The organism is Stenotrophomonas sp. SMYL20 (assembly GCF_036320045.1).
Taxonomy (GTDB): Bacteria; Pseudomonadota; Gammaproteobacteria; order Xanthomonadales; family Xanthomonadaceae; genus Stenotrophomonas; species Stenotrophomonas maltophilia_A.
The window spans coordinates 1-55,621 of record NZ_JAWIRT010000010.1 but is presented as its reverse complement, the minus strand read 5'-3'; the positions used below and the strand labels follow the sequence as shown (position 1 = coordinate 55,621).

General features: G+C 66.1%; 54 protein-coding genes and 1 pseudogene (1 of these 55 cut by a window edge). 22 read left to right on the top strand and 33 right to left on the bottom strand.

From position 1 onward, the window contains the following. From narI to moaA, 12 genes are all read right to left on the bottom strand, one after another. On the bottom strand, positions 1-247 hold the 5' end (the start) of the coding sequence (narI, locus tag V3B48_RS09455) for a respiratory nitrate reductase subunit gamma (RefSeq protein ID WP_329893605.1). The gene continues 461 nt to the left of window position 1, outside the view; the window shows 247 of its 708 coding nt (coding positions 1-247); it begins with the start codon at positions 245-247; the stop codon falls past the left edge of the window. Beyond that, the gene (gene narJ, locus V3B48_RS09450) at positions 244-924 is read right to left on the bottom strand and encodes a nitrate reductase molybdenum cofactor assembly chaperone (protein WP_006371182.1); all 681 of its coding nucleotides are present in this window, start codon (positions 922-924) and stop codon (positions 244-246) included. Before narJ ends, narI begins: the two co-directional genes overlap by 4 nt. Further along, on the bottom strand, positions 924-2,468 hold the full coding sequence (gene narH, locus V3B48_RS09445; protein WP_012511273.1) for a nitrate reductase subunit beta: 1,545 nt from the start codon (positions 2,466-2,468) through the stop codon (positions 924-926). The genes narJ and narH overlap by 1 nt, the downstream gene beginning before the upstream one ends. Continuing rightward, a complete protein-coding gene (locus V3B48_RS09440) occupies positions 2,468-6,223 on the bottom strand; it encodes a nitrate reductase subunit alpha (RefSeq protein ID WP_329893604.1) in 3,756 nt (1,251 codons plus the stop codon). The genes narH and V3B48_RS09440 overlap by 1 nt, the downstream gene beginning before the upstream one ends. A gap of 72 nt (positions 6,224-6,295) precedes the next feature. Then, the gene (locus V3B48_RS09435; RefSeq protein ID WP_329893603.1) at positions 6,296-7,714 is read right to left on the bottom strand and encodes a NarK family nitrate/nitrite MFS transporter; all 1,419 of its coding nucleotides are present in this window, start codon (positions 7,712-7,714) and stop codon (positions 6,296-6,298) included. 144 nt (positions 7,715-7,858) lie between these two features. After that, complete coding sequence (locus tag V3B48_RS09430; RefSeq protein ID WP_329893602.1) at positions 7,859-8,224, bottom strand: hypothetical protein; 366 nt, start codon at positions 8,222-8,224, stop codon at positions 7,859-7,861. Next, the gene (locus V3B48_RS09425; RefSeq protein ID WP_180838509.1) at positions 8,221-8,769 is read right to left on the bottom strand and encodes a molybdenum cofactor guanylyltransferase; all 549 of its coding nucleotides are present in this window, start codon (positions 8,767-8,769) and stop codon (positions 8,221-8,223) included. The genes V3B48_RS09430 and V3B48_RS09425 overlap by 4 nt, the downstream gene beginning before the upstream one ends. A 138-nt stretch (positions 8,770-8,907) precedes the next feature. Then, entirely contained in the window at positions 8,908-9,408 is a 501-nt protein-coding gene (locus tag V3B48_RS09420; protein ID WP_049401277.1) for a molybdenum cofactor biosynthesis protein MoaE, read from the bottom strand. A gap of 3 nt (positions 9,409-9,411) precedes the next feature. Beyond that, positions 9,412-9,672 (bottom strand): MoaD/ThiS family protein, encoded by a 261-nt coding sequence (locus V3B48_RS09415; protein ID WP_329893601.1) that lies wholly within the window; start codon positions 9,670-9,672, stop codon positions 9,412-9,414. Then, positions 9,672-10,925, bottom strand: coding sequence for a gephyrin-like molybdotransferase Glp (glp, locus tag V3B48_RS09410; RefSeq protein ID WP_329893600.1), 1,254 nt, complete (start codon positions 10,923-10,925; stop codon positions 9,672-9,674). The genes V3B48_RS09415 and glp overlap by 1 nt, the downstream gene beginning before the upstream one ends. Next, positions 10,925-11,920 carry a bifunctional molybdenum cofactor biosynthesis protein MoaC/MoaB gene (gene moaCB, locus V3B48_RS09405; RefSeq protein WP_329893599.1) on the bottom strand — a complete coding sequence of 332 codons (996 nt, stop codon included), beginning with the start codon at positions 11,918-11,920 and terminating at the stop codon, positions 10,925-10,927. The genes glp and moaCB overlap by 1 nt, the downstream gene beginning before the upstream one ends. 8 nt (positions 11,921-11,928) lie before the next feature. Beyond that, entirely contained in the window at positions 11,929-12,909 is a 981-nt protein-coding gene (gene moaA, locus V3B48_RS09400) for a GTP 3',8-cyclase MoaA (protein ID WP_008265266.1), read from the bottom strand. 194 nt (positions 12,910-13,103) lie between these two features. Between moaA and V3B48_RS09395 the strand changes: the two genes are divergently transcribed. Further along, positions 13,104-13,508 (top strand): ribonucleotide reductase subunit alpha, encoded by a 405-nt coding sequence (locus V3B48_RS09395; RefSeq protein WP_329893665.1) that lies wholly within the window; start codon positions 13,104-13,106, stop codon positions 13,506-13,508. Here V3B48_RS09395 and V3B48_RS09390 read toward each other — a convergent pair. Next, positions 13,502-13,831: a hypothetical protein gene (locus V3B48_RS09390; protein ID WP_197611958.1), complete on the bottom strand. Its 330-nt coding sequence runs from the start codon at positions 13,829-13,831 to the stop codon at positions 13,502-13,504. The two genes, V3B48_RS09395 and V3B48_RS09390, sit on opposite strands and share 7 nt — an antisense overlap. A gap of 569 nt (positions 13,832-14,400) precedes the next feature. On the opposite strand from V3B48_RS09390, the gene V3B48_RS09385 reads away from it, so the two are divergent. From V3B48_RS09385 to V3B48_RS09370, 4 genes and pseudogenes are all read left to right on the top strand, one after another. Continuing rightward, positions 14,401-14,778 (top strand): hypothetical protein, encoded by a 378-nt coding sequence (locus tag V3B48_RS09385; RefSeq protein ID WP_329893598.1) that lies wholly within the window; start codon positions 14,401-14,403, stop codon positions 14,776-14,778. A 209-nt stretch (positions 14,779-14,987) separates the two neighbouring features. Then, on the top strand, positions 14,988-15,488 hold the full coding sequence (locus V3B48_RS09380) for a hypothetical protein (RefSeq protein WP_329893597.1): 501 nt from the start codon (positions 14,988-14,990) through the stop codon (positions 15,486-15,488). Further along, the gene (locus tag V3B48_RS09375) at positions 15,467-16,279 is read left to right on the top strand and encodes a hypothetical protein (RefSeq protein ID WP_050509875.1); all 813 of its coding nucleotides are present in this window, start codon (positions 15,467-15,469) and stop codon (positions 16,277-16,279) included. Before V3B48_RS09380 ends, V3B48_RS09375 begins: the two co-directional genes overlap by 22 nt. Before the next feature lie 64 nt (positions 16,280-16,343). Beyond that, positions 16,344-16,544, top strand: a pseudogene (locus V3B48_RS09370) (hypothetical protein); the annotation flags it as partial. Between the two features lie 19 nt (positions 16,545-16,563). Here the strand turns inward: V3B48_RS09370 and V3B48_RS09365 are convergent. From V3B48_RS09365 to V3B48_RS09350, 4 genes are all read right to left on the bottom strand, one after another. Next, the gene (locus tag V3B48_RS09365; protein ID WP_285303402.1) at positions 16,564-17,043 is read right to left on the bottom strand and encodes a hypothetical protein; all 480 of its coding nucleotides are present in this window, start codon (positions 17,041-17,043) and stop codon (positions 16,564-16,566) included. Between the two features lie 153 nt (positions 17,044-17,196). After that, a complete protein-coding gene (locus V3B48_RS09360; protein WP_329893596.1) occupies positions 17,197-17,586 on the bottom strand; it encodes a hypothetical protein in 390 nt (129 codons plus the stop codon). Positions 17,587-17,850: 264 nt separating this feature from the next. Further along, on the bottom strand, positions 17,851-18,291 hold the full coding sequence (locus V3B48_RS09355) for a hypothetical protein (RefSeq protein ID WP_285303404.1): 441 nt from the start codon (positions 18,289-18,291) through the stop codon (positions 17,851-17,853). A gap of 17 nt (positions 18,292-18,308) precedes the next feature. Continuing rightward, the gene (locus V3B48_RS09350) at positions 18,309-23,069 is read right to left on the bottom strand and encodes an RHS repeat-associated core domain-containing protein (protein WP_285303405.1); all 4,761 of its coding nucleotides are present in this window, start codon (positions 23,067-23,069) and stop codon (positions 18,309-18,311) included. A gap of 308 nt (positions 23,070-23,377) precedes the next feature. Here V3B48_RS09350 and V3B48_RS09345 point away from each other — a divergent pair, with 308 nt between their 5' ends. Then, positions 23,378-24,313, top strand: a complete 936-nt coding sequence (locus V3B48_RS09345; protein ID WP_329893595.1) for an aspartyl protease family protein — start codon at positions 23,378-23,380, stop codon at positions 24,311-24,313. 1 nt (position 24,314) lies between these two features. Here the strand turns inward: V3B48_RS09345 and V3B48_RS09340 are convergent, their stop codons facing one another. After that, a complete protein-coding gene (locus V3B48_RS09340; RefSeq protein WP_121503467.1) occupies positions 24,315-24,944 on the bottom strand; it encodes a cation transporter in 630 nt (209 codons plus the stop codon). An 84-nt stretch (positions 24,945-25,028) separates the two neighbouring features. Here V3B48_RS09340 and V3B48_RS09335 point away from each other — a divergent pair, with 84 nt between their 5' ends. After that, complete coding sequence (locus tag V3B48_RS09335) at positions 25,029-25,439, top strand: helix-turn-helix domain-containing protein (RefSeq protein WP_285303407.1); 411 nt, start codon at positions 25,029-25,031, stop codon at positions 25,437-25,439. 30 nt (positions 25,440-25,469) lie between these two features. Here V3B48_RS09335 and arsH read toward each other — a convergent pair whose 3' ends face one another. Then, positions 25,470-26,198, bottom strand: coding sequence for an arsenical resistance protein ArsH (gene arsH, locus V3B48_RS09330; protein WP_285303408.1), 729 nt, complete (start codon positions 26,196-26,198; stop codon positions 25,470-25,472). Between the two features lie 17 nt (positions 26,199-26,215). On the opposite strand from arsH, the gene V3B48_RS09325 reads away from it, so the two are divergent. The 7 genes from V3B48_RS09325 to V3B48_RS09295 all read left to right on the top strand — a co-directional run bounded on the left by V3B48_RS09325 (position 26,216) and on the right by V3B48_RS09295 (position 30,379). Continuing rightward, positions 26,216-26,545 carry a winged helix-turn-helix domain-containing protein gene (locus tag V3B48_RS09325; protein ID WP_107433730.1) on the top strand — a complete coding sequence of 110 codons (330 nt, stop codon included), beginning with the start codon at positions 26,216-26,218 and terminating at the stop codon, positions 26,543-26,545. Between the two features lie 15 nt (positions 26,546-26,560). After that, positions 26,561-27,064 carry an arsenate reductase ArsC gene (locus V3B48_RS09320; RefSeq protein ID WP_329893594.1) on the top strand — a complete coding sequence of 168 codons (504 nt, stop codon included), beginning with the start codon at positions 26,561-26,563 and terminating at the stop codon, positions 27,062-27,064. A 14-nt stretch (positions 27,065-27,078) separates the two neighbouring features. Continuing rightward, positions 27,079-28,110: an ACR3 family arsenite efflux transporter gene (gene arsB, locus V3B48_RS09315; protein ID WP_329893664.1), complete on the top strand. Its 1,032-nt coding sequence runs from the start codon at positions 27,079-27,081 to the stop codon at positions 28,108-28,110. Between the two features lie 161 nt (positions 28,111-28,271). Further along, a complete protein-coding gene (locus tag V3B48_RS09310; RefSeq protein ID WP_032129966.1) occupies positions 28,272-28,619 on the top strand; it encodes an RcnB family protein in 348 nt (115 codons plus the stop codon). Between the two features lie 72 nt (positions 28,620-28,691). Next, positions 28,692-29,228: a nuclear transport factor 2 family protein gene (locus tag V3B48_RS09305; protein WP_329893593.1), complete on the top strand. Its 537-nt coding sequence runs from the start codon at positions 28,692-28,694 to the stop codon at positions 29,226-29,228. A 49-nt stretch (positions 29,229-29,277) separates the two neighbouring features. Further along, entirely contained in the window at positions 29,278-29,904 is a 627-nt protein-coding gene (locus tag V3B48_RS09300; RefSeq protein WP_032129971.1) for a hypothetical protein, read from the top strand. An 82-nt stretch (positions 29,905-29,986) separates the two neighbouring features. Next, positions 29,987-30,379, top strand: coding sequence for a diacylglycerol kinase (locus tag V3B48_RS09295; protein WP_279912307.1), 393 nt, complete (start codon positions 29,987-29,989; stop codon positions 30,377-30,379). A gap of 49 nt (positions 30,380-30,428) precedes the next feature. Here the strand turns inward: V3B48_RS09295 and V3B48_RS09290 are convergent, their stop codons facing one another. The 4 genes from V3B48_RS09290 to V3B48_RS09275 form a co-directional block, all read right to left on the bottom strand. Further along, positions 30,429-31,184, bottom strand: coding sequence for a DUF3307 domain-containing protein (locus V3B48_RS09290; protein ID WP_121503475.1), 756 nt, complete (start codon positions 31,182-31,184; stop codon positions 30,429-30,431). A gap of 96 nt (positions 31,185-31,280) precedes the next feature. Continuing rightward, positions 31,281-31,979 (bottom strand): hypothetical protein, encoded by a 699-nt coding sequence (locus V3B48_RS09285; protein ID WP_152907374.1) that lies wholly within the window; start codon positions 31,977-31,979, stop codon positions 31,281-31,283. Beyond that, positions 31,976-32,386, bottom strand: coding sequence for a hypothetical protein (locus V3B48_RS09280; RefSeq protein WP_285303413.1), 411 nt, complete (start codon positions 32,384-32,386; stop codon positions 31,976-31,978). The genes V3B48_RS09285 and V3B48_RS09280 overlap by 4 nt, the downstream gene beginning before the upstream one ends. Positions 32,387-32,470: 84 nt before the next feature. Continuing rightward, positions 32,471-33,388 (bottom strand): M14 family metallocarboxypeptidase, encoded by a 918-nt coding sequence (locus tag V3B48_RS09275; protein ID WP_329893592.1) that lies wholly within the window; start codon positions 33,386-33,388, stop codon positions 32,471-32,473. A gap of 145 nt (positions 33,389-33,533) precedes the next feature. Between V3B48_RS09275 and V3B48_RS09270 the strand changes: the two genes are divergently transcribed. From V3B48_RS09270 to V3B48_RS09245, 6 genes are all read left to right on the top strand, one after another. Then, positions 33,534-34,187, top strand: coding sequence for a DUF3348 family protein (locus V3B48_RS09270; protein ID WP_329893591.1), 654 nt, complete (start codon positions 33,534-33,536; stop codon positions 34,185-34,187). 10 nt (positions 34,188-34,197) lie between these two features. Beyond that, positions 34,198-36,462 (top strand): DUF802 domain-containing protein, encoded by a 2,265-nt coding sequence (locus V3B48_RS09265; RefSeq protein WP_329893590.1) that lies wholly within the window; start codon positions 34,198-34,200, stop codon positions 36,460-36,462. Beyond that, positions 36,459-37,097, top strand: a complete 639-nt coding sequence (locus V3B48_RS09260; protein ID WP_329893589.1) for an OmpA family protein — start codon at positions 36,459-36,461, stop codon at positions 37,095-37,097. The genes V3B48_RS09265 and V3B48_RS09260 overlap by 4 nt, the downstream gene beginning before the upstream one ends. Then, entirely contained in the window at positions 37,015-37,464 is a 450-nt protein-coding gene (locus V3B48_RS09255) for a DUF2894 domain-containing protein (RefSeq protein ID WP_329893588.1), read from the top strand. Before V3B48_RS09260 ends, V3B48_RS09255 begins: the two co-directional genes overlap by 83 nt. Positions 37,465-37,776: 312 nt before the next feature. Continuing rightward, complete coding sequence (locus V3B48_RS09250; RefSeq protein WP_329893587.1) at positions 37,777-40,095, top strand: TonB-dependent receptor; 2,319 nt, start codon at positions 37,777-37,779, stop codon at positions 40,093-40,095. Between the two features lie 21 nt (positions 40,096-40,116). Beyond that, on the top strand, positions 40,117-41,577 hold the full coding sequence (locus tag V3B48_RS09245) for an esterase-like activity of phytase family protein (protein WP_329893586.1): 1,461 nt from the start codon (positions 40,117-40,119) through the stop codon (positions 41,575-41,577). Between the two features lie 64 nt (positions 41,578-41,641). Here the strand turns inward: V3B48_RS09245 and V3B48_RS09240 are convergent, their stop codons facing one another. The 10 genes from V3B48_RS09240 to V3B48_RS09195 all read right to left on the bottom strand — a co-directional run bounded on the left by V3B48_RS09240 (position 41,642) and on the right by V3B48_RS09195 (position 53,326). Beyond that, positions 41,642-42,088 (bottom strand): transposase, encoded by a 447-nt coding sequence (locus V3B48_RS09240; RefSeq protein ID WP_329893585.1) that lies wholly within the window; start codon positions 42,086-42,088, stop codon positions 41,642-41,644. Positions 42,089-42,238: 150 nt separating this feature from the next. Further along, a complete protein-coding gene (locus V3B48_RS09235; RefSeq protein WP_329893584.1) occupies positions 42,239-42,997 on the bottom strand; it encodes a 2,3-dihydro-2,3-dihydroxybenzoate dehydrogenase in 759 nt (252 codons plus the stop codon). Then, the gene (locus tag V3B48_RS09230; RefSeq protein WP_329893583.1) at positions 42,988-46,878 is read right to left on the bottom strand and encodes an enterobactin synthase subunit F; all 3,891 of its coding nucleotides are present in this window, start codon (positions 46,876-46,878) and stop codon (positions 42,988-42,990) included. The genes V3B48_RS09235 and V3B48_RS09230 overlap by 10 nt, the downstream gene beginning before the upstream one ends. Beyond that, a complete protein-coding gene (locus V3B48_RS09225; protein ID WP_049462779.1) occupies positions 46,875-47,132 on the bottom strand; it encodes a phosphopantetheine-binding protein in 258 nt (85 codons plus the stop codon). Before V3B48_RS09225 ends, V3B48_RS09230 begins: the two co-directional genes overlap by 4 nt. Beyond that, positions 47,132-47,764 carry an isochorismatase family protein gene (locus V3B48_RS09220; RefSeq protein WP_032129987.1) on the bottom strand — a complete coding sequence of 211 codons (633 nt, stop codon included), beginning with the start codon at positions 47,762-47,764 and terminating at the stop codon, positions 47,132-47,134. Before V3B48_RS09220 ends, V3B48_RS09225 begins: the two co-directional genes overlap by 1 nt. After that, a complete protein-coding gene (locus tag V3B48_RS09215; protein WP_285303474.1) occupies positions 47,764-49,416 on the bottom strand; it encodes an AMP-binding protein in 1,653 nt (550 codons plus the stop codon). The genes V3B48_RS09220 and V3B48_RS09215 overlap by 1 nt, the downstream gene beginning before the upstream one ends. Further along, entirely contained in the window at positions 49,413-50,606 is a 1,194-nt protein-coding gene (locus V3B48_RS09210; protein ID WP_285303473.1) for an isochorismate synthase, read from the bottom strand. The genes V3B48_RS09215 and V3B48_RS09210 overlap by 4 nt, the downstream gene beginning before the upstream one ends. Beyond that, positions 50,603-51,799 carry an MFS transporter gene (locus V3B48_RS09205; RefSeq protein ID WP_032129990.1) on the bottom strand — a complete coding sequence of 399 codons (1,197 nt, stop codon included), beginning with the start codon at positions 51,797-51,799 and terminating at the stop codon, positions 50,603-50,605. The genes V3B48_RS09210 and V3B48_RS09205 overlap by 4 nt, the downstream gene beginning before the upstream one ends. 154 nt (positions 51,800-51,953) lie before the next feature. Then, positions 51,954-52,265, bottom strand: coding sequence for a DUF3817 domain-containing protein (locus V3B48_RS09200; protein WP_329893663.1), 312 nt, complete (start codon positions 52,263-52,265; stop codon positions 51,954-51,956). Positions 52,266-52,390: 125 nt separating this feature from the next. After that, entirely contained in the window at positions 52,391-53,326 is a 936-nt protein-coding gene (locus V3B48_RS09195; RefSeq protein WP_329893582.1) for a TIGR03571 family LLM class oxidoreductase, read from the bottom strand. Between the two features lie 66 nt (positions 53,327-53,392). Between V3B48_RS09195 and V3B48_RS09190 the strand changes: the two genes are divergently transcribed. Next, positions 53,393-53,842: a GNAT family N-acetyltransferase gene (locus V3B48_RS09190; RefSeq protein ID WP_329893581.1), complete on the top strand. Its 450-nt coding sequence runs from the start codon at positions 53,393-53,395 to the stop codon at positions 53,840-53,842. A 119-nt stretch (positions 53,843-53,961) separates the two neighbouring features. After that, complete coding sequence (locus V3B48_RS09185) at positions 53,962-55,482, top strand: thioredoxin family protein (RefSeq protein ID WP_329893580.1); 1,521 nt, start codon at positions 53,962-53,964, stop codon at positions 55,480-55,482. Positions 55,483-55,621: the final 139 nt, after the last annotated feature.

Sequence of the window (55,621 nt, the reverse complement as noted above, 5' to 3'; positions counted from 1 at the left end):
TGATGAAGTGCTCGTACACCGCATGCGGGGTCAGCAGGCCGACCAGATGGCCACCGAGGATGGCCAGGATGCCGATGTGGAAGCAGTTGCTGCCGATCCGCATGCCCTTGTCCGACAGCATCTGGCTGGAGCCGGTGCGCCAGGTATACATGGCCTTGTCGTAGCGGGCCCAGCTGCCGATCAGCAGCACCGCCACGGCGATGTACGGGTAGTACTGGAAGGCGAATTGATGCAGGGAGTAACTCATGGCTGGACCTCTCGATGCGAAGGACGGGCCGGCGAACGCACGGGCGGCTTGCAGTCTTCGGCGGGGGCTTCGGCGCCGAAGCGCACCGCCTCCTCCTCCCACAAGCGGTCCATGGCCTCGGCGGTATCGTCGCGGACTTCTTCGCTGGCACGCTGGCGCAGCGCCTGCAGATCGGCCTTGCCGTCACCGGCTTCGACCAGGATCTCGAACAGCACCCGGTGCGGCAGCTCGCGCTCGGCGGCACGCGCCGCCAGCATCCCGGCGATATGGCCGATGTGGTGCAGCCACTCGCGGGCCTCACTGCCGGGGCGATGGGCCAGGAACTCCAGCAGCAGCGGCAGGTAGTCCGGCAGCTCGCGTGCATCCAGTTCAAAGCCGTTGCGGCGGTAGGTCTCGACCAGATCGACCATCGCCTGGCCGCGGTCGCGCGACTCGCCATGGATGTGTTCGAACAGCAGCAGGCTCATCGAGCGGCCGCGGTCGAAACTGGCCAGCCACGCCGCCTGCGCATCCAGCGCATCGGTGTCCAGCAGCTGCTGCACGAAGCTGCGCAGCTGCTGGCGGCGGGCGGTGTTCAGCGCCGGGTCGTCGCAGGCGGCGAGCAGTTCCTCGCCGTGCTGCCACAGTTCTTCACGGGGGTAATCCAGCAGCACCCCGACCAGCTTGAGCACGCTCATCACACCACCTCCTTGCGGCGATGGTTCGGACCCTTGTCCACCACGAAGGTGGTGCTCTTGCGCTGGCCGAACAGGTCGGCCGGGCTGTCACCGTTGCAGCCGTTGCCGAAGGTGAAGCCGCAGCCGCCGCGCTCGCCGAAGGCATCGTTGGCGTATTCGCGGTGGCCGGTCGGAATCACGAAACGGTCCTCGTAGTTGGCAATGGCCAGGTAGCGGTACATCTCTTCCACCTGGGCGATGCTCAGCCCGGTCTGTTCCAGCACCGCGGTGTCTTCCACGCCATCCACGTTCTTGGCCCGGCGCCAGGCACGCATCGCCATCAGACGCTCCAGTGCGCGTACCACCGGCGCTTCGTCACCCGCCGTCAGCAGGTTGGCCAGGTAGCGCATCGGAATACGCAGCGAGGCCACGTCCGGCAGCTCACCGCTCATGCCCACGCGACCACGTTCGGCGGCCGACTGGATCGGAGACAGCGGTGGCACATACCAGACCATCGGCAGCGTGCGGTATTCCGGGTGCAGCGGCAGCGCCAGCTTCCAGTCGATCGCCAGCTTGTACACCGGCGACTGCTTGGCCGCGTCCAGCCAGCTGTCCGGGATGCCCTCCTTGCGCGCGGCGGCGATCACCGCCGGGTCGTTCGGGTCCAGGAAGATGTCCAGGTGGGCCTGGTACAGGTCTTTCTCGGCGGCCACCGAGGCGGCCTCGGCGATGCGATCGGCGTCGTACAGCATCACGCCCAGGTAGCGGATGCGGCCCACGCAGGTTTCCGAACACACGGTCGGCTCGCCCATCTCGATGCGCGGGTAGCAGAAGATGCACTTCTCCGACTTGCCGCTCTTCCAGTTGTAGTAGATCTTCTTGTACGGGCAGGCCGACACGCACATGCGCCAACCGCGGCACTTGTCCTGGTCGATCAGCACGATGCCGTCTTCCTCGCGCTTGTAGATCGCGCCCGACGGGCACGCCGACACGCACGCCGGGTTCAGGCAGTGCTCGCACAGGCGCGGCAGGTACATCATGAAGGTCTTCTCGAAGGCGCCGTAGATCTCCTTCTGCACCTGGTCGAAGTTGTAGTCGCGCGAGCGCTTGCTGAACTCCGAACCCAGGATCTCCTCCCAGTTCGGGCCCCACTCGATCTTCTGCATGCGCTCGCCACTGATCAGCGAGCGCGGCCGCGCGGTGGGCTGGTGCTGGCTGTCCTTGGCGGTGTGCAGGTTCTGGTAGTCGAAATCGAACGGCTCGTAGTAGTCGTCGATCTGCGGCAGGTCCGGGTTGGCGAAGATCTTGGCCAGCATCCGCCAGCGGCCACCGGCACGCGGCACCAGCTTGCCGGCGCGGGTACGCACCCAGCCGCCGTTCCACTTGTCCTGGTTCTCCCATTCCTTGGGGTAGCCGATGCCCGGCTTGGTTTCCACGTTGTTGAACCAGGCGTACTCGACGCCCTCGCGCGAGGTCCAGACGTTCTTGCAGGTGATCGAGCAGGTATGGCAGCCGATGCACTTGTCCAGGTTCAGCACCATCGCGATCTGTGCACGGACCTTCATCACACCACCTCCTTGCTGGCCGATGCCGAAGCACCAGCGGGCTGTTCATCGTCCAACCAATCGATCTTGTCCATCTTGCGCACGATCACGAACTCGTCGCGGTTGGTGCCGCACGTGCCGTAGTAGTTGAAGCCGTACGCCAGCTGCGCGTAGCCGCCGATCATGTGGGTGGGCTTGAGCACGATGCGGGTCACCGAGTTGTGGATGCCGCCGCGGGTCCCGGAAATCTCCGAGCCCGGCACGTTGATGATGCGTTCCTGGGCGTGGTACATCATCGCCATGCCCGGCATCACGCGCTGGCTGACCACCGCACGCGCGGCGATCGCACCGTTGACGTTGAACAGCTCGATCCAGTCGTTGTCGACGATGCCGGCGCTGCGCGCGTCGTCCTCGCTGATCCACACGATCGGGCCACCGCGCGACAGCGTCTGCATGATCAGGTTGTCGCTGTAGGTGCTGTGGATGCCCCACTTCTGGTGTGGCGTGATCCAGTTCAGCACGATCTCCTTGTTGCCGTTCGGGCGCTGGTTCAGCAGCGGCTCCACCGTGCGCGTGTTGACCGGCGGCCGGTAGCCCATGAAGGCCTCGCCGAAGTCGATCATCCACTCGTGGTCCTGGTAGAACTGCTGGCGACCGGTCACCGTGCGCCACGGAATCAGCTCGTGCACGTTGGTATAGCCGGCGTTGTAGCTGACGTTGTCGTCCTCCAGGCCCGACCAGATCGGCGAAGAGATGATCTTGCGCGGCTGTGCCTGGATGTCACGGAAGCGGATCGCCTCGTGCTCCTTGCCCACCGCCAGGTGGGTATGCTCGCGGCCGGTGAAGGTCCCCAGCGATTCCCACGCCTTCACTGCGACGTGGCCATTGGTTTCCGGCGCCAGGTGCAGGATCACCTCGGCCGCATCGATCGCGGTCGAAATGGCCGGGCGGCCCTGGCTCACGCCCGCGTCGTGCACGGTGTGGTTGAGCTTGCCGAGGAATTCGACCTCGTGCTTCGTGTCCCAGCTCATGCCCTTGCCGCCGTTGCCCAGCTTGTCCAGCAGCGGGCCCAGCGAGGTGAACTTGCGGTACAGGTTGGGGTAGTCGCGCTCCACCACCGTCATCGACGGCATGGTCTGGCCCGGAATGGCCTCGCACTCGCCCTTCTTCCAATCAGCCACGCCGAACGGCATGCCCAGCTCGTTGGGGGTGTCATGCAGGGTCGGCACCAGCACCAGGTCCTTCTCCACGCCCAGCACACTGGGCGCCATCTCACTTACGGTGCGGGCAACTTCCTTGAAGATCTCCCAGTCGCTGCGCGATTCCCAGGCCGGGTCCACCGCCTTCGACAGCGGGTGGATGAACGGGTGCATGTCCGAGGTGTTGAGGTCGTCCTTCTCGTACCAGGTGGCCGTGGGCAGCACGATGTCCGAGTACAGCGCGGTGGTGCACATGCGGAAGTCGAGCGTGACCAGCAGGTCGAGCTTTCCTTCCGGTGCCTCGTCACGCCACGTCACTTCCTCCGGCTTGATCGCCCCCATCTCGCCCAGGTCCTTGCCCTGCAGGCCATGGCGCGTACCCAGCAGGTGCCGCAGCATGTACTCGTGGCCCTTGCCCGACGAACCCAGCAGGTTCGAGCGCCAGATGAACATCATGCGCGGGTGGTTCTGCTGTGCATCCGGATCGGCAAAGGCAAAGTCCAGCGAGCCGTCCTTGAACTTGCCCAGCGCGTAGTCGGCCGGGGCAACGCCCGCCGCGTCCGCCTCGCGTACCAGCTGCAGCGGGTTGCGGTCCAGCTGTGGCGCACACGGCAGCCAGCCCATGCGCACCGCGCGCAGGTTCAGGTCGGCCAGGCTGCCGCTGTACTTGCTCGCGTCCGCCAGCGGCGACAGCAGCTCGTCCACCTGCAGCTTCTCGTAGCGCCATTGCCCGGTGTTGAAGTAGAAGAACGAGGTGCCGTTCATGTGGCGCGGCGGGCGGCTCCAATCCAGGCCGAAGGCCAGCGGCTGCCAGCCGGTCTGCGGGCGCAGCTTTTCCTGGCCCACGTAATGCGCCCAGCCGCCACCGGTCTGGCCCACGCAACCGCACATGATCAGCATGTTGATCAGGCCGCGGTAGTTCATATCGTTGTGGAACCAATGGTTCATCCCGGCGCCGACGATGATCATCGAACGGCCATGGGTCTTGTCGGCGGTACGGGCGAACTCGCGGGCGATCTCGATCACTTCCGCACGCGACACGCCAGTGATGCGTTCCTGCCAGGCCGGGGTGCCCGGCACCATGTCGTCGAAGCTCGATGCCACGTTGCCGCCGCCAAAGCCACGGTCCACGCCATACTGGGCCAGCAGCAGGTCGTAGACCGTGGCCACCAGGGTCTCGCCACCCTCGGCCAGGGCCAGTCGACGCACCGGGATGTTGCGCTCAAGCACGTCGTCGGCCGGCGCAGCGGTCCAGCCCTCCGACTCGATGCCACCGAAGTACGGGAAGCTGACCGCCTCGATGCCCTCATGGGCGTCGGCCAGGCTCAGCCGCAGGCGCGTATCGGCGCCATTGCTTTCCTTCTCCTCGATGTTCCACTTGCCCTTCTCGCCCCAGCGGAAACCGATGGAGCCATTGGGCACCACGATCTGGCCGCTGGTCTCGTCCAAAGCCAGCGTCTTCCAGTCCGGATTATTGGCTTCACCCAGCCCGCCCAGTTCACTGGCACGCAGGAAACGGCCCGGCACCAGGCGACCGTCGTCGCGGCGCTCCAGGCGCACCAGCATCGGCATGTCCGAGTACTGGCGGCAATAGTCCTGGAAGTACTGCGAGGGCGAATCGACGTGGAACTCGCGCAGGATCACATGGCCGAAGGCGAAGGCCAGCGCCGCATCGGTGCCCTGCTTGGGGTGCAGCCAGTGATCGGTCAGCTTGGCCAGCTCGGAATAGTCCGGGCAGATCGCCACCGTCTTGGTGCCGTTGTAGCGCGCCTCGGTGAAGAAATGCGCATCGGGCGTGCGCGTCTGCGGCACGTTCGAGCCCCAGGCGATGATGTAACGGCTGTTGTACCAGTCGGCCGATTCCGGCACGTCGGTCTGCTCGCCCCAGATCTGCGGCGAGGCCGGCGGCAGATCGCAGTACCAGTCATAGAAGGACAGGCAGGCGCCGCCCAGCAGCGACAGGTAGCGCGCGCCGGCGGCATAGGACACCATCGACATCGCCGGGATCGGCGAGAAGCCGACCACGCGGTCCGGGCCATACTGCTTCACCGTGTACAGGTTGGAGGCGGCGATGATCTCGTTGGCCTCTTCCCACTGCAGGCGCACGAAGCCGCCCATGCCGCGGCGGGTCTTGTACGAACGCGCCTTCTCCTTGTCCTCCACGATGCTGGCCCAGGCATCGACCGGGGCCTTGCTCTTCCGTGCTTCGCGCCACAGGCGCAGCAGCGTACCGCGGATCAGCGGGTACTTCAGCCGGTTGGCGCTGTACAGGTACCAGGAATAGCTGGCGCCACGCGGGCAGCCACGCGGTTCGTGGTTGGGCAGGTCCGGGCGCGTACGCGGGTAGTCGGTCTGCTGGGTTTCCCAGGTGACCAGGCCGTTCTTGACGTAGATCTTCCAGCTGCACGAACCCGTGCAGTTCACGCCGTGGGTGGAACGCACGATCTTGTCGTACTGCCAGCGGGCGCGGTAGCTGTTTTCCCAGTCACGGCCTTCGCTCTTGGCGAATCCGTGGCCATCGGCAAAGGTCTGGGGGTCACGCTTGAAGAACTGCAAGCGATCGAGGAAATAACTCATCGGGGGTCTCCCTTTGCGGACATCGGCATCGTGGCTGTGTGTGTCATCTGGCTGCGGTGCGTTTTCATGTCGTCAGCAGGGTGTCTCGGCACCGCGCCGGTAGTACCACCACCAGGTCACGGCCAAGCAGGTGACATAGAAAACAACGAATCCGTACAGCGCCATGTCGGGGCTGCCGGTCAAGGTGATGGACGAGCCGTAGCTCTTGGGAATGAAGAAACCGCCATAGGCACCGATCGCACCGGAGAAACCGACCACCGCGGCCGACTCGATGCTGGCCTGGTGTGCGGCCGTGGCCTTGCCCTCGGCGTTGTCGTTGGCCGACCAGCGCTCATGCAGGGTGCGGAAGATCACCGGGATCATGCGGAAGGTGGTGCCGTTGCCGATGCCGCTGAGCACGAACAGCGCCATGAAGCTGAGCAGGAAGCCATGGAAGTTGCCGCCCTGGCCGTGACTGGGCAGGAAGTGCAGTACGCCGAACACCGCCGCGATCATCAGCGCGAACACCCAGAAGGTCAGGCGTGCGCCGCCCCAGCGGTCGGCCATGCTGCCACCCACCGAGCGCATCAATGCGCCCAGCAGCGGGCCGATGAAGGCGTAGGCCAGCGGGTTCACATCCGGGAACTGGCTCTTCACCAGCATCGGGAAGCCGGCCGAGAAACCGATGTAGGAACCGAAGGTGCCGATGTACAACCAGCACATCAGCCAGTTGTGCTTGCGGCGGAAGATCACCGCCTGCTCTGAGAACGACGAACGCGCACTGGTCAGGTCGTTCATGCCGAACCAGGCCGCGATGGCGCACAGCGCGATGGCCGGCACCCAGATGAAGCCGGCGTTCTGCAGGAACAACGGCGCCCCGCCCTCCGCCGTGGGCTGCGGTGCACCACCCAGCGCACCGAACACGCCCACGGTGATGACCAGCGGGATCACCGCCTGCGCCACCGACACGCCCACATTACCCAGGCCGGCGTTCAGGCCCAGCGCCAGGCCCTGCTTCTGCTTGGGGTAGAAGAAGGAGATGTTGGACATCGACGACGAGAAGTTCGCGCCACCGAACCCGCACAGGATCGCGATGGCCACGAACACCCCGTACGGCGTGGCCGGGTTCTGTACCGCAAAGCCGAGCCAGAGCGTCGGCGCCAGCAGCGAGGCCGTGGACAGCGCGGTCCAGCGGCGGCCACCGAAGATCGGAATCACGAACGAATAGAAGATGCGCAGCGTGGCGCCGGACAGGCTGGGCAGCGCCACCAGCCAGAACAGCTGGTCGGTGCTGAAGTTGAAGCCGATCTTCGGCAGGCTGATCGACACCGCCGAGAACAGTACCCAGACCGAGAAGGCCAGCAGCAGCGAGGGGATCGAGATGACCAGGTTGCGGGTGGCGACCCGCTTGCCGGTGCGCGCCCAGTAGCCGGGGTCCTCCGGCGTCCAGTCGCTGATGACGCGACCTGGACTGGCAGTGCTGCGGACAACAGGATCGCTACCGACGGTCATACATGGCTCCAAGGCTGTGGAATGACGTGGGTACTGCTTTCAAGTTGTGACCCGTCGTCATGCAGCCATTAGGCCGTGCAGCAACAACGACGGGGTTGATCTGGATCAATCAGGGGCCGGTTTCCACCCTGCCCCTGACAAATGTCAAACCGAAGGCGCGGTGGTGCGGCGGGTCACCCCGCGCTGGCGTACGCTGTCGCGCACGTCCACATCGAACTGCAGCTGAAGCTGGCCGCCATCTTCCAGGGCAATGTCGAACGGCAGGCCATCCCGGCACGGCAGCCGCGCCGCCAAGGCCTCGACTGCCGGGCGCGGCAGTACCAGGCGGCAGAAGGTGCCGCCATCGAGCAGCACCGGTTGATCGCCGCCATGCAGCGACACCGCCATGCCCCAGCCCTCGATGCCGCCAAAGCGGGTCATGTTCTCGACCGATTCACCGGCCAGCAGGCGCGCCAGTTCTGCCTCGTCCAGGCGAAGCCGTACTGATTGATCCTGCAACTGCACTTTCATGACGCAACATCCTCCCATTGTTCGGGGGTATTGCAGTTGACCAGGCAGGCTTCGTCAACGCTTTCCAGCAGCAGCGCGTGCATCTGCAGGCGGCGCTGGAAGGCCTGTACCGAGCGCGGCCCGTCCGCATCATCCAACATCGCGGCCAGCACGCTACGAGTGGCATTGTCCACATTCAACCGCATGGGAAAGGGATGCCCGTCAAAGATCGTACATGCGCCCCGCCCCTCGGCGGCCAACCGTTGCAGCAGCCGCGGTGCCAGCAACGGCGTGTCCACCGCTACCACCCAGGCTAGGCTATCGGGCATCTGCTGCATCACGCTGTGCAGTCCACCCAGGGGACCGCAGCGCGCCACCTGATCGGGGATGCCGCCGAAGGCCGGATAGTCGCCGCTCACCCACACCCGTTCGGCGCCGGCCTGCAGCAGCAGGCCACGCATGTGTTCCAGCAGCGTGCGCCCCTGCCACGGCAGCAGCGCCTTGTCGCGCCCCATCCGGCTGGACAGGCCGCCGGCCAGCACGATGCCGTTGATGGTTCCATTCATGGTAGAGCCACACCATGCGTGGCTGCGCCGGTTGGATACGCGGGAACGGCCCCATCCACGCATGGCGTGGATCTACTGAACCCCACGGCCATCCAGACATTCGGTGATAGAGCCACGCCATGCGTGGCTGCAGCGAACTCAATGGTGGTGGTCGTGCGCATGGTCATGGGCGTGTGCGGGTTCGCTGTCCGCATGACACAGGCTGCAGCCCTCGCTCCACTCGCTGTCGCCGTCCTCGTAATGCTCCTGCTTCCAGATCGGGCACTGGTGCTTCACCACCTCGATCAACTGCCGGCAGGCCCGGAATGCCTCGTCCCGGTGCGGGCTGCCCGCCGCCACCACCACCGCCACATCGCCAATGCCCAACCGGCCCTTGGCATGGGCCACATACAGCTTCAGCTTCGGACCGAACGTCGCCTCGACCTCGGCGGCCAAGCGCTTGAACTCGTTCAGCACCAGCGGCTCGAACAGGTCATAGGTAATCCCGTTCACCGGCCGGCCGATGTTGACGTCGCGCACCTTGCCGATGAACACATCGATGCCACCGAAACCCGGATCGGACACCGCAGCGATGCCCTCGGCCGGATCGATCGACGCCTGCGCGCGATCCACCACCTTGGCGATGATCTTCTCGCTCATCGCTCAGCCCCCGCTCACCGGCGGCAGGATCGCAACCCGGCCATCGTCAGGCAGCGCCTCGTGGTCACGCAGCACGCGTTGCTGGTCGGCAAATGCCGAGTAATCCAGCAGGCCCGCGCGGAAACCCGGCCAACGCGTCGGCAGCAGCTCGCGCAGCGCCTGGCGCAGGTCGGCCACGGTGCCACCGGCCACCTCCACCACGATCTCGCGGCTGGCATCCAGATCGGAAAACGCACCGAACAGCTGCAGATTCACCTGTTTCATCATGACTCCTGGCTCGCCAGCTGCACCGGGTCATGGTGACCCCAGCCCTGCACGCGCACGTAGGTGCCAGCGTTGGCCAGGTCTCCCTCGGCCTCCAGCACCACCCAGGCGTTGGCCTGCAGCATGGACATCAAACGGAACGACTCCTGCCCGGACAGCACGCGCGCACTCAGGCGCCCCTGCGCGTCCACTTCCACCCGCGCACGCGCGTGGAAGCGCAGGCCCGGCGGCTTGCGCACGTCGGCCTGCAGCGGCAGCTGCAACACGGTTTCCGGTGCCAAACCCAGCAGGCGGCGCAGCACCGGCTCCACGAAGAAGCGCTGGCCCACGGCGGCCGAGACCGGGTTGCCGGGCAGACCGAAATACAGCGCGCCATTGGGCAGCACCGCAAACAGCAGCGGCTTGCCCGGGCGGATCGCCACCTTGTGGAACACGATGCGCGCACCACGGCCACGCAGTGCATCGGGAACGAAATCGTAGCGGCCGGCCGACACCGCGCCCGTGCTGATCAGCAGCTGCGCACCTGCGGCCAGCGCTTCATCCAGCACCGCGTTGAACGCGGCCACGTCATCGCCCACGGTGCCCTGCCAGACCACTTCGGCACCGGCGGCCTGCAGGCGGCCCACCAGATACGGCCGGTTGCTGTCACGGATCTGGCCGGACTCAAGCGTCTGCGCCGCCTCGGTCACCAGCTCCTTGCCGGTGGCGATCACCGCCGCCTTCGGCCGTGCCACCACCGCCACCTGGCCCACGCCGATGGCATGCAGCAGGGTGCGCGCATTGATGTCCAGCACCTGCCCGGCCTGCAGCACACGTTCGCCGTCGCTCACATCCTGGCCGCGCAGGCGCACGTTCTGGCCCGCCTTCACCGTGCCCTTCAAGGCGATGCGGGTCGGGCGCCCATCCTCGCTGGCGAGGACGTCCACGTTCTCGACCGGCACCACCGTATCCAGTCCAACCGGCATGCGCGCGCCGGTCATGATTTCCCAGGCACCCTCGCCGCCTTCGGCGCCGGCATCGCCGGCTGCCTGCCAGCCCTGCACCGCGAATTCGGTACCGGCTTCGAACGTCGCGCCGTTGGCGCGCAGCGCGAAACCGTCCATCGCCGAATTGTCGAACGGCGGCAGCGACTGCCCACTGATGATGTCACTGGCCAGGGTACGGCCGCCGGCCTCATGCAGCGGCAGATGTTCGGCCGGCAGCGGCGTGGCTGCGTCCAGCAGGTGCTGCAACGCTTCGCTATAGGCAATCATCAGTGGCCACCACCGTCGACCATCGCCAGGGCGTGGCCCAGTACCGGCGCCAGGATGTCCAGGCACTGCGCCGCCGCCTTCGGGCTGCCCGGCAGTGCGAACACCAGCATGTTGCCCAGCTGCACCACCTCGGCGCGGCTCAGCCAGGCCATCGGCGTGTGCTGTGCGCTCAGTGCCCGCACCATCTGCGCCAAGCCATGCACCGGCCGTGCGTTCAAGGAACGCAGCGCCTCAGGGGTCAGGTCACGCGGACCCAGTCCGGTACCGCCGGTACACAGGCACAGGCGCACGCCCTTGGCAGCCAACGCCTGCAGGTGGCCCGCCAACGGCTCGATGCCATCCGGCAATACCTCGGCCGCCACCACCTCGCCGCCCAGCTTTTTCAGGCCGCTCACCAGGGTCGGGCCAGTCACATCTTCATAGGTGCCCTCGCTGGCGCGATCGCTCAGCGTGATCACCGCGCAGGCCGCGCCCTCCAGGCCCTTCGGCGCACGCGGCTTGAAGCGCGCGCGCTCGGCATCGTCCATGCCATCCGGGTGCAGCCACACGCCGCGCTTGCCACCTTCCTTGAACAGCAGGCGGATGCCTTCAATGCGCAGGGCCGGTTCCACCGGCTTGCTCAGGTCGTACAGGGTCAGCAGCGCCGCGTTGACGCCGGCCAGTGCCTCCATCTCCACGCCGGTGCGCGCCTCGCTGGCGCACTCGCACCACACGCGGATCGCCTGCCGTTCCGGCACCGCCGCGCAGAACACCTGCACCAGCTCCAGCGGCAGCGGGTGGCACAGCGGCATCAGCATCGAGGCCATCTTGGCACCCTGCAGGCCGGCAATCTCGGCCATCACCAGCGCATCGCCCTTGGGCAGGCGGCGCTCGACGATCAGCGGATAGGCCACCGGACCGGCATGCAGCTCGCCCACCGCCACCGCACGGCGGCGGGTGATGCGCTTGCCGCGGACATCGGCCATATGGAAGGCCGCATTCAATTCCCCACTCATCGTGTTGCTCATCCTCCGATGGAGGCCAGGTGCGGGGTCAGCCCGGTCTGGCCCTGGTGCAGTCCATGCCCGGCCGCTTTCAGGCCAAGCTGTGTGGTGATGCGTGCCAGCAGCGCGTCGTGGTCATCGTCGCTCTGCAGCAGCGGGCGCAGCGGCACGCCGAACTCGCCGAACAGGCACAGCCGAAGATCACCCTTGGCGGTCACCCGCAGGCGGTTGCAGCCCTTGCAGAAGTCACGCGAATACGGGGCGATGATGCCGATGCTGCCGCGATGGTCGGGGTGGCCGAACTCGCGCGCCGGGCCGGCATCGGCCGCGCGCGGGCGCTCGTGCCAGCCAGCGGCCAGCAGCTGCTCGATCACCACGTCGGCGCGCAGGTGGTGGCGCTGGAAATAGGCTTCGTTGTCGCCGGTGCGCATCAGTTCGATGAAGCGCACGCTGAAGGGGCGGTCACGCAGGTAGTCCATCCACTGCGGCAGCTCGTCGTCGTTCAGGCCACGCAGCAGTACCGCGTTGAGCTTGATCGCCGGCAGGCCCAGCGCCTGTGCCAGGGCCAGGCCCTGTTCGATCTCCGGCAGGCGGTCGTGTCCGGTGATGGTCCTGAAGCGCTCGCGCTGCAGGCTGTCCATGCTCACGTTCAGCGCGGTCAGGCCTGCCCGGTGCCAGCCCGGCAGGCGCCGCGGCAGCAGCGTGCCATTGGTGGTGATGGCCACCTTGCGGATGCCTGGCACCGCCGCCACGGTGGCGATGATCTCGTCCAGATCCTTGCGCAGGCTGGGCTCACCACCGGTCAGGCGGATCTTGCTCATGCCCAGCGCGGCAAACGCGCGCACCAGGCGCGCGATTTCATCCACCTGCAGGAAGCGCGGGCGGCCATCGGCCTGGTAACCGTCGGGCAGGCAGTAACTGCAACGGAAGTTGCAGGCTTCGGTCAACGACAGGCGCAGGTACGGAAAGCTGCGTCCGAAACCGTCGGTGAGTTGGCTCATGGCTGGTCCACCTTGTTGCTCCACCGTCTTGCCTGTGCCCGGAACGGCCCGGAAACCCTCGTCTGCTGGAACGATTGCCAGAGTACGCGGCCGTCAGTTCCATGGGCATGACTTAAATCAATCGTCTTCGGCCCCGCGCGGCAGGCGTTATGGCAGCATGCGGCTTTCCGTGCAGCGGGCGTGTGACAACCCTCATGATGATGAACGATTTCCAGCAGCTGCTGCACGCCGCAGGCCAGCAGGCTGAACCGCAACGCTTGCTGTTCGTATTTGTGCGCGCCGAGCTGCCCGAATCGCCCACCAGCGACCAGCGCGACCGGCATGACCGTCGCGAGGGCGGCACCCTGTCGCCGGTGCTGTGCGTGGACAAGCTGCCGGCCGAGGTGGCCAGCTTCCAGGCGCTGGCCACCGAATCGACCACCACCGGCATCGACTGGGACCTGGTCTTCGTGGCCGCGCTGGACGGCCGCGCCGGTTTCGCGCCCAACAGCGATGAGGCCGCTCGCCCGCTGCAGCTGATGGTCAACGCCATCCATGACGGTCAGATCGGCCGCTTCGCCGCCTTCGACCGGGGCGGCGAGCCTGTTCAGTTCTATTGAGCCACCAGCTGCAGGGTCAGGAAGAAGATCACCAGCACGGTGTTCAGGCCCCAGGCCACGGTCAGCCCGCGCGCGGCCACGCCCAGATTGGGGTTGTGCGCAGTAGGCGCCGCCCGCCACACCGCCGGGATGATCCAGCCGGTATAGAGCAGCAGCACGGCGAATACCCCCAGCAGCAGCGGGGTGCGCTGGTTGGCCAACGCCCAGAGGGCGACCGCCCACAGAATGTTGCTGGGAATGACGCCCTGCAGCCAGAACACACTCCAGAGCCGTGAACGCCCCGGGGTATCGGGCGTCGGATGCAGGGAAGCGGTGGCGGTCATAAGTCTCCTTCTGGTTAGGAAACGTGCCGGACCAGCCTGCGCTTGGTGGCTGGGAACGTCAACCCGAGTCGCACGTCACGCTTTGGCGTCTGTAGCGTCGAGCGATGCTCGACTCAGGCCCCTGCGGAGCCTGTCGCCATCGCCCCTCCCCACCCGCGCCCTTCCCTCCCCCAACCTCGACACCTGTCGCAGATTGCACGGTGCGGGCGGATCACCACGCCAGCCAGCGCTGGCAGTGCTTAACAGCGTGGGAGAATGCCGAAAGCGTCTCCAATCGAGTGATGTTTGCAATTCTTCTGATTGGTATTGCACAGCGCCAGGGGCTCAGATGGCGTGCCACCGGAAAAAGGGTGGCCGGGTTTCGAATCCCGAGTTGGTCCTGAGTGATTGCGCTTGCCAGTCGGCGTCCACATTCCGTGGCGCCGGCTGGCAATCCGTCTGCCGGCTATGGCGGGCGGTGCGTGGGGGCGTTCGCGCCCACCGGCTTGGGACCAACCCGGATTCGAACCATGCACCGCCCGCCACTTTTATGGGTGGCGGCTACCGATTGCCCTGCACGGAGCTCTGCCATGAACGAATCGGACTTCCCCCATCTGCACGCCTATCGCAGTACCGCCCACGACGACGGTTCGCCACAGGCTGTGCCCGCAGTGGACAGGAACACCTTCATTGCCAATCTCCACCGCATCGGCTCCGGTGCGGCGGCCGACGGACAACCTTGGCCGGAGCGCCATCAACTGCCCGGCCGCTGCCTGGCCCTGGCCGACGCCGATTGCGCGTTGAGTGGATTGCGGGTGGTGCTGGAAATGCTGTTGGCGGCGGAGCGCACCCGCCAGAACGGCGAACCGGAAGAGTACGTGGGCGACCGCGTGATGGAGGGGTTGGTCATGGCCTGCCAGTCGTTGTGCGCGCAGGCGGTGGGGCGGTTGCAGGTGGGTGAGCAGTAGCCTCTATCGATGTCGCCTCTGCCCCCTTTTCGCCCCGGCGTTCGCCCGCACAAATGCGACGCCCTTCTCCTTACTCACCGTGCGAGGGCCGCTCCAGACCGGCGCGCGCCCCACCCTTCTGACGACACGACCATGCTGGCAAGGCTGATCAGGGCAATTGAATCGCTCGCCCCCTCAGAGTAGTGCAGGACGGAGACGCCGAAAAATCAATGAAGATTGTCAAGAGCACTTTTGCATTGCTCGTCGCAGCTGGTTGCTGCTCGATCCCCCACATCGCACAGGCGTATCAGCTGACCCGAGAAGAGGCAGATGTCAGGCTGATCGGAAGCATCCCTGCGATCTGCCTCCCGCAAAAAGCCCGGCGGCCGTTCCCAGTGTCCTACGTGATGATGATGGAGTCCCACGCACTCCAAGCTGGAAGGTGGACCATCGAGCTGAAGGACGGCGCCGATCCGATGAAACTCAGGCCTGGCAATTGCATTTCATACGATTCAATGCCTGACGGCTACCGGCATGATCCATCCGAAGACGGTAGAGAGAACTCTCCTTTGAGTTTGAACACAATCTACTACTTTCAAATGACCCGGAGAATTCCGATTCTCTGGTACATGCCTACCGCAATCTACGAAGCGACATTCTGCTTGAAAGAGGATACCGATGGCACCGTCAGCATTCAGAAGGAGTCAGCATGCCCCGACTCAAGCAGATGAGCCTTCCGATGCCAGCAGCAATCCTCGCCCTCCTGCTTCTGAGCGGCTGCCACCTTACCCGGAATCAAGCACTTTCACCCAAGCCGGAGGCTGGCACGGTCAAGGTGACCGTCAAGGTCCCCGAGGAGCTTGTGGCCAGAGACATGCAGGTGATCTACCGCTCGACGAAATGCACCACGACGTATCGGTCCACGCTGGACTGGGAAAAACGTACACGAGACAACTATGCGGGACTTGAGCTTCAGCCTGTGCGCCGCCCAGGAACGGATGTTTATGAGGCCACAGTGGCAGTCAATGGCGGCGGAGCATGTCGATGGCGACTAAGCAACGTAACTCTCGGAGTTCGTTACGAAGACGCTTCCAAGTTTGGCGATGACGTGAAACTCGGGGGCGGAGGCGACTTCATTGTAACGTTTGATGAGGCCAACTCTGCATATGGAGGGCCCAACGCCAGGCCCAGCACCAGCATTGATGGCTTTGTTTCGCTGAAGAAGGACTACTATCCTTGGCTATCAGAGCACTTCATCGGCACCCATAGGAAATGGATCAGTCTGACAACGAACGCAGAACAGCCCATCATTATCCGCGTATTCGATGTGCACACCGTCCACTTTGAGCCGATCCTTCATTCCAAGTATCTCGTTCGCTCCTTTGGAACTAAGGAGAAGCAAATAGGCGTCGGCCCAACTTACTACTACCCCGACGGCGGTAGTGGGTCATCGCGTTACCTCAGCAGACCCGACTTCGAGAGGCTTCAGGAAATCCGCATGGCAGGTGAGTCAAGTCATTGAAATGAGCCACTCGACAGGCCCCGCCAGCAAAGGGTCAATCACATTCGGACCCGCACCAGCTGCCGGATACTGCTTGGCCCTGGCCGATGCCGATTGCGGGTTGAGTGGATTAGGGGTGGTGCACGAAATCCTGCTGGCCGCCGAGCGGACCCGGCAGAACGGCGCACCGGAAGAGTACGTGGGCGACCGGGTGATGGAGGGGTTGGTCATGGCCTGCCAGTCGTTGTGCGCGCAGGCGGTGGGGCGGTTGCAGCCCGAAGGGTGAAGGCCATCTGCAACGCCATTCAGCGAGGATCGCCTCCCGCCCGACACGCCGTCGGGGCAGCGCCCTTGCCCGGGGGAACCGTGAGTACATTCCAGCGCTCGGCCAAGGTGCGCTCGAGGCGAACAGAGAATGACCGTGCCTCGGCGGGCATCTTCCCTTCAGAGAAGCCGATAGCTATCTCGAAGCGATCCAATCCGAGGTTCCCCGCCTCCAGTCCAGAGCCGTCTTCCCGCTTCACTCCGACGTAGACGACGGGGCGCTTCATGTCCACCTTTGCCCTGGCAAGCTGGCGATCCAATTCAGCGCTGCCATCAAAGAACTGCATTCCTTCGTCCTTGGCGATAGAGCTGAGGGTCTGCTTGAACCGCCTCAAGCCCTCTTGGTCATGCACGCAGAACTGGATCATCTTGAAGGGCCGCTTTCCTACAGCCCATGCGCCGCCAGAGAATCCAAGTCCGACTCCAATCAGAAGTAGTGCTGTCAGGAGCTTCACCATCATCAAGGCCCCAATATGTAGAGTGTGGCGGCCAACAGCACCGCCGGAGCAAGAATCACGAAACCAGGCACGTAGGACGACTCCGTCGTTTCAGGCAGCACCCAGTTGGTGAGGCAAACCTCGTCGGGGCTGAGGAATCTAGGCACCGGATGTCCTTCAGGGCACTGCATCCGCCATCGGCAGATGCTCGATCCGCCATGTCCTGGCGTAGATGAGAATGACGCTTCCGGTCGAGCTGGTCTCGATACGGAAACACTTCACGCCGGATAGCGGATAGCCGACCGCCTTCCAACGATCAAGAAGATCGGCGAGTCCCGGCTCGTCTTCGTCCACCACGGCGAACTCTATTCCCTCCTCACCCAGAACGCCGAAGTTCATGAGCGCCGAGCACCCGTAGGCTTCCGGGAAGCAAACGGTTGCCTGCCGGCCATCCGGCCAGCGCACCCGCACCCTTACCTCGTCGCATACGCCAGGATTGCTTCTGTCAATATTGATGGCCAGCAACGTGGCGTCACACCATTCGAGCGCGTTGAAATCCTCATTCATCTACTGGACCCCTTCAGGCGCATACGACCGGGCGACCGAATCCGGGCGCCGCCAACTTGGCGGCAGCGCCACTCTTTCTCTCAGACTGTCTCTTAATTCCATTCGCCTCTACTTACCGCCTGCCCTACAGCCACCATAGACGACGGAGCCGATACCCTAGAATTTCTCCCACACAGTCGTCACCACGGCCACGCGCACCAAGAGCCTTGAGGTCGCCAATTGCCACTCACGCATTTCGCTTGCCAGGTGAGACCGCCCATCCACCTAGAATTTTATTCCACTGTAAACAAGGCCCAACTCTTCATCTTGCATGACCCAGCGACCAACATTACCCTCCGGACACAGATAGAACTTGCCGCCATAGCTTGACGCTCGCGACCACGCGTTGCGGGCAAACTGAGGAAATCTCCGCATGACTCGCGCGTCGGACATCTCCGGCCTGCTCACTAGCCTGCAGTCTTCGGGCAAAGCAAGAATCCCGCTGGTTAGGCGGAAAACCAGCCACGATTCATTTGTGTCCATGTCGTGCGATTCGCGTATGTTGACCGCGTCCTCAGGCAACCATGAAGGCAACCACTTCGATTCGCCGATTGCTTGTCTTGAGACGGCTTGATTGCGGTCTGCATACTCGGTGCTGGCAACTTCCATGCAACCAGAAAGTGCAATTGACAGCATCACGACTGGGAGCAGCTTGGGAGCGTACATTTGAGGCGTCCAAGTCATCAGTAGGGGAAGCTTCCACCCGGACGATAGCTCCCGCACATCTGCGAGCAACTCCCCGTACGGCTCATTTGTCCAGATGATCGTCCGAGGCGATTTGCCAGCTGATCCGCAGCGGAGTCAGCGGCAGAGTCGCCCTTGATGGTTTGATCGAACCACTCGCGCCCATTGCTTATGCACTGAGCAGCAGCGGATCCGCCCATACCCTTCTGTGCAGCCTCGCAGTTCGCCATGCAGTGGAAGTACTTATCCTGGCCAACCCATCCGTTATGAGAACCACCAACCACGTGTGTGGCTGACCATTGATTGGCATACTGCCCGCCGAAGTCGTTGGCTCCCGCGACAAATGCCCCCGGAAAGCCAAGAGCTTCCAATGTCCTATTCACGTAATAGCGCCAATCGACCGTATATGCGCCAGTTTCTGTCACAGTCACTCCAGGCTGGGAGTCTTTCAAACCCAGTGGATCAACGTGCGAAATTGTATTGCCCATTGCATAGGAATAGGTGCTAACACCTCCACCAAGCCCAATCGGATCACTCTGCGAATACCGCCCGACCGCTGGGTCATACTCGCGCTGGTAGTTGTAGAACAACCCACTCGCATCCGTCGCCTGCTGGCCCGGGAAGCGCAGCGCCAGCTCGAACACCACACCATCACCATCCGGGTCGGCACTCGGAATCTGATTACCGAACACTTCGCTCTTGTTGCTCCACTCCCAGATCGCAACATCGCGCACCGGGTCGATCACCACGCGCGGTGTGCCCAGATGATCCGGCTGGACGTAGGCTAACTCCGGCACGCCGGTGCCCGGCACATTGATCAGCGCCACCGGATAGTTGTCCAGCCAGATGGCCTGCTGCTGCGCCTGGCCCGTGACCGAGTAATTGCCCAGCCATTGCCCCGCCTCGTCATACAGGGTGATCTGCGCAGCGCCACTAGCCGGGGTGCGCAGCACGCGCTCGCCGCGATGGTTGTAGCCGTAGCTCTCCAGCACGGCATTGCCCTGCTTCACCGCGTTCATGCGGTTGGCATCGCTGTAGGTGAAGGTCTTGCTGCCGATGCTGGTGGTGTTGCCCGCTGCGTCATGGCTGCGCGTTTCGCCATCCACCGCAGTCAGGCGATGGCTGGTTGCGGGATAGCTGTAGCTGGCAGTGCCTGCCGAGGTGGTCAGCGCGGTGCGATTGCCGGTGGCGTCATAGGCATAGGTTTCGATCGGCGTGCCGGTCGTGCCGTCCTGGGTCTGGGTCAGGCGACCCAGCGCGTCGTAGGCGTACTTGGCCAGCATCGTCGAGCCCGTGCCGTTCTTCAGCTCGGTGATCGAGCCGACCGGGTCATAGCCGTAGCCCAGCGACAGGCCGCCCGCGGCCGGGTCGTGCACCGCTTGCGGGCGATAGTCCAGGTCCAGCGAACGCTGCAAGTGGCGGCCATTGCCATAGGTCCAGCCGGTGGCCGGGCCGAAGGCCGCATAGGTCACGTTGCTCACCACGATCTGGCGTGCCTGGCCGGGCCGGGTCAGTCCGATCTGGCTGATGCGCCCCTGGGTATCGCGCACGTAGTCGGCCACACTGCCATCGGGGTAGGTCAACGCAGTCAGGCGACCCGACTTGCTGTAGGCGTAGCGCAGCGTGCTGGCGACGCCGTTGACGGTCTGCACCTTGCGGGTGACCTGGCCGAAGCGGTCGTGGCAGTACTGGGCGCTGCCATTGGCGTGCAACACCTGCCCCAGGCGCCCCTTGGCAAAGCGCTCGTCGGCGGTACACGCAGCAGGCGTCACGTCGTAGCTGTAGCCCACGTCCAGATTGGGATCCGGATAGGCGACACCGACCAGGCGGTTGAGTGCATCGTAGTGATAGGTGGCGGTGACGCCGCGTGCATCGGTAGTGGTCTTGCGGTTGCCTGCCGCATCCACGGTGAAGCTGCTGGCGCCGCTGTCCGGGCTGACCTGGCCGGTCAGATCGCCGAACCCGTTGTAGGCGTATGTGGTGTGCAGGCCCTTCGGGTCGGTGACCTGGGTGACCTGATCCAGCGCGTTGTACTGGCTGCGGATCTCCGCCGCCACGCCGCCGACGTCCTGCAGGGTCTGGGCCAGTCGGTTGAGCGGGTCATACTGCTGGCTGGTCACGCGCTGCAGCGCATCGGTCACCGTCTGCGGGTTGCCATTGGCATCGTAGACAAAGCCGGTGGCGTGATTGCCTGCGTCCTTCAGCGCGGTCAGCTGGCCGAGCGTGTTGAACGTCCGTGCCAGGGTACGGCGCAGGGTGCCGCCGGTATCCAGCGTGTCTTCCTTGAGACGATTGCCGGCGTTGTCCAGTGTGTAGTGAATCGTGTTGCCTGCGTTGTCCTCGATGTCGGTCAAGCGCAGCGCAGCATCGTAGACGTAGGAAACGCTGCTGCCATCCGGCTCGGTGATCTTCTGCACCTGGCCCGTCGGCCAATAGCTCAGCTGGGTGACCCGATTCTCGGCCGTGCTGGCACCGCGTACGGTGATCGAGGTCGGCCAGCCGCGGGCATGGTAGGTGTAATCGGTGACCACGCCGTTGGCGTCCTTGACCGACAACGGCCGCCCGAACGCATCGTAGGCCAGGGTCTCGACCGTCTGGCCCAGCGCATTGGTCACGCTGCGCAGGTCGCCCTTCCGGTAGCCACAGGTAGCGTTGGTCGCGCACCCCGCATCATCTGCCGGGTAGTAGGCGTAGGTAACGGCATCGGCCACATCCGTGCGCGGGCCATCCACGCTTTTCAGCAGCCCCTCCACCGGGCAGCTGCCTGCCGCTGCCACATCAGCGGCTTCGCAGTAGGTGTAGCTGGTGATGCGCGTCTGACCGGAAGCAGTGTCGGTCACCGTGTTGGCCGTCGGCTGGCGTCGGGCATTGAAGGCCGTACGCACTTCGCGGCTACCGATCCGGGTGGTCAGTACCGCATTGGTTTCGACGTCGCGCGCGGTGGTCACTACCCGCTGCTCGGGCTGGCCGACCGCTTCGGTCACGGTATGGATGCTGACGGCACGGCCGCTCACCGCATCGGTGCCTTGCGCATAGGTGTGCTTGGTCTGGATGCCGCGACGATCGGTGTAGGTATCCAGGCGCCGGCGGAAGTCGGCACTCTGGTCGTAGTAGGTTCGGCTGACGGTTCCCTGCGAATCGGTCAGGCCGGTCACCTTGCGCGACGGCGCGGTGTCGCCGCCGGGTGTCAGGGTGTAGTCGGTCTGCCGCCCAAGCGCGTCGGTAACCACCGCACCGCCGTTGGGGCTGTAGGCCAGCGCCACGCCATCGGCACCGCCGGCGTGCTGACTGGAGATCACACGGCCGATGGAATCATAGGTAAAGGTGCTGTAGCGGCGACCGTCCTCGGCGGTGATGCCGGTCAGGTGCTGGGGGAAGTCCTGGTTCTCGTAGTGATACGTGCGCACACCACCTCCCGCATAGGTCACCGTGGCGACCTGGTTCTGCGGCGTGTAGGTAAAGGTGGCGAGCGCAATGCCTTCGACCAGCACCGAACTGATCAGCGCCTCGTAGTCGTTGGACTGGTAAACGAACTCCAGCGTGCGGCCACTGCTGTGGGTGACGGCCGCAAGGCGATCGCTGTCATCGTAGATATAGGTCAGCGACGTGCCATCCGCGAAGCGCTTGGCGACCAGACGCCCGTCCGCGCCGAAGGTCGAGATGGAGCCCGCCGAATACAGCGTCCAGTTACCGTTCTGGACGAGACGATCACCACTGTCGTCGTCCGCCTCATAGGCCTGGCCGATCTTCTTGAATACACGCTGGAAACCGGTGCTTTCAATGATGCCAACGCTGTCAGCGCCATCCAGTGCCAGGTGGGCGCCCAGCGAATGGGTCCAGCCATAACCGAAGCCACCGGAGGACGTGGAAATGCCGGAGTGATAGAAGCGCGTCAGCGCGATCCAGCCCAGGTCGAAGTCCGGCGCGATCTCGTACTTCTCGCCAGTTTTAACATCACATGGGTTGCCGACATTGCCGTCGCAGGTACCGCCGTTGGAGGCCGGGTCCTTGTCGGGAATCGGACTCATGTTCGCCGCTGTATCGTTGCGGGACATGGGGCAGCTACCGTTGCCGCCGTCCTTGTCGCACTTCTGCGACTTCGAAGTGATGGTCGCAACGAACTCTTCGCTGACGCATGCGCTGTGCTTGTTGGACCACTGCGTGAGCGGAATCGGGCAGTTCAAGCGCCGGGTACGCGCGACCGCAACCGTCCCGGTATACGGGGTGCAGGGCGATTCAGCCGTATTGTTGCCAGCCATTGAAGTCAGATCGTAGTAGCGTGACTCGATGACACCTTCCTGATCGGGCGAAGCCGCAAACCAATCGCCAGACGGAGTGACCGCCGCCCCGGGGCACACGGGATTGCTGGCTTGTTGGTCCGCAAGAAAATCGGCCACCATCGCCTCTTCCGTCGGGAATATGTCACGCCCGATGTAGGACCAGTCCGGGTCGGAGGGCTGCGTCTTCCCCATCCAGTAGGTGATCGACGTGTTTCCGTTCAAGTCCACGACTTTCGACTTGATCTTGTCGACAGATTGCCAGCCGAACTGGAACTCCGGCGGGAACGGGCTGGGCGCCGGCAGATTCTTGATGGCGGCCACCGCCGCCTGCTGGGTCTTGTATTGGGTCGCATCGCCGCCGGGCTGCGAAATACGCCAGGTGATCTTGCTTTCCTGCGCCTGTGCCACAGCAGGGGCGACGAAGCCGACGGCAACAATCGCCAGCACGGCACGCGATAGGGTCTTCAGTCGTTCCAACATCCCTGTTCTCCTTCCTGGACGAACACAGCGCCGGCGGGAACGAGAACGCGGGGGTAGAGCCCCATCACGTCATGCTTCGGATCGTCCCTGGTCCGGAATGCGGCAGTGCCACATGCCGCCTTTATCGTTGAAGACGGTGACATATTCAAGTCAAGGCCCGCGACATCGGTCACATTTCCACCCGCGCGGATTCCAGATCCAGCCGATTGCCGCGACAGCTTTCGGAGCAGCCTGCGGAGCAGGAAAAACCTGCAACCGCCTGCATCCCTCACGCATCAGAAGATCCTGGACACCCATGGAACAGGATCATGAGGCGCGTTCCCCCGCATCGCCATAGCGCACTCGGCACTCGCCGTTGGCGCAGCATTGCCATCTTCACTCTGTGGCCGTTCGCTGCGCCCATCCTCGCCTCACCCGTGCTGGAGAGCGCCTGTTCCCTCGCCGCCCGCCCGGGCGAGCGCATCATCGACGTTCCCTTCGACGTCGTCGACGGGCGCATCCATGTGCAGGTGCAGGTCAACGGCAGCGGCCCGTACCGCTTCGCCATCGATACCGGCGCCAGCGGCATGGCCCGCGCGGACGCCCGCCTGGTCCGTCAACTGGCGCTGCCGGCGGACGCCAGCACCCGCCACTCCGACGGCGTACAGACAGCCGAGGCCGATACGGTGCGCATCAACACCCTGGCGCTCGACGGGCTGCGCCGCAGCGACGTGATCGCGCTCACCCGCGACTACAATGCACGGCAATCAAAAGACGCAGCTTTCGACGGCATCCTTGCGCGCGGATTCTTCGCTGATGGTGTGCTGATCATCGACTACCCGCAACGGCGCCTGCAGTTCCGCCGCGACATCAACCTCCTGCCCGCGCAACCGGACACGCTCGCCTACTCACGCGCCTTCCGCATCCCGGTAACGATTGGAACAGTGACCACAGAGGCGCAGCTGGACACCGGCGCCAACGTCGCGATGGTGCTGCCCACGGCACTCTTCCGGCGGGCAGCCGGTGCCGCAGTGACCACCGGGGATCGACTGACCCTCAGTCACGGCGAGGTCGATGGCGGACATGCACAGCTGGATGTTCCCGTGTTGATCGGCGGCCTGGCGCTGCAGGGGCTGCACGTACGGGTGTCCGACCACTATCCCGAAGCGGTGGTGGGTGCCCATGCGCTGCAGGAAGCAGTGGTGCTGATCGATCAGCGCAGCCAACAGGTGGCAGTCTGCCCAAGCAGGCACCACCGCAACTGAGTCACTGTCGGCGTGCTGCCCGCCATGCCGGCCACGCTTCAGCGATCACGCCCACTGCCGACCTCAGGAACAACAGGGCGATCACTGCGCCAACGACAATATCCGGCCAGCCGCGCCCGGTCATGGCCACGCCACCCGCGGCCACCAGCACGCCCAGGTTCGCGGCCACGTCATTGCGCGAGCACTCGAACGTGCTCTTCATGTTGATGTTCAACCTGCGGAATCGCCATAGCAGCGCCAGGCAGGTGAGGTTCGCCACCAGGGCAATGCCACCGAACACCAGCATCAGCGTGCTGGACGGTGGCACCCCATTGACCAGCTTGCCGGCCACTTCGAACACGATGAACACGAAGAAGGCCAGGATCAGCAGACCCTTGGCCAGCGCCGCGCCCGCCTCCCAGCGCGCGCCCCGGTTTACCGCCCACAGGCTCAGGCCATAGACGATGGCATCCCCCAGCATGTCGACCGCGTCGGCCTGCAGGGCGCTGGATCGCGCGGCAAGGCCCGCGCCGAACTCGATGAAGAACATCGCCAGGTTGATTGCCAGCACCGCCACCAGCACCCGCCGCTGGGCGCTGTGCAGCGCTATCGATGCCAGCTCTTGGCGTTTGTGGCCGCAGCACTGGTCCATGGGGGCGCTCCGCCGGGCGCGCCCGGGCTTGAAATGAAAGGGAGCTGCCTTTATCAACCTTGTAGCCCCTACAAGGTCAAGCCCATGACAGCCCCACTCACCATCGGCCAGTTGGCCCGCCAGACCGGCACCAAGGCAGAGACCATCCGCTATTACGAAAAGATTGGCCTGCTGCAGCCGCCGCTGCGTTCGCAGGGCAACTACCGCTGCTACGACGCACAGGACCAACGGCGGCTGGCATTCGTGCGCCGTGCGCGCGAGCTGGGGTTCGCCATCGAGCAGATCCGCGAGCTGATCGCCTTCGGCGAACAACGCGAGCACCAATGCAGTTCGGTGGATGACGTGGTGAAGGCGCACATTGCCGACATCGCGCGCAGGATTGCCGACCTGCAGACGCTGCAGGGCGAACTGCAGCGGATGATCGGCAACTGCCCCGGCGGGCGCGTGGCCGATTGCCGGGTGCTGGAAGCCCTGCAGCCTGCGCCGGCTACCTGAACTGGAATCGTGCGCGATTCGGCATCTCCCTCAGACGCCGGTCGCTCCCGCCGCCCGCGCCAGCTCGACCGCCAGCGCATCGCCCTTCCGCTCGCTGTAACGGTCCACGAGGTAGTCGGCACGGCCGCGGGTGAGCAGCGTGAACTTCACCAGTTCTTCGACCACATCCACCACGCGATCGTAGTAGGGCGAGGGCTTCATCCGCCCGTCTTCGTCGAACTCCTGCCAGGCCTTGGCCACCGACGACTGGTTGGGAATGGTCAACATGCGCATCCAGCGGCCCAGCACCCGCAGCGTATTGACCGTGTTGAACGACTGCGAACCGCCGCAGACCTGCATCACCGCCAGCGTCCTGCCCTGGGTCGGCCGCACGCTGCCGTCTTCCAGTGGCAGCCAGTCGATCTGGTTCTTGAACACGCCGGTCACCGTGCCGTGCCGCTCCGGGCTGACCCACACCTGCCCTTCCGACCAGTGCGACCACTCGCGCAGCCGCTGCACTTCCGGGTGCCCCTTGTCCACGCTGTCCAGCAGCGGCAAGGCATTTGGATCGAAGACGCGCGTTTCGCAGCCCAGATGCTGCAGCAGGCGTTCGGCCTCCAGTGCCAGCTTGCGGCTGAACGATTGCGGCCGCAGTGAGCCGTACAGCAGCAGGATACGTGGCGGCCCCTGGCGTTCGGCGGCCAACCGCTGGTGATCAGGCTGGGGAAGCGAGGCTTCCCTCAGATGGGGCAACGAAGGACTTGTGGTCGGCTTATTCATTCGACTATTCTAGAAATATGGAAACGTCAAATGCAATCACTGCGCTCACCGCGCTCGGCCACGCCACCCGCCTGGCAGCCTTCCGCCTGCTGGTCGAAGCCGGCCCGGCCGGTCGCATGGCCGGCGACATCGCCACAGCCCTCCAGGTTCCTCCCGCCACCCTCAGCTTCCACCTGAAGGAACTGGTACAGGCCGGCCTGGTCGAGAGCGAGAGCCAGGGCCGCCACGTCTGCTACCGCGCGAACTTCAGCGCAATGACCGGCCTGATCGAGTACCTCACGCACAACTGCTGCGCCGGTTCGCCCAGCGAACAGTGCGCGCCGTTGGGCAATCCCTGCAGCTGCTGATTCGGAAACGCCATCATGTCCCGCTCCATCCTGTTTCTCTGCACCGGCAACAGCGCCCGCAGCGTGCTGGCCGAAGCCACCCTGCGCGCATGGGGCGGCGGCCGCTTCACGGCCTACAGTGCCGGCAGCCACCCGACCGGCCAGGTCAATCCGTTCGCGCTTGCACAGCTGCGCGCAGAAGGCATCCCGGTCGCGGGACTGCGCAGCAAATCCTGGGATGAGTTCGCTGATTCCGCCCCCATGGATCTTGTGATCACCGTCTGCGATGCGGCGGCAGCGGAAGCCTGCCCCGTGGTGTTCGGTGACTTCATCCGCAGCCATTGGGGCCTGCCGGACCCGGCCGAGGCAGAGGGCAGCGATGCCGACAAGGCTGCCGCCTTCGCCCACGCGCATGCCATCGTGAAGGCACGCGTGCAGGCCCTGCTGGCGCTGCCCGGGCACGTGTGGCAGGACCGCGGAATGCTGCAGCAGGCGCTGGACCAGATCGGCCATCTGCTGCCGGCAGCGCGCACGCCATGAGCACAGCGGCACCCATGGGCCTGTTCGAGCGCCACCTGACGCTCTGGGTCGCGCTGTGCATCATCGTCGGCACGCTGCTCGGGCACTTCCTGCCAGGTGCTTTCGCCTCCCTGGCGGCGGCTGAAGTGGCCAAAGTCAACCTGCCGGTGGCGGTGCTGATCTGGCTAATGATCATCCCGATGCTGCTGCGGGTGGATTTCGGTGCGATGCGCCAGCTGGGCCAGCACTGGAAAGGCATCGGGGTGACGCTGTTCATCAACTGGGCGGTGAAGCCATTCTCGATGGCGCTGCTGGGCTGGCTCTTCCTGCGCCACGTCTTTGCGGACTGGCTGCCCGCCGGCCAGATCGACAGCTACATCGCCGGCCTGATCCTGCTGGCGGCCGCGCCCTGCACGGCCATGGTGTTCGTATGGAGCAACCTGTGCCGCGGCGATGCCAACTTCACGCTGAGCCAGGTGGCACTGAACGACGCGATCATGGTGGTGGCCTATGCGCCGGTGGTGGCGCTGCTGCTGGGGCTGTCGGCCATCACCGTACCGTGGGATACGTTGCTGCTGTCGGTCGGCCTGTACATCGTGGTTCCGGTACTGGTGGCCGCATTGCTGCGGCGCTGGATCCTGTCGCGCCATGGCGAATCCGGGCTGCAGACGGCGCTGCGCCAGCTGGGGCCACTGTCACTGTCGGCGCTGCTGCTGACGCTGGTGCTGCTGTTCGGGTTCCAGGGCCGGCAGATCGTGCAGCAGCCGCTGGTGATTGCGTTGATCGCGGTCCCGATCCTGATCCAGGTCTATTTCACCTCCGGCCTGGCCTACCTGCTCAACCGGCGCCTGGGTGTGGCGCATTGTGTGGCCGGGCCGTCGGCACTGATCGGCGCCAGCAACTTCTTCGAACTGGCGGTTGCGACGGCCGTGGGCCTGTTCGGTGTCCACTCCGGTGCGGCGCTGGCTACGGTGGTAGGGGTGCTGATTGAAGTCCCCGTGATGCTTTCGGTGGTGAAGATCGTGAACCGGTCACGCGACTGGTATGAGGCACGCGAGCGCGCCTGAGGCGGCCATGCCGGAGGCGGCGGCGTCGTGCCCGAGCCGCCAGTTGCAACGCCGTGGAATGCGCCCTGCTGCTACGGTGACAGCTCAGAAGTCCGTTCACATTCCTTGATCCATACTCCACGGCACGACGCCGCATGCAGCGGCAAGGCCCGGAGGTTGCGATGAACACCGCACGCTTGTTCGCCATTGCTTTGACCACGGCTGCCGCGCTGGCCGCGGCACCCGCCTTCGCCGATCCGCCGCACCATGCGCGCGGCAACGGGCCACCGCCGCACGCCGGTGGCCCGCACAATCGTGATGCGCCGCCGCCAGGCTGGCAGAAGAAGGCCTGGCGTCGCGGCGAGCGCCTGCCATGGGCGGAAGTGGACCGCCGCTACTGGGTGGACGACTACGCGCGCTATCACCTGCGCGAGCCGGGCCGCGACCGGCGCTGGGTGCGCCAGTCCGATAACGAGTACCTGTTGGTGGAGATCGCCACCGGCTTGATCATCGACGCGCTGCATCGTTGAATGAGGGGATGCGCCGGGGCACCGATGTGACGAAACGTCCCGGCAGCATCCCCTTGTCCCCGGAAGCTGCAGATGCAGACATCAAGAGCACCACTCGCCCTCCTCGCGCTTCTGCTGTCCGCCTCGCCAAGCCATGCCGGCAACAACAGTCCAGCCCACAGTCCAGCTGATGAAAAAGCCATCGAACAGGTGGTCGAATCGTTCCGCACCTCGCTGATCAACAAGGACAAGCCGACCTACATGAGCCTGTTCTTCTCGGACAAGGCGGAAGACATCGGCTGGCAGTTTGTCTCCGAGGATGTGCGCCTGCAGGACATCCGCAAGGCCAAGCCCGATGCGATCAAGGCACGGCAGATTCCCGCCAACAACTTCATCGCGCTGATCGACGGCGTCGTTGCGTCGCCGAAACCGAAGGAGGAGACATTCTCCAACACGAAGATCGAAACGGATGGCGATGTGGCCTCGGTGTCGTTTGACTACAGCTTCCACGACGATGGAGTGAAGACCAACTGGGGCAAGGAAATGTGGCAGCTGATCCGTACCGAACAGGGCTGGAAGATCTTCTCGGTGATCTATTCGATCCACGATTTACGCAGCCCGGCCGAATGAGTGATCTGTCAGACTGGTGCCCACCGTTCGTCCATGCCAGCCAGACCCGATGACCCGGATTGCCGACCTCAGCGCCGACCAGCTCGCCCACCACGCGCTCAACATCTTCATCGCCCAGGGCCGCCATGTGGAAGGCGCCCGCGTGATCTACCGTGCGCTGCAACTGGACCCGCATCATCCCGCTGCACTGCGCTGCCTGAGCGATTTCCTGGCCCACCAGGGCACCGAGCCGTTCGCAGCGGCCACGCTGGAGCACGCCTTGTCCGGCGCCGTTCCACTGAATGACGATGCGCGCCGGATGCTGGATGACCTGCGCTTCCTCGACATCTGGTCCTGGGGATTCTCCCGGCACGTCTCCGGCGAAACCAATCTCAGCGGCGAAGCCTTCCAGCAGCGCGAGGACTTCATCTTCGATGGCCCGGCCTATGCGGCCTTCCTCAACACGGTCACCGAGCCGGCCGGTTCGCTGCAGGGTGCCTTCCAGGCGGCCGTCCGCATCTGCGGGCTGATGTCCGGACTGCTGCGCCATGCGGAGAAGGACAATCCGGCATTCGATGATGTGCTGCGATCCTCCGCCTTCGTCGAGACCGAGGCGTACCCGGCATGGCTGGCCTCGCCGACCGACGATCTGGATGCCCTCGACCAGGCCATCCAGGCGCAGCGCCAGGCCGGCTGAAGGAAAATCCAACGGGCGTCCGACGCTTTCCCGACGCCCGCCTGCACATCCTGTCGTGAGATCACTTCATGGCAGGACCGGCATGCAGCCACCCTCCCCCAAGGACAGCGGCAAGTACCCGCATGGCAAGACCGGCCTTCGCCGCATCTTCTACACGCTGATCCATTCGCGCGACGGCTTCATCGCCACCTTCCGTGGCGAAGCGGCCTTCCGGCAGCTGTTGCTGCTGCATGCGCTGCTGATCGCCACCGCGTTCCTGCTGGACATCAGCCGAGTCGAACGCGCCGTGGTGCTGGCGGTCTGCTTCATCAGCCTGCTGGTGGAGCTGCTGAACTCGGCCATCGAAGCGGTGGTCGACCGCATCTCGCTTGACCACCACCCACTGTCCAAGAACGCCAAGGACATGGGCAGCGCCGCCCAGACCACCGCACTGCTGATGGTCGGCACGGTGTGGGGCATGATCCTGCTGGGTTAGCTCGCGCCCGACCCACCATGCATGGCCCGGCGCCACAACGCCGCAGCCGCTAGCGCCAATGCGAGATGGCGAGCTTGGTCAACATGGTTGCGGCGATGGCCCAACCGAAGCTGAGCATGGTACCGATGATCACATATTCGGTGTGTGCCCGCGCCTGCCGGTCGGCGAAGCGCAGCACCGATTTGGCGGCCAGCATCAACCCCACGCCCTCCGGCTGGCCCAGCAGCAGGAACATGAAGATCAAGCCTCTTTCCAGCCGCCCGATATAGCGCCCTGCGGTCTGCATGCCCTTGTGATCGTCGCTCTGCACGGCTGCGGTCGTAGGCGCCGATTCGGCGCTTCCCATCTTGAGTCCTGCCGTGAACGGCGCAAGCAGCTTCTCCACCAGGACGCCGCCGACGTTGACCACCAGGATCAAGCCGCTCGCGATCGACATGCCCTGATACATCAACAGTTGGACCTGGGTCGGGATCATCCCGTACCAGCCATCGCGGGCAACGTGAGGGAACATCAACGCGATCAACACGATGAAGGCGATATGCACCAACTGGTCAATGACGAATGCGTGCACGCCATCGGGGAGCCAATGCACCTTGATCCAGTCCATCACCGCATGGCTGAAACCGATGATGAGATAGACCCATGGGTTGATTGAACCGGTCAGCGCGGCGATGACGAGCAGCACCACTGCTACGTGCAGCAGCAGGCCATGCAGTTCCTGCTTGCGCGCGATCATCTTCGTGGTCTGCAGCACGAAATCGGCGACAAGGTGAGCGGTCAACAGTACGAGCAGCGTTTCAAGCATGTCCTTTCTGCCTGTGAGTCCTTCCTGTGGCTCGCGTCGCGATAGCCAAGTCGCCGCGAAAAGCAACGAAATTTAGTTGCTTAAGCCAAAGCAACGCTATTTAGTTGCTTTTCCAGAACCGTGAACGCTCCCGTACGGCTGCATCAGTGCACGTTCAGCCGCGGTGATCAGCGCCAGCAAGGCAAAGACGCCAGCATCGTGATAGACCCGGTTCACCGATTGTCGGTGCCGGTTCAACGCATTGGCAGCTTCCAACTGCGAGGGGGCATCGGGGATCAGAAACAACGACGCCACCTCAGCCTGACTGCGTGTCCAGCGCGCGACAATAACATCGCAGGCAGACACCACTGCCGGTAACCAGTACAGATCCTCCCGTTGTACTGGCAGGGCTACGTCCATGTCCTGCGTGCGCCCCATGGATTCAAGCAACCGACCGGACAGCACGAATGCCTCACCCAGCGAACGCGACACCGCCTTCCGGTCCAATGCCTCTACCGTACCCAGTCCAATCGCGATCCGCGTGCGCGCCCGCGACTCCGACGCGGCAAGCTTGGCCTTGATCCAGGTCGCCAACCTCAGGAAACCGTGCGGCTGGGTGACCGCCAGCTGCCAGGCGTCGCCCCGGTAGAACTCGGGGCCGACAATGCCCGGCAAAGGCCACTCCATGGCCTGGGCCACGGCAACGGAAATCACTTCACGGACGTCATCAATGGTGGCCGCGTCCATCTCCGTGGACTTGACCAGGTCGCCGGTAAGCACGGCAATCAGATCAGACGATGTATCGGGCATGTTCATACCTTGGGCTGCACAGGCTGTACCTCACAGGACATCTGCGGCTGGGCAGCGCCGGCCACATCTGTGCCGGGCCCGCTCAACGCCATTCTACCGTCGTAGCGGTTGATCACCGCCTGCAGCCTGCCCGCGCCAGCGACCGGCGGAAAATCCAGCCGATACACGTTTGCCTCCACCTCCAGCCTGCCCGCGCGCGCGCTCGGACGGTTGACCCAGACCACCGACGCCTGGCCGGAGTCCAGGATCAACACCATCGGCGCCTGGGGCGTGGCGCTTGTGCTGCTGCAGGACAGCTGGATCACCCGCGGCGGCGTCAGATCGAGCGCCGACAGCTTGCATCCACCGAGTGCGGTCGTCGCCACCAGGACCGATACGAGTGATGGCCGGAGCAGAATCTTGATCGTGGTCATCGCCCGATCGTAACCCGACAATCGATCCTATGACCCGGCGCATCGTGCAGGAACCTGCCGGGTCCGCTTGCACACCCACGTGCCTTACTTCGTCAGGGCGAAATCCAGGCCTGCGCACACCGCCGCCACCTGGGCGTCGTTGCATTCCTGCGGGTTGGTGCGCGGGCTGTCCGGGTAGACCTCGGTGGTGGTGGCAAAGCGCGCGTCGGTGAAGCCGGCGCAGGCGCCGATCGAACGCGACTCACCCCAGACCACGCCTGGCGACTGCAGCGGCAGGCCGACCAGGTTGCCTTCGGCGTCTGCCGGGGCGATGTGGGTGATGGGCGCCACTGCGGCGATCAGGGCCTTCTGGAACTCGGCCTGCGGATCTTCACTGTTGCCGATCACGTAGAAGCCATCCGGAATGGTGTCGCGCTCGAACGGCTTGCCGTCGCGGGCGCAGCGCGCCGGATCGAACTCGTGCAGGTCGCTGTCAGTGGTCTCGTGCAGGTCCAGGTGCACCAGCAGGTTCGGCTTGCGCTCGGCCACCCAGCGTATCAGCGCGGCGGCTTCCTCGATCTGGCCACCGTCACGGAAGCTGCGGTTCGGGTCGATCGCATCCGGGTTCCAGCGCTGGATGCGCTCGTAGCCCCACGGGCTGACGCACGGCGCCACGATCAGGTTCAGCCGGCCCAGGTAACGCTCGGCCTGCTGTTCCAGGAACTGCAGCGCGCCGTGCACGCCGCTGGTCTCGTAGCCATGCACGCCACCGGTGATCAGCGCGGTCGGCAGCGCCGGGTTCCAGTCGTGGTTGACCACGGCGAACAGCGGGTAATGGTCCGGTGCATAGTCCAGCTGACCGTACTGGATCACATCGAAGCTGTCGTCCAGGCGTTCAAGGGCGGCCACCACGTCGTCGTGGTAGCTGCGCTGACGCTGCTGGCGCGCCCGCCACTGTGCGCGTTCCGCGTCGCCCCAGGGCTGTCCGGGGGTGCCGATCGGGTAGAACTGCGCAACAGTCATTGGGTACTCCAAGGGTCGAACGGGATGGGTGCAGCCGGTCATTCTAAGCCTTGTCGCGCCTGCGGGTCCCCTCCCCCCGCCCCGCCTTCATCCAGGCCGGGTCATCTGGTTGTAAAATCAACGGTTTTTGGCCCCTCACCCCTTGATGGCGAAAGCAGCGCAGCCGGTCCTGGGTGGACCGGAATTCCTCCGCCTGCTCGCCCGTCTCAGCGACGGCGCGATGCCGGCCAGCAGTCCCGCCCTGACCGATCGCCTCGGCCAATGGGTGGACTGGAGCCGTGCCGTGGCCCTGTCCGGGGCGCTCGGCGGACGCCTGCCCGAGCCGGGTGAGGCCACCGAAGCGGCCGGGGATGTGCTGGACGACTGCGCCCAGGCCCATGCCAGCCTGCTGGCCTCGATCAGTGAGGATGCCGAGGCCGAGCGCCTGCTGGACCTGGCCGAAGCCGCCGCCGCACCCAACTTCGCCTCGCTGCGCCAGCGCTATCGGGTGCTGCAGCAGGCCATCCAGACCGCCACCGGGCGCCTGCGGGGCCGCCTGCGCGATCAGCTGGTGCAGGTCTCACCCGAGCTGGCACGGCTGGCCGAGGTCGATGCGGTGATGGAACAGACCCTCACCCCGCGCGAGCACAGCCTGCTGGCCACTGCGCCGGCGGTGCTCGGCGCCCGTTTTGAACGCGTGCACGGCCAGCCCGGCTGGCGCGCGGCCTTCCGCCATGACATGCGCATCCTGCTGCTTGCCGAGCTGCAGCTGCGCTTCCACCCGATCGAAGGGCTGCAAGACGCCCTGCGCTCCCACTGACCGGAACACCATGTCCAGAACTGCTTTCCATGTCGTTGTTTTCCTTGTCGGCCTGCTGGCCGTGTGCTGGATCGGCATTGGCTACGTTTCGGTGCATCCGCTGGGTGCAGCGGTGGCGGCGATCATCGCGGCCTGCTACATCGCCGGTGGCGTGGAGCTGTACCGCTACCGCCAGGCCAGCAACGGCCTGCGCAGCGCGCTGAGCGATCTCTCCAGCGCGAAGGAAAGCCTTGCCCCCTGGCTGGAGCGCGTGCCGGTGGGCCTGCGCAACGCCGTGCGCCTGCGCGTGGAAGGCGAGCGCACCGCCCTGCCCGCGCCGGTACTGACTCCGTACCTGGTTGGCCTGCTGGTGCTGCTGGGCATGCTCGGCACCCTGCTGGGCATGATGGACACGCTGCGTGGCACCGGCCTGGCCCTGCAGAGCGCGACCGACATGGCCGCCATCCGCGGCTCGCTTGCCTCGCCGGTGCAGGGTCTGGCGGTGGCCTTCGGCACTTCGATCGCCGGTGTGGCCAGCTCGGCCATGCTCGGCCTGCTGGCAGCGCTGCTGCGCCGCGACCGCCTGCAGGCCGTGCAGCAGCTGGACCGCGCCATTGCCGGCGACCTGCACCCATACTCGCAGGCCTGGCAGCGCGCCGAATCGCTGCGCCTGCTGCAGGCGCAGTCCGCCGCACTGCCGGCGCTGGTCGACCGCCTGCAGGCGATGACCAACAGCTTCGAACAGCACAGTGCGGCCGCCAATGAGCGCCTGCTGGCCGGCCAGGCCGAGTTCCTGACCCAGAGCCAGGCGCTGCAGGAACGCCTGGCGGTCTCGCTGCAGCAGTCGCTGCGCGAAGGTGCCGAGGCCAGCGCCGCCGCCATCGGTGGCGCGCTGCAGCCGATGGCCGAGACCACCCTGGCCGGACTGGCCCACCATGGTGAGGCGCTGCATGCCCGTGTCGAACAGGCGGTGCAGCAGCAGTTGTCTGGCCTGAGCGAAGGCTTCGAGCGCAGCCGCGCCGCCACCGAAGCCAGCTGGGCCAAGGCGTTGAGTGAACAGAGCCAGACACAGCAGGCACTGGTCAGTGATCTGCGTCAGCACCTGCAGGCCTTCAGCGATGGCCAGGGCACGCAGGCCGAAGCACTGGTGACACGCATCGGCGAGCGCCTGCAGGCCGATGCCAGCGGCAATGCCGAGACCTGGCGCGCCGCCGCCGAACAGCAGCAGGCGTTGAATACCGCGCTGGTCGAACGCCAGCAGCAGGCATTGCTGGCCACCAGCGAGCATCTGGACGCGCGTGCGCAGGCGCTGCTGCAGGCACTGGAACAGCATCACAGCGCCAGCCAGGCGCTGCTGCAGAATCATGAAGAGCAGCGCTCGCAGCAGTGGCAGGCCGCTCAAGCCGCCGCCGCCACCGCGCACGCCGAACTGCAGGCCCGCCTGGACAGCCGCGAGCAGCAGCGCCAGGCACGCTGGGATGCGGTCAGCGCCGAACTGCAGCAGGCCCACGCCGCGCTGCAGGCCCAGCTGCAGGCCGGCGACGAACAGCGCCTGCAGCGTTGGAGCGATGCCCTGCAGCACGTTTCCACGGAGCTGGCCGAACGCCTGCAGGCCAACGGCGAACGCCTGGCCGCGCAGCAGCAGCAGGTCTGCGACACGTTGGCCGAGACCGCACAGCAGATCGGCGAGAACGGTCGCGCCCAGGCCAGTGCCACGCTGGCGGAAGTGTCCACCCTGCTGCAGACCGCGGCCGCTGCACCGAAGGCCGCCGCCGACGTCATCAACGAGCTGCGCAGCACGCTCTCCGAGAGCCTGGTGCGCGACAACGCGATGCTGGAAGAACGCGGCCGGCTGCTGGCCACCGTGCAGACCCTGCTCGATGCGATCAACCATGCCTCGCACGAACAGCGCACCGCCGTGGACGCGCTGGTCGGTGGTTCGGCCGAGCTGCTGGAACGCGTCGGCAACCGCTTCACCGACCATATCGCCGCCGAGACCGGCAAGCTGGATGGCATTGCCGCAGCGCTCAGCGGCAGCGCCGGCGACGTCGGCCAGCTGGCTGGCGCCTTCGGCGATGCGGTTGAGCAGTTCGGCAGCGCCTCCACCGAGTTGTCCGGCCGCCTGGAACAGATCGGCGGCGCACTGGATGCCTCGCTGGCCCGCAGCGACGAGCAGCTGGCCTACTACGTGGCGCAGGCACGCGAGGTGGTCGACCTCAGCCTGCTGTCGCAGAAGCAGGTGATGGAAGAACTGCAGCAGCTGGCGACGCGCCGCGGCAAGGCCGGCAGCGCATGAGCGACGAGCTGGAGGTCGACGGCGGTTCGCACGCCCCGATCTGGGCCGCCTTTGGCGACCTGATGTCGGTGCTGCTGGGCGCGTTCGTGCTGATACTGGTCGGTGTGGTCGCCGTGCAGCTGGAGCTGTCGCAGCGGCTGGACCAGGAAGTGAAGCAGCGCCAGGCCGAAGCCAAGCGACTGCAGACGCTGGAACAGGCGCTGGCCGGCCCGCTGGCCGCCGGTCGCGTGACCCTGGTCGATGGACGCATCGGCATCAGTGGCAGCGTGCTGTTCGCGCTGAACTCCGACCAGCTGCAGCCGGAAGGCCAGGAGCTGCTGCGCAGCCTGGCCGCACCGCTGGCCGCCTACCTGGGCAGCCGCGAAGAAATCCTGATGGTCAGCGGCTTCACCGATGACGCGCCGGTGCGCGAAGGCAACCGCCGTTTCGCCGACAACTGGGAGTTGTCGGCGCAGCGGTCGCTGACCGTGACCCGCACCCTGATCGCCGATGGCGTACCGGCCGACGCGGTGTTCGCCGCCGCGTTCGGCAGCGAGCAGCCGGTCAGCTCCAATGCCAGCGAAGACGGCCGCGCGCGCAACCGGCGCGTGGAAATCGCGCCGATTGCCAAGCCCAAGGCCGCGGATGCCAAGTAAGCCGCCCGCACTGGATGGCCTGCGCGCACTGGTGCGCGACCTCGATGCGGGGTCGCGTTCGCTGCCGCATTACCCGCAGGTGCCGATGCTGCAGCAGGTGCAGCGCGAGTGGTCGGAACTGCGCAGCGAACTGCAGGTGCGCCGTTCGCTGCGCACCGAGGCCCCGGCCGACGGCGGCCCGCTGAACTCGGCGGTGCTGGTGCAACGCATGCTGGATACGATGCAGGCGACCAGCCCTGGCTACCTGCGGCATTTCATCGACTACGTGGACACCCTGTCGTGGCTGCAGGCGCTGCAGGATGGTGCCGCCAGCGGCGGCGACACCGCGAAGCCGAAGCGCACGCGCAAGCCGCGCAACGCGGGTTGACCGCGCATTGACGCCAACCTCGTTCGGCGCCCCTGGATACGACAATCCTGTTCCGCGCTCCTGGTAGATGCCAACCTTGGTTGGCGCTCCACCAACGATGCCGCGCATGCCAACCAAGGTTGGCATCTACCAATGCACGCGTCGGCATGCACGCGTGTAGCGGTGTCACCAGACAGTCATCTGTCTAGCGCACCATTTTCACGTTGATCCACGGCGCCTGCAGCGCCACCGGTCGCATCGCTTGTCTCCCCTTTTGAACTCCATGAGCTCCGCGCCCGTGCGGTGGCTCGTGCCTGCCTGAGTGTCCGTAACATGACGAAGACTTTGTTGGCCGCTGCGCTGTCGATCGCGCTCGCTCCCGCGGCCTGGGCGCAGGATGCTGCCCCGACCTCCACTGGCACGTCCGCCACCGATCTCGATGCGGTTTCGGTGATCGGCAGCGGTGAAGCGCGCCAGGTGCAGCGCATCACCCGCGAGAACCTCGACATCCTGCCGCCGGGCACCAGCCTGCAGAAGACGCTCAATCTACTGCCTGGCGTCAACGCGCAGTCGGCCGATGCGCTGGGCACCAACGAGCAGTCGATGACACTGAGCCTGCGCGGCTTCAACTCCACCCGTCTCGGTTACACGCTCGACGGCGTGCCGCTGGGCGACGGCGCGTACAACAACTACAACGGCCTGACCATCAACCGTGCGCTGATCAGCGAGAACATGGCCGGCGCGGAACTGGCGGTGGGCATCGGCAGCCTCGGCACGCCGTCCACCAGCAACCTCGGCGGCACCATCTCGTATACCTCTGACCGCCCAGCCCAGGAGTTGGGTGGCCGCGTGGTGCAGACCTTCGGCAGCGATGCCAACCGCCGCACCTTCGTGCGCGTGGACAGCGGCGAGTACAACGGCTTCTCCGGCTACGTTTCCGGCATGAATGCCGTCTCCGATCTGTGGAACGACCAGACCGCCTACAACAAATCCACCACCAAGCAGTTCAACGCCAAGGGCGTGTGGAACTTTGGCCGCGGCCAGATCACCGGTTTTGTCGATACCTCGCGCACCACCCAGGCCGACTACTTCTACCTGTCCAAGGACGAGATGTCGCGCGGCCTGGGCTGGGACTGGGGCGGCTACGCGCCGGACTGGAACAAGGCGGTGGCCAAGGCCTACTGCAACACCGCCAGCTTCAATGCGAAGAAGTGCGACAGCAGCGGCCCGGACAAGGACGCCGATGGTGCCTTCACCGCCGGGCAGATCCTGCGCGACGACAACCTGTACTACCTGGCCGGTGATTTCTTCCTGGCCGATGGCTTCAGCCTGCGCGCCCTGGCCTACCACCACGATGACCGTGGCGAAGGCCACAACTGGAACAGCGGCGCGTGGTCGAACAAAGGCACCGCGCAGGAGATTCCGATCATCTTCCGCAACACCATCTATACCATCGACCGCGACGGCGGCACGCTGTCCTTCGACTGGGAGCTGGGCGCGCACCGCATCGAAGGCGGCGTCTGGTACGAGCGCAACACCAGCAGCGCCGAGCGCTACCAGACTGCCGTGGACGGCCCGCGTGACCTGAGCGGCATGAATACCCTGCCCTCCGATGTGGCCGTGTTCGCCCAGCGCACCCGCTGGAAGACCCACCAGTTCTTCCTGAAGGACACCTGGCGCCTGCTCGATGATCGCCTGACCCTGGAGTTCGGCGCCAAGAGCCCACACGCCACCTCCGATGCACAGGCACTGCCGGGCGACGCGAAGACGCCGATCTCGCCGACCTCGAACAACCAGTTCGCCACCGGTTCGTTGAAGGCCAGCAAGAATTTCCTGCCCAGCATCGGCGCCAACTTCCGCCTGAACGAGCACCACGAACTCTTCGCCAGCTATGCCGAGAACATCGCCATGTTCCAGGGCGGCTTCAAGCTCGGTCCGCAAGCGGTCAGCCAGGCCACCTGGAACGCGCAGGGCAACCTGAAGCCGGAGGAGTCGCGCTCACTCGAAGCCGGCTACCGCTTCGTCACCGATACCCTGCAGGCCTCGATCGCGGCCTACAGCGTGCGCTTCGACAACCGCCTGCTGCAGTACAACCCCTGTGACTCGCGCCAGCCGGTCGGCCCGACCTGCGGAAACCGCTTCTACAACGTGGGCGGCGTCGACAGCCGCGGTGCCGAGCTGACCGTGCTGTGGACCCCGAACGAGCATTTCAGCTGGTACACCTCGGCCTCGCTGAACCGTTCGACCTATGCCTCCAATTACGTACAGGCCGGTGTCGAGCAGCAGATCAAGGGCAAGATCCAGACCGACACGCCCAAGCAGCTGCTGGCCACCGAGATCACCTGGCGCGACAACGGCTGGTTCGCCAGCCTGCGTGGCAAGTACACCGGCGAGCGCTTCTACACCTACACCAACGACCAGGGCTTCGGTGGCTTCACCGTATTCGATCTGGCCGGTGGCTATGACTTCGGGCAGGTCGGCTTCGCCAAGGGCATGCGCCTGTCGTTCAACGTGACCAACCTGACCAACAAGCGCTACGCCAGCAACCTGGATTCGAGCGTGTTCGCACCCAGCGACCCGGCCGGCAAGCTGTATGTGTTCCATGCCTCGGCACCGCGCCAGGTGTTCGGTACGATCGACCTTCGCTTCTGATTGACCGCCCGGAGTCCACCGATGTTCGCGACCGCCCTGCTGCTGGCCACGCTCTCCGCCAGCGGATACTCCGCTCCGCACGAGGCCGCTGGCGCACCGCCACGCACCCTGCAGTTGGGCGGTCGTACCTACGTGGATAAAGGCCTGGTCGCCGCCGGGCGGCTGCCGGCGGGCACGGTGGACTTCCTCGGCGACACGCTGGGCTCGTTCTCGTCGCTGGCGGTACAGCCTGGCACCTGGAAGCGCACCGCCAGCGGCTACGAAGGCGTGCTCTGGACCCTGCCCGACCGCGGCCGCAACGACCCCGAGGCCGGCCTGTTCTACGACTACGCCGGCCGCGTGGAGCGCATGCAGCTGCGCATCGACATTGCCCCAGGCAAGCCCGGTGCGCTCGGCGCGCTGACGATGGTGCCCGACAAGGGCGTGGTACTGAAGGATTTCAAAGGGCAGCCGTTCACCGGTGCTGACCCGGGTGAGCACACGATCACCCAGCGCGATGTGGTGCTGCCCTCGCCGGCCAGCGGCGCAGGCGCGGGCAAGGTCTCGCTGGATGCGGAGTCGCTGCAGTTCACCGCCGATGGCCACTTCTACATCGGCGACGAGTACACCGCCAACGTCTACTACTTCGATGCACAGGGCCAGCTGCAGGGCGTGATCGTGGCGCCGCCGGCGATCCGTCCGCAGCGCGATGGCAAGCCCGCCTTCGGTTCGCTGGCGGCGCCGCAGACTGGGCGCCGCAACAACCAGGGCGTGGAAGGCATGGGCCTGTCCCCCGACGGTACCCGCCTGTTCGTAGCCCTTCAGAGCGCGACGCTGCAGGACAGCGCAAAAGGCAACGCGGCCGGGCGCATCAACACCCGCGTGCTGGTCTACGACGTGACGGCCTCGCCGACGCCGCAGCAACCGATCGGCCATTACGTGATGGCCCTGCCCGCCTATGCACACGACGGCAAGGGCAAGCTGGACCGTACCGCCGCGCAGAGCGAGCTGCGTGCACTGGATGCCCACCGCTTCCTGCTGCTGGCCCGCGATGGCAACGGTCTGGGCAAGGACGGCGATGACCCGATCGTCTACAAGTCGGTGCTGCTGGTGGATGTGGCCGATGCCAGCAACCTGGCAGGAAGCAACTATGAGTCCGGTACGGCCTCGGTGCTGGCCGACCCGGCGGGCACCGTGTTGAAGGACGGCATCGTGCCCGCACGCAGCGACGAACTGCTGAACCTGCTCGACCGCCGGCAGCTGGCGCGTGCCGGCCTTGACCTGAACACCAAGCGCGGCCCGCATGCCGGACTACTCTCGGAAAAGTGGGAAGCCATGGACGTGCTGCCTGCCTTGGACCCGCAGCATCCCAACGACGTGCTGTTGCTGATCGGCAACGACAACGACTTCATCGCCCGCCACTGCCGCATGCAGGGCCAATCCTGCGACAGCCCGTACGACAACGACAACCGTGTACTGGTCTACCGCCTGACGCAGCCCTGACTGCAACGTGTATTGCCGCAACCGTCTCGCTCGAAAGCCTGGTAGTGCCGGCCGCTGGCCGGCATCACGCCCAGACCGACCACGCATGTGGGTACTCGCCAATCTGCCCGGCAAGATCAGCGCGCACCGGATTCCCCAGGATATACAGGGCTTGCCGCGCCAGCGACTCCTCAGCCCTCACTGCATGATCGAAGTAGCCAGGCTGCCATACCGTACTTCGACGGCCAGCCAGGCGATTCAAGGCAAGCGCGCTCGACGACTTCATTCGGCGCGCAATGCCTGAAAGGGGACCTCCGCGCAGCTCGAACATCCAGTGGACGTGATCCGGCATGACGACCCATGCGAGTGACTGCACCAGCCCCCGACGTTCGATGTAATGGAACTGGTCGATTACACATGCCACTGCAGCTTCGCTTTCAAAGAGCCGGCGGCTCTGATGTGTCGTCGTTGTCAGAACGTAGACCTGACCGACAATGGAACGCCGGCCCAGGCGGAGGCGGTGGCTGCTCATACCCCATGGTGGAGCGATCATTGGGCGTTGAACGTCAGGCCATGCCTCGATGAATGTTCGGAGATGTCTGAAGTTGAATGAGGTTGCCGGCCAGCGGCCGGCACTACCGGGGGCCATGGGTTGCCGGCAGGTGGTCGGAATATGCAGGACTCACCCGCGCAGGGTGGCGCCGCCGTCCACGTACAGATCGCTCATCGCCACATGCCCGGCCTGCACGGAGAGCAGGAACATCACCGAATGAGCGATGTCCTCCGGGGTGGCCAGCTTGCGCAGCGGGATGCCGGCCTTGTACGTCTCCAGGTTGCCGGCGATAACTCGCTCTGCGCCATGCTCGTCCTGCCACATGCCGGTCTGCATCGGGGTCAGCGTTGAACCCGGGGCGACGATATTGCAGCGGATGCCCAGCGGCGCCAGCTCCAGCCCGAGGCAGCGGGTGAACATCGTGGCGGCGGCCTTGGACGCGGCATAGGCGGCCATGCCGTGCCGCGGCACGCCGGCGGCATTCGAACTGACGGTGACGATCGCGCCTTGGCCTCGCGGTGACATCACCCGCGCCAGCGCACGCCCGACATGGAACACGCCATCGGCGTTGACTGCGAACACCCGGCGCCAATCGGCATCCGTGGTCTCCGCAACAGCTCCCAAATGCAGAACACCCGCCACGCTTGCGGCGAGGCCGATCGGCCCAATGCTGGCTTCCACACGATCCACCAGGGCGTCCACCGCCGCGCTGTCGGTCACGTCGAGCGCAAACGCCTGCACACGTGCATCCACTACCACGGGCGCCTCGCGATCGGTTGCCACGACCGTGCAGCCGGCCTCGGCCAACAGCCGTACCAGGGCCTCGCCGATGCCGCCGGCGGCGCCGGTCACCAGTGCCACGCGACCTTCAAAGCCGGTCAACTGCATGTTGCGATCTCCTGTTGCTCATCCCAGTGGCGCAGGCGCGCCGACAACCACGGTGCCAGCTGCGCCACCGCATCGCGGCCGGTCAGCTCGGCGTGCAGGAACGGCAGCTCCAGCGCCTGCACCTTGCGCGCGTGCGTGCGCCACAATGCCGACTGCAGCTGCGGCCGCGCCTGATGATCCCGGCCAGCGCGCACGTGCACCAGCGTGCCGTCGAACGGTTGGTGGATGTGTTCGCGGATCAACCGGTTGGTGCCGGTCACCGCACGCACCACGCCATCGAGCACTACATCCGGCAGGCTGCCGAGCGCACTACCACCGCGACGCAGGAAGCCGAGAATGCGTTCACGGCTGTCCAGCTCCGGATGTGCATCCGGGTCATGGCCGGCAATCGCCAGCAGTGCGCGCAATGCGGCGATGGCATCGGGTTCCGGCTCAGCCCGCCAGCATTCGCTGGGGTAGGCGTCGAGCAGCACCAGTTCACCGACTTCACGCCCGATTTCATGCAGACGCACCGCCATCGCCTGGGCGAGGATGCCGCCCACCGACCAGCCCAGCAGATGCACCGGTCCCTTCGGTTGCAACGTGACCACCCGCTGCACATAGTCATTGGCCATGGCTTCGATGCTGGACGGCAACGGCTGCTTCGGATCCAGCGCGGGCGACTGCAGGCCATATACCGGGCGTGCCGGCTGCAAGGCGCGCGCCAGCGTTCGGTAGTTCCAGGCGATGCCACCGGCCGGGTGCAGCACGAACAACGGAGTGGGCCCATCAGCGTCAGTCGCAGCCAGCGAGATCACCGGCCCCAATGCGTGGTCGGCCAGCGCCGGCGGTTCGGCAATGCGCGTCGCCAATGCGGCCACGGTCGGCTGCACGAACAAGGCACCGAGGCCGAGGTCACAGCGCCAGCGTTGTTCGATCGCCAGCAGCAGGTGCACCGCGGACAGCGAGTCGCCGCCGAGGCTGAAGAAGTCCGCATCGACCGCCACGGGCGCTTCACGCCCGAGTGCCTGGGCAAACAGCACCGCCAGCTCCTGTTCCAGCGGCGTGCGCGGCGCCAGTCCGGCAATCTCGTTCTGCGGCGGCTTCGGCAACGCGTTGCGGTCGAGCTTGCCGTTGGCGGTCACCGGCCACTGATCCACGCCAACGAACGCCGACGGCACCATGTAGTCCGGCACGCGCGTGGCCAGGTGGCTGCGCAGCATCACGGCATCGGCAAGCGCCGCTGGCACATAGGCCACCAGCCGGGCATCGCCCGGCGTGTCCTGGCGCAGCAGCACTTCCACGCGCTCCATGCCCGGCAGCTCGCGCAGTGCCGCCTCGATCTCGCCCAGCTCGATGCGCAGGCCGCGCAGCTTCACCTGGTGGTCGCTGCGGCCGAGGTATTCGACGGCACCATCGGCGCGCCAGCGCGCCACGTCGCCGGTGCGGTAGATCCGTTCGCCCGGCAGGAAGGGATCGGCCAGGAAGCGTTCGGCGGTCAGGTCATCGCGGCCGAGATAGCCACGCGCCAGCTGCACGCCGCCCAGATACAGATCGCCCGGCACACCCACCGGCAGCGGCTGCATCCGCGCGTCAAGCACGTACAGGCGTGTGTTCCAGACCGGGAAGCCGATCGGTACCGGCCGTGAGCGGTCCTGCGCAGAGGCCGGCCAGTAGCTCACGTCCACGGCCGCTTCGGTCGGGCCATACAGGTTGTGCAGTTCGGCCTGCATGCGCCCATGGAAACGATCACGCAGCAATGCGTCCAGCGCCTCGCCACTGGTGAACACGCGGCGCAGCTGCAGGCCTTCGGAGGCCGGCGCGGCAAGGAACGCGTCGAGCATCGACGGCACGAAATGTGCGGTGGTGATGTCGTGGGCACGCACAAGCCGTGCCAGCTCGGTCGGATCACGATGCGCGTCCGGACCCGCCACCACCAGCGTCGCGCCGCACAGCAGCGGCAGGAAGAATTCCCAGACCGAAACATCGAACGTGGCCGGGGTCTTCTGCAGAACACGGTCATCGGAACGGATGCCGTAGTGCTCGCGCATCCACAGCAGGCGATTGACGATGGCACGGTGCTCGATGACGACGCCCTTCGGCTCGCCAGTCGAACCGGAGGTATAGATAACATAGGCTGCATCGCTGGGCGCCGGATCGGCCCACGGTGCTGCGAAACTCAGCGCGGTCCATTGGTCGGGGGCAAGCACCGGCACGCCGTCCATGCGCGCCGATACCTCTGCCGCAGCCAGTACGCACGCCGGCTGCGCCGAGGCGAGAATGCGCGCGAGACGCTCATCGGGATGGGCAAGATCCAGCGGCAGGTAGGCGGCACCCGCGCGCAGCACCGCCACCAGCGCGATCACCAGCTCCAGCGAACGCGGCAGCGCCACCGCCACCACGCTGCCCGGACCGACCGCCATCGCCCGCAGCTGTGCCGCCAGCGCGAAACTGCGGGCCTCCAGCGTGGCGTGGTCCAGCGCGACGTCACCGAAAACCAGCGCGGGTGCGTGCGGATCACGGTCCATGCCCTGCTGCAGCAGTTCAACCAACGTGGTCGGTGGCAGCGCATGCGCGGTGGCATTGAAACCTTGCACCACCTGCTGCGCCTCTTCGACGGTGGCCAGCGGCACGGCCTCGATCTCTTCAGCCTCCAGCGCCGCCGACACGAAATGAAGCAACCGCGCCGCGTGCGCCTCGACATCCTCGCGACTGTACAGCGCGGCATTGGCCTCGATCTCCAGATCCAGCAGGTGCTGGCCGTCACCACGGAAGCCAAGTGTCAGATCATCCACCGGACCGGTGCACAGCACCTCCAGCGTCGCCTGCACGCCAGTCACCGCCAGCGGCTTGTAGAACGGCTGCACATTCACCAGCGGACCATGCAGGCGCTGCTGCGCGCCCACCAGGCCCATGTCCCGGCGCAACTGCTCGCCACGGTAACGGCCGTGCTTGCGACCCTGGCTGAGCTGCCGGGCCAGCCCGCGGATAAAGTCCTCGACGCTGCCTTCGCCGGCCGCCACCCGCAGCGGCAACACATTCATCACCATTGCCGGCACACGTGCCGATGCGTTGCCGAGCCGCCCCATGTAGGGCACGCCCAGCACCACTTCATCGGCAGCGCTCATTCGCCGCAGGTACTCGGCCGACAACGCGGCCAGCACATCCGGCCACGGCTGCAGCCAGCGTACCGATACCTGCAGCAGCCGTTCGCGGAACGGCGCATCCAACGGTTGCACCCAACGCAGCGCATCGTCACTGGCCGCCAGCGTGCCCGCCAGCCCCACGCCCGCGGGCGCGCCCTGCAGCTGCCCGCGCCACCACTGCCCGGCCTGCTCGCGCCGCGGATCGGCACGATACGCGGCATCATCGGCCAGCACGCCAGCCAGCGCTGGTAGTGGCTCACCCGTACGCCCCGCGTACAACGCGCAAACACGATCAGTGAACAGCGCCATGCCATAGCCATCGGCCGCCAGATGATGCACGCGCAGGTACCAGACCCAGCGCTGGCCACCCAGATCGAACAACACCTGCTGGCTTATGCGGTCGCGGGTCGGATCGACCGCGCTGAGCCGGTCGGCCTGCATCAGGGCACGCGCCGCCGATGCCGGGTCGACCTCGCCCGCTAGATCGCGCACCGACAGCAGCGGCACATGTGCCGGGTCATGCCACTGCAGCGGCTGACCATCGGTCCCTTCCGCAAAGCGCAATGCGAATGCCTGGGCTTCGCCCGCAGCCTGGTCTGCCGCGGCGACGAACGCGGCCACGTCCAGCGCACCCTCGATCCACACCGCATGCGCGGTATTGAACGACGGATTGTCCGGTGCCAGCCGCTGCGCGAACCACAGTCCGGCCTGGGCCTCGGTCAGTGCCACCGGCGTGGCCAGCACAGCGGCGTTCATGCGTTCTGCGCGGCCTGCAGTTTCTGCACCACACCCCACCACTGGCGCAGCGTGGTGTGCTCGGCCAGCTGCGAGAACTCCAGCGGCAACCCGGTGTTGCCCCAGGCCAGGACCAGGCCGAGCATGCGCATCGAGTCCAGGTCCAGGTCGATCAGGTTGTCGTCGTCACCGATCTCTGCCGGCGTGCACTCCAGCACCCGCGCAACGTCGGCACGCATCCGCTCCAGATCCAGCGCATCACCCGTGGCAGCCATCACAGCACCTCCAGCAACTGATCGGTGGTCATCGGCACGCCACAGGTGCGTGCGATCCAGTGCAGCGCCTGATCGTGATCGGCACGCGAAAAGTCCGCCACCGCATCGGCGGCGATGAAGGCCTCGATGTCACGCTGGAACGCCTCCACCACGGTCGCGGTGCAGCCGATATGGGCGTACACGCCGGTCACCAGCAACTGGTCACGGCCGCGCACCCGCATCAGCGTTTCCAGGTTGCTGCGCTGGAACGCGCTGTAGCGGTGCTTCACCAGCACATGCTCACCCGGCTGCGGTGCCAGCGCCTCGATGATCGGTTCATGGTCGGCGCTGCGGCGCATTCCGGGCCCCCACAGATCGGCCTGCAGGCCACGGTCACGGCGATCCTGGTCGCCATGCTGGGCGGTGTAGAACACGGGAATGCCGTGCGCGCGGCAATGCGCCAGCAGGCGCACGATATTGTCCACCGCCGGCCGCAGCGGCGTACTACCGGCGTCGAATGCCGCCAGGAAGTAGCGCTGCATGTCATGCACCAGCAGCGCAATACGATCACGCTGCGGGCGCCACGGGCCACGGGCCTGCGGCAGTTCGGCGGCGGTCGGCAAGGGGTAATCGGTGATACGGGGCAGCGCCATCAGCGCGTTCCTCCTGTCTGTTGCAGATGACGCGCACGCAGCTGCGCGCGCAGTTCGCGGCGGCTGATCTTGCCGACCGCGGTGGTATCGAAACTGTCGACGAACACGACCTGGTCCGGCACCTTGAACGCCGCCAGGCCGCGCGTACGCATCCAGGCTTTCAGTGCCGGCGCCTTGATCGGCTCCCCCTGCTGGATCACGAACGCGCAGCTGCGCTCACCGAGATACTCGTCAGGAATGGAGACCACGGCGGCGTCGAACACGCCGGGGTGGGCCAGCAGGTGATCTTCAATCTCCTCGGCGGAGATCTTCTCGCCCGCGCGGTTGATGTGGTCACCGGCGCGGCCCTGCACCACCAGATAGCCACCGGCCAGCTGCTGCACGCGGTCACCGGTTCGGTAGAAACCGTCGTCGGTGAACGAGCGCGCGTTGGCCACCGCATCGTTGTGATAGCCACGGATGGTGTACGGGCCACGGGTCAGCAGATGGCCCACTTCGCCTTCGGCCACCGGCTGGTCGTGGTCATCGACCACGCGCACTTCGTCGTCCGGACTGATCGGACGGCCCTGGCAGGCCACGATCAGTTCCTCCGGATCATCCAGGCGAGTGTAGTTGACCAGGCCCTCGGCCATGCCGAACACCTGCTGCAAGGTGCAGCCCAGGCCGTCGATCACGCGCCGCGCAGCTTCCGGCACCAGCTTGGCGCCGCCCACCTGCAGTACCTGCAGGCTGGACAGATCGTGCGGAGTGGTTGCCGCCGACTGCGCCCACAGCAGCGCCAGCGGCGGCACCAGTCCGCAGCAGGTCACCTGTTCGCGGGCGATCAGCGGGAAGGCCGCATCCGGGCCGGGACCTGGGCTGAGCACCACGCGGGCGCCGGCATACAGCGCACCGAAGAAGCCGGGCGAACTCATCGGGAAGTTGTGCGCGGCCGGCAGCGCGACCAGGTAGACGCTGTCGCGGTCGATGCCGCAGAGGTCATTGCTGGCGCGGAACGAGTAGATGTAGTCGTCGTGCGTGCGCGGGATCAGCTTGGACAGGCCGGTGCTGCCACCGGAGATCTGCAGGAACGCCACCGACTGCGGGTCCGGGTCGGCCGGCAGCTCGCTGCGATCGCCCTGCAGCGCCTGCAGCGCGGTGAACTCCGCCGCATCGCCATCGATGACCACGTGGCGCAGCGCCGGCACCTCGGCCTGCAGCGCCCGCGCCAGTCCGCGATGATCAAAGCCATCGTGCAGGTCGGCAGTGATGTAGGCACTGGCCTCGGCCTTGTTCGCGAAGTGCACCAGCTCGGTGATGCGATGCGCAGGCAGTGCGTACACCGGCACCAGTCCGGCCCGGAACAGGCCACAGATCGTAGTGATGAAGCCGGCGGTGTTGCCCAGCTGCACCAGCACCCGCTCACCGGGCTGCAGGCCGAGTGCCAGCAGGCCCGCGCCGATGCGTCCGGCCTCATGCCACAGCTGCGCGTAGCTCAGGCGGATATCACCGGCGACCACCGCGATGTCATCCGCATAGCGTTCCGCGCGCTCGCGCAGGAACGCCGGGAAGGTCTCGCCCCGCCAGTGGCCGGCCTCGCGATAGCGCGCCATCAGTTCATCAGGCCACACCTGCTGCAGTGGCAGGCGGGAGGAATCAGTGGAGGTAGTCATGCGGCAGGCTCGATGACGGGCGCGGATTCCTGGACACCCAGCGCGTTCAACAGGGCAGCGAACTTCGCCGCGGTTTCGGCCACCTCGGCCTCGGGTTCCGATTCGGCGACGATGCCGGCACCGGCATACAGGCGCAGCTGCGTGCCCTGCAGGCGTGCGCAGCGGATCGCCACGTACCAGTCGCCGTCACCCTGCGCATCCAGCCAGCCCACGGCGCCGGCGTAGAAGCCGCGCGGCACCGGTTCCAGTTCGCGGATGCGCTGCAGTGCCGCCAGCCGCGGCGTACCGCAGACCGCCGGCGTGGGGTGCAGCTGTGCCAGCAGTTCGGCGGCAGACGTCTGCGGATCCTTCAGGGTGGCATGGATCCGGGTGCCCAGGTGCCACATGCTGGCGGTGGCATGCAGCACCGGCCGTGGCTGTGCATCGATGTGGCTGCAGTACGGTGCCAGGCCCTCGACGATGGCGTCCACCACATGGCGATGCTCGTCATGGTCCTTGGTCGAGGCCAGCAGCGCCTGCGCGGCACGCTCGTCCTCGGCAGCATCGGCGCTGCGGCGTGCTGAACCGGCGAGCGGATGCGACAGCAGTTCGGCACCGCGCTTGCGCAGCAGCAGTTCCGGGGTTGCCCCCACCAGCCACGCCGGCGCCTGGCCCAGCTCCACCGGCAACGGCACCGCGTAGGTCGCCACCGACGGATCCGCGCCCAGGCGCGCCAGCAGCACGTCCGGCGACAGCGCCTGGCGGGTGCGTGCCAACAGGCTGCGCGCCAGCACCACCTTGTGCAGGTTCTGCTCGGGCGCACGCAGGACCTGCACCGCCGCGGCAACCGCTGACGCATAGTCCTGTGGCGCAGGCTCGGCCCGCAGGGCGCCGTCCAGCGGCGGTGCGGCCTGCGGTTGCAATGCCAGCGCAGGCAACAGGCGCTCGGGCTGGTACAACGCATCGTCCGCACGCGGTTCGAACGGCACCGCGCCGACCAGCAGCCCCGGGCCGCCACGCTGCTGGGCAAAGAACTCCGAAACGCGCTCTGCCAGCGTCGCCAGTGCACCGACCGGCAGCGCGGCGCGGCACCCGCGTGCGTGCACGTGCTGGCCCGCATGCTGCAGCAGGAACAGCGACGCGTCGTCGGTGTTCTCCTGCGGCGCTGGCGCAGCCTCCGGCCACGCGCCCTGCATCAGGGAATCGTTCATGGGGTCTCCTTCATCCGATGCGCTGCGGCCAGCGCGCACAGCAACAGCAGCAGCGCGCCGACCAGCAGGTAAGGCAGGCTTGGCCCGCCGCGATACAACAGCGTGCCGAGCATCGGCCCGGCCACCATGCCCAGCCCCTGCGCGGCCGCCACCGTGCCGGCCGCGGCGCCCTGCTCGTGCGCCTCCACCGCATCGGCGGCCAGCGCCTGGAACGAGGGGAATACGAAACCCATGCCGAACGCGGCCAGCGCGTACGCCGCCGGCAACTGCCAGGCCTGCTGCACGCCCGCCACCGAAGCGAAGCCGATGCCGGAAATGAGCGCGCCGAGGACGATCCAGCGGCGTGGATGTACCTCCAGCTTCATCACCAGCGCCTGCGCCAGGATCAGGCCGACGCCGACCGCCGTGAGTGCAATGCCGGCCATGCGCGCGCCCGCCGCTGCATCCAGGCCGAGGCGGTCGATTGCGAAGAAGCCGACCGTCACCTGCGCGATGGTCACCGAGACCATGGCGATGAACGCCGCCAGCTGTGGCAGGCGCAGGCGCGGGTCGAGACGGCTCATCGGCTGGCGGCGTTGCGCAGAAGCGCTCTCCACCGGCGGCGTGGCCGGCAGCCGCCAGGCCAGCAATGCCAGCGCAAGCAGCGGCAACAGTGCGGCCACATACAGCGCCAGCGACAGATTCGTATAGGCCAGCCAGCCAGCGGCGGCCGGGCCAAGCACCATGCCCAGCGCGTTGGCGCTGCCCAGGCGGGCGAGGAATTTCGCACGCTGCCCGGTCGGTGCCTTGTCGGCGATCAGCGCGGCAGCGGTAGGAGGCACCGCGGCGTAGAACAGGCCGATCAGGCCACGCGCACCGACCAGCACGAGCACCGATACCAACACAGGCGGCACCGCCTGCAGGGCCACGTCGATGAACACCGCCAGCGCGATGTAGACCACGGTGTAGGCACTCATCGCCAGCATCAGCACGCGCTTGCGGCCGATGCGGTCGCTGAGCTGGCCCCACGGGCGCGCGGCCAGCATCCACAACACACCGGCGGCGGTGACCGAGAGGCCGGCATGCCACTCGGACAAACCGAGCATGCGGACCACCGGGCCGATCACGGCGACGAAGGACATCATCGCCATGGTGCCGATCAGGGCAGCCAACACCAGCGCCGGCAAGCCGGGAACGACGGGACGTGCGTGCATGAAACACCAGCCGTAACAGGAAAGGATGGCCGGGCGCGTCTGTACGCCCCCGCCCGGCATCAGTCCTGCTCAGGGCCCGACGCCATCCTTAAATGATAACGGCTCGTATTTGCATTTGATACCCATTCTCTTGAATGGGCATGCAACAGTGGGTTCAGCGCATTGCACGCAGGCCCAGCAGACCACGGCGCTTGAACCACCACTCCAGCGGCAGCGTCACCAGCGGCGGGATCGCCGCCAGCAGGGCCAGGGCACTGGCCCACCACGGCCAACGCAGGCGCACTGCCGCGAACAGCGTCACCGCCACATAGACCAGGAACGCCACGCCGTGCAGGGGTCCGAACAACTTCACCAGCGCCACGTTGGCCATCGGGCCGTACTTCATCCACATGCCGATGAGCAGGCCGGCCCAGGTCACGGCCTCGATGAAAGCGACCACCGCGAACAGGCGTCCGGCCGGGTGCATGGGGGAACGTTGGGTCACGCGGAGCTCCAGCATCGGGATATCAAATGCGAATGATACGCAGATGCGAACCGCATGTAGAGTCGAGCCGTGCTCGACTGCTGGAACGTGTCCACCAAGGTGGACACCTACCGGAGCACATCCGGCAGAACCTGCTCGCCGATCTCGCGCAGCACCGCGTCCATCGGCCGTCCGTTGTCGACCAGATTGAACATCACGTGCGCCACACCCTGCGCATGCACGCGCAGCAGGTAGTCACGCAGGCCATCGCGGCCGACCTTCAGGCCCAGCGGCAGCGGCTCGGCGGGCGCCTGCGGATCCGCCTGCAGGTCCAGCTGCATCGACTGCACGAACGGCTTGCCTGCCCCGCCGCGCTGCACCAGCGCCTGCTGCCACAGGCCGATGCGCCCTTCCTGCGCAACCTCCTCGCGGTGATAGGTGGCCCAACCTTCGGCCTCACGCGCGATCCACTGCAGGCTCTGCCGCGCAGTACCCACCACCAGCATCGGAATGCGCGTCGCCGGTGCCGGCAGCACATCGAAGCCACCGGTCCCCTGCAGTACGGCGGTCCGCTCATCGGCCTCGGGTGACAGTGCTGCGCGCAACAACGTCCAGCGCTCACGGAACGTCGCCGCCCTGCCCTCCAGATCCTCGCCGAACGCAGCAAATTCTTCCGGGCGGTCACCCGAACCCAGCCCGAGCACGAAACGTCCGCCACTGATCCGGTCCAGGCTCAGCGCCGACTTCGCCACCTGCAACGGCTGCCGCAGCGGCAGCACAATGGCTGCGCTGCCGACCACGATGCGCTCGGTCGCGGCAGCCAGCATGCCCAGCCACAGGAACGGGTCATCCAGCGCACTCGCTGTTGCATCCGGGCCCTGCGGCACCATCAATGGCACGTCGCGCGTCCATAGCGCGGCGAAGCCAAGATCATCGGCCAGCCGTGCGATGCGCCGCGCCTCGTCCGGGTCGGCCAGTCCATGCGCCGCAACCGGCGTCATCAGGCCCAGGCTCAGACCCTGTTGCGGAAACAAGGCAGCATAAGCAGGATTGAAATCACTCATGCCGCCAGCTTAGCGTGCAGACCTGCGGCGACGATGACGCGCCGCCCACCACTGGAAGAACACTACATGCTGACGATCCGCCCTGCCCACGTCGATGACCTGCCCGCGATCAGCGCGGTGTGCCTGGCTGCGTTCACTGCAGCGGTGGCGCCTTCGCTCAGCGCTGCCGGTATCGCCACCTTCGGCAGTGTCGCAGCAGCCGACGCATTTGGTGCGCGCCTGCAGGGTGACAACCACATCCTGGTGGCCGAGCAGGATGCGCGCGTGGTCGGTGTGGTCGAACTGAAGGAGGGCCGGCACCTGGCAATGCTGTTCGTCGATCCCGCCTGCCAGGGCCAGGGCATCGGCCATGCCTTGTTCGAAGCCGTGCTGCCGCAGGTACGCGAGCGGGTCCTGACCGTGCGCGCCTCGCTCAACGCAGTGCCTACCTACCTGCGCTATGGCTTTGTGCTGGATGGCGAGGTCGGCGAGTTCAACGGGCTGGTGTACCAGCAGATGGTGCGGGCAGCGGCCTGAAGGCATCCGCCCGGCAATGCCCGGTGGGCGTCATGCCCTGCGGCACGCCTGTCATAAGCAAACTGAATCAGCAGGCTCCCCGGCGGTTCCTACAATGGCCTGTCACCCTGCCCTTCGAGATGCTGCCGATGCGCGTCGCGCTTTCCGTGTTGCTGCTGGCTTCGGCGCTGAGCGCCTGCACCCCGGCCCCGGTATCCACCGCCAACTCTGCCGAGGCACCCGCGCCGGCGTCCGCCATCGCCTGGCGCCAGGGCGATGTGGACGATGCCTTCGCCGAAGCCGCCGACAGCGGCAAGCCGGTGCTGCTGTACTGGGGTGCCGTCTGGTGCCCGCCGTGCAACCAGCTCAAGGCGGGCCTGTTCAAGGACCCGGCCTTCATCGCGCTGACCAGCAAATTCGTTCCCGTCTACCTGGATGGCGACGAGGAAGGTGCGCAGGCCTGGGGCGAACGCTTCGGCGTGCGCGGCTATCCCACGCTGATCGTGCTCGACCCCCAGCGCAACGAAATCACCCGCGTGGCCGGCGGCAATGACGCCGCCGAACTGACCCGGGCCCTGACCGTCGCTGCAGGCCGCCGCAGTGCTGTTGCCGCCACCTTGGCCACCGCGCTGGCAACGCCGGACCGGCTGGCCGCCGAAGACTGGCAAGTGCTGGGCGACTACGGCTGGGAAGTGGACGCCAACCGCCTGGCCGGCGAGCGCAGGAGCCAGGACGTGCTGCGCCAGTTGTCCAGGGCGGCACCCGACGGCGCCCTGCAGCGCCGTTTCGCCCTGCTGGCTCTGGCTACAGCCGAAAAGCCCGATGCCTCGCCCACCGAAGTGCGCGAGCTGCTGCAGGCCGTACTGGCACAACCGGCGGAAGTGCGCCGCAACCGTGAATTGCTCGGCTATGCAGGCGTGCAGCTGGTCAAGCAGGCCAGTGCCGGGCCGGCCACCAGCAACACGCTCGGACAGCAGCTGCTGGTCGCACTGGAGCGTGCAGACGCCGAGCGCGGTGATCGCGCCGACGACGCGTTGTCGCGTGCGCTGACCGAAGTATCGCTGGCCCGCCAGCAACAGCCCAAGGGCGCACTGCCCGCGCCGCTGGTCGAGCGGGTCAAGCAGCGCGTGGCCGCTGCCGATGCCGCCGCCACCGATGCGCATGCACGTCAGGCCACGATCAGCAGCGCGGTGTACGCATTGCGCGAGGTAGGTGACGACGCGGGTGCCGAGGCGCTGTTGCTGGCCGAGCTGAAGCGCAGCGAGCAGCCGTACTACTACATGCCCGAGCTGGCCGAACTGGCCGAGCAGCGCGGCGACACCGCCGGTGCGCTGGAGTGGTTGAAGCGCGCCTACGATGGTGCACAGGGCCCGGCCACCCGAGTGCAATGGGGCGTGCTGTACGTGGAAGGCCTGCTGAAGCTGGCGCCGGACGATGCACCGCGCATCGAGCAGGCGACCGCCTCCTTGATTGCCGAACTGGAGGCGCAGCCTTCGGGCTACCACCAGCGCACGCGCCAGCGTTTCGAGCGACTTGCCGGGCAGTTGAAGGCGTGGAGCGGCAAGCATCAGGGTGCGGAGACGCTGGCACGGCTGCAGCAGCGGATGCAGCAGGCGTGCGGTGACCAGGTGGATGGCGCCTGCAAGGACTGGTTGAGCTGAGTTGATGAAAGCGCTGGCGGCGGGTTCGCCTGCCGGCGCTTTTGTTGATCCGTGTGGGAGGGGGCGGGGGCCGCTGGCCAGGACACGCAAAAGCCCCTCCATGGTGCTCGATGGTGCCATCCTTGGCGCCAACGGTCCT

Coding starts and splice junctions, on each gene's coding strand:
- narJ (WP_006371182.1), bottom strand. CDS start 924: ATGAGCGTGCTCAAGCTGGTCGGGGTGCTGCTGGATTACCCCCGTGAA.
- narH (WP_012511273.1), bottom strand. CDS start 2,468: ATGAAGGTCCGTGCACAGATCGCGATGGTGCTGAACCTGGACAAGTGC.
- V3B48_RS09440 (WP_329893604.1), bottom strand. CDS start 6,223: ATGAGTTATTTCCTCGATCGCTTGCAGTTCTTCAAGCGTGACCCCCAG.
- V3B48_RS09435 (WP_329893603.1), bottom strand. CDS start 7,714: ATGACCGTCGGTAGCGATCCTGTTGTCCGCAGCACTGCCAGTCCAGGT.
- V3B48_RS09430 (WP_329893602.1), bottom strand. CDS start 8,224: ATGAAAGTGCAGTTGCAGGATCAATCAGTACGGCTTCGCCTGGACGAG.
- V3B48_RS09425 (WP_180838509.1), bottom strand. CDS start 8,769: ATGAATGGAACCATCAACGGCATCGTGCTGGCCGGCGGCCTGTCCAGC.
- V3B48_RS09420 (WP_049401277.1), bottom strand. CDS start 9,408: ATGAGCGAGAAGATCATCGCCAAGGTGGTGGATCGCGCGCAGGCGTCG.
- V3B48_RS09415 (WP_329893601.1), bottom strand. CDS start 9,672: ATGAAACAGGTGAATCTGCAGCTGTTCGGTGCGTTTTCCGATCTGGAT.
- glp (WP_329893600.1), bottom strand. CDS start 10,925: ATGATTGCCTATAGCGAAGCGTTGCAGCACCTGCTGGACGCAGCCACG.
- moaCB (WP_329893599.1), bottom strand. CDS start 11,920: ATGAGTGGGGAATTGAATGCGGCCTTCCATATGGCCGATGTCCGCGGC.
- moaA (WP_008265266.1), bottom strand. CDS start 12,909: ATGAGCCAACTCACCGACGGTTTCGGACGCAGCTTTCCGTACCTGCGC.
- V3B48_RS09395 (WP_329893665.1), top strand. CDS start 13,104: ATGATGATGAACGATTTCCAGCAGCTGCTGCACGCCGCAGGCCAGCAG.
- V3B48_RS09390 (WP_197611958.1), bottom strand. CDS start 13,831: ATGACCGCCACCGCTTCCCTGCATCCGACGCCCGATACCCCGGGGCGT.
- V3B48_RS09385 (WP_329893598.1), top strand. CDS start 14,401: ATGAACGAATCGGACTTCCCCCATCTGCACGCCTATCGCAGTACCGCC.
- V3B48_RS09380 (WP_329893597.1), top strand. CDS start 14,988: ATGAAGATTGTCAAGAGCACTTTTGCATTGCTCGTCGCAGCTGGTTGC.
- V3B48_RS09375 (WP_050509875.1), top strand. CDS start 15,467: ATGCCCCGACTCAAGCAGATGAGCCTTCCGATGCCAGCAGCAATCCTC.
- V3B48_RS09365 (WP_285303402.1), bottom strand. CDS start 17,043: ATGATGGTGAAGCTCCTGACAGCACTACTTCTGATTGGAGTCGGACTT.
- V3B48_RS09360 (WP_329893596.1), bottom strand. CDS start 17,586: ATGAATGAGGATTTCAACGCGCTCGAATGGTGTGACGCCACGTTGCTG.
- V3B48_RS09355 (WP_285303404.1), bottom strand. CDS start 18,291: ATGTACGCTCCCAAGCTGCTCCCAGTCGTGATGCTGTCAATTGCACTT.
- V3B48_RS09350 (WP_285303405.1), bottom strand. CDS start 23,069: ATGTTGGAACGACTGAAGACCCTATCGCGTGCCGTGCTGGCGATTGTT.
- V3B48_RS09345 (WP_329893595.1), top strand. CDS start 23,378: ATGAGGCGCGTTCCCCCGCATCGCCATAGCGCACTCGGCACTCGCCGT.
- V3B48_RS09340 (WP_121503467.1), bottom strand. CDS start 24,944: ATGGACCAGTGCTGCGGCCACAAACGCCAAGAGCTGGCATCGATAGCG.
- V3B48_RS09335 (WP_285303407.1), top strand. CDS start 25,029: ATGACAGCCCCACTCACCATCGGCCAGTTGGCCCGCCAGACCGGCACC.
- arsH (WP_285303408.1), bottom strand. CDS start 26,198: ATGAATAAGCCGACCACAAGTCCTTCGTTGCCCCATCTGAGGGAAGCC.
- V3B48_RS09325 (WP_107433730.1), top strand. CDS start 26,216: ATGGAAACGTCAAATGCAATCACTGCGCTCACCGCGCTCGGCCACGCC.
- V3B48_RS09320 (WP_329893594.1), top strand. CDS start 26,561: ATGTCCCGCTCCATCCTGTTTCTCTGCACCGGCAACAGCGCCCGCAGC.
- arsB (WP_329893664.1), top strand. CDS start 27,079: ATGGGCCTGTTCGAGCGCCACCTGACGCTCTGGGTCGCGCTGTGCATC.
- V3B48_RS09310 (WP_032129966.1), top strand. CDS start 28,272: ATGAACACCGCACGCTTGTTCGCCATTGCTTTGACCACGGCTGCCGCG.
- V3B48_RS09305 (WP_329893593.1), top strand. CDS start 28,692: ATGCAGACATCAAGAGCACCACTCGCCCTCCTCGCGCTTCTGCTGTCC.
- V3B48_RS09300 (WP_032129971.1), top strand. CDS start 29,278: ATGACCCGGATTGCCGACCTCAGCGCCGACCAGCTCGCCCACCACGCG.
- V3B48_RS09295 (WP_279912307.1), top strand. CDS start 29,987: ATGCAGCCACCCTCCCCCAAGGACAGCGGCAAGTACCCGCATGGCAAG.
- V3B48_RS09290 (WP_121503475.1), bottom strand. CDS start 31,184: ATGCTTGAAACGCTGCTCGTACTGTTGACCGCTCACCTTGTCGCCGAT.
- V3B48_RS09285 (WP_152907374.1), bottom strand. CDS start 31,979: ATGAACATGCCCGATACATCGTCTGATCTGATTGCCGTGCTTACCGGC.
- V3B48_RS09280 (WP_285303413.1), bottom strand. CDS start 32,386: ATGACCACGATCAAGATTCTGCTCCGGCCATCACTCGTATCGGTCCTG.
- V3B48_RS09275 (WP_329893592.1), bottom strand. CDS start 33,388: ATGACTGTTGCGCAGTTCTACCCGATCGGCACCCCCGGACAGCCCTGG.
- V3B48_RS09270 (WP_329893591.1), top strand. CDS start 33,534: ATGGCGAAAGCAGCGCAGCCGGTCCTGGGTGGACCGGAATTCCTCCGC.
- V3B48_RS09265 (WP_329893590.1), top strand. CDS start 34,198: ATGTCCAGAACTGCTTTCCATGTCGTTGTTTTCCTTGTCGGCCTGCTG.
- V3B48_RS09260 (WP_329893589.1), top strand. CDS start 36,459: ATGAGCGACGAGCTGGAGGTCGACGGCGGTTCGCACGCCCCGATCTGG.
- V3B48_RS09255 (WP_329893588.1), top strand. CDS start 37,015: ATGCCAGCGAAGACGGCCGCGCGCGCAACCGGCGCGTGGAAATCGCGC.
- V3B48_RS09250 (WP_329893587.1), top strand. CDS start 37,777: ATGACGAAGACTTTGTTGGCCGCTGCGCTGTCGATCGCGCTCGCTCCC.
- V3B48_RS09245 (WP_329893586.1), top strand. CDS start 40,117: ATGTTCGCGACCGCCCTGCTGCTGGCCACGCTCTCCGCCAGCGGATAC.
- V3B48_RS09240 (WP_329893585.1), bottom strand. CDS start 42,088: ATGAGCAGCCACCGCCTCCGCCTGGGCCGGCGTTCCATTGTCGGTCAG.
- V3B48_RS09235 (WP_329893584.1), bottom strand. CDS start 42,997: ATGCAGTTGACCGGCTTTGAAGGTCGCGTGGCACTGGTGACCGGCGCC.
- V3B48_RS09230 (WP_329893583.1), bottom strand. CDS start 46,878: ATGAACGCCGCTGTGCTGGCCACGCCGGTGGCACTGACCGAGGCCCAG.
- V3B48_RS09225 (WP_049462779.1), bottom strand. CDS start 47,132: ATGGCTGCCACGGGTGATGCGCTGGATCTGGAGCGGATGCGTGCCGAC.
- V3B48_RS09220 (WP_032129987.1), bottom strand. CDS start 47,764: ATGGCGCTGCCCCGTATCACCGATTACCCCTTGCCGACCGCCGCCGAA.
- V3B48_RS09215 (WP_285303474.1), bottom strand. CDS start 49,416: ATGACTACCTCCACTGATTCCTCCCGCCTGCCACTGCAGCAGGTGTGG.
- V3B48_RS09210 (WP_285303473.1), bottom strand. CDS start 50,606: ATGAACGATTCCCTGATGCAGGGCGCGTGGCCGGAGGCTGCGCCAGCG.
- V3B48_RS09205 (WP_032129990.1), bottom strand. CDS start 51,799: ATGCACGCACGTCCCGTCGTTCCCGGCTTGCCGGCGCTGGTGTTGGCT.
- V3B48_RS09200 (WP_329893663.1), bottom strand. CDS start 52,265: ATGCACCCGGCCGGACGCCTGTTCGCGGTGGTCGCTTTCATCGAGGCC.
- V3B48_RS09195 (WP_329893582.1), bottom strand. CDS start 53,326: ATGAGTGATTTCAATCCTGCTTATGCTGCCTTGTTTCCGCAACAGGGT.
- V3B48_RS09190 (WP_329893581.1), top strand. CDS start 53,393: ATGCTGACGATCCGCCCTGCCCACGTCGATGACCTGCCCGCGATCAGC.
- V3B48_RS09185 (WP_329893580.1), top strand. CDS start 53,962: ATGCTGCCGATGCGCGTCGCGCTTTCCGTGTTGCTGCTGGCTTCGGCG.